We start from the raw sequence: 55154 nt of genomic DNA, 5'->3' as shown, positions 1-55154 counted from the left end.
CGTGATCAGACCCGCGACGCCGGATAGCAGCACCGTCGCCGACTTGTCGGCGTGCCCGGCGTGCTGGTGCGCATCGGGCGCGAAGGTAATGGCGGCGACGAGGAGCACGATCAGCGCGATGCAGACCGACAGCATGTCGATCTTGCCGAGCTTGGCCAGCGGCCGCTCCAGCCAGCCGAGCCACTTGATGTCGCGGTCCTCGAAAATGAAGTCGAGGAAGATCATCAGCAGGAACATGCCACCGAACGCGGCGATCGACGGGTGCGCGTCAGTGACCAGCTGCTCGTAGCGCTCGGCGTCGTTGAACGCCAGGTCGACCGCCTCGATCGGGCCGATCTTGGCACTGATGGCGACGATCACGACGGGGAAGATCAGTCGCATGCCGAACACGGCAATGAGCACGCCGACCGTAAGGAAGATCCTCTGCCAGAAGGCACTCATCTTCTTCAGGATTCCGGCGTTGACCACCGCGTTGTCGAAAGACAGCGAGATCTCTAGAACGGACAGGATCGCGACGATGCCGAACGCCGTCCACCCGCCGAACAAGATCGCTGCGACCAGACCGAGCGCGGTGACCGCGAACGACCAGCCGAAGGTTTTCAGAACCACTGGTACCCAATCGTGTTATGGGGGTGTCCCCGGACGGAGTCTGGGGGTGGGTCTCCCCTCGCGCCGTGCGCGGCTTTACGAAACATTGACCCCGAAGTCTAGAGCGATGCCTCGCAGCCCCGACGCGTACCCCTGCCCCACGGCCCGGAACTTCCATTCGCCGCCATAGCGGTAGAGCTCGCCGAAGATCATCGCGGTCTCGGTCGAAGCGTCCTCGCTCAGGTCGTAGCGCGCGAGCTCCTGGCCGTCCGCCTGGTTCACCACCCGGATGAAGGCATTGCTGACCTGGCCGAATGCCTGGCCTCGGTTGTCCGCCTCATGAATGGAGACCGGGAAGATGATCTTGTCGACATTGGCGGGCACCTTGGAGAGGTCCACCAGCAGCGACTCGTCGTCGCCCTCGCCCTCACCCGTGAGGTTGTCACCGGTGTGCTCGACGGAGCCTTCGGGGCTCTTGAGGTTGTTGTAGAAGACGAAGTACTCGTCGCCGAGCACCCGGCCCGACTCGCACAGCAGCGCGCTGGCGTCGAGGTCGAAGGGTGCTCCGGTGGTGGAGCGCGCGTCCCAACCGAGCCCGACCAACACCTGTATGAGGTTCGGTGCGGCCTTGGAGAGGGAGACATTGCCTCCCTTGGCGAGCGTGACGCCCATGTTTTGGTCCTCCCCGGATGACGGTGACGGTTGTACAGGCACCTCCGGCGCCGCACGGAAAATGTGCGGCGCCGGAAGCGGAGATGCTGCTGGTGCTGCTGGCTCAGACGTTTACGCCGAAGTCCTGCGCGATGCCGCGCAGGCCCGAGGCATAACCCTGGCCGATGGCACGGAACTTCCACTCCGCGCCGTTGCGGTAGAGCTCGCCGAAGACCATCGCGGTCTCGGTCGAGGCGTCCTCGCTCAGGTCGTAGCGCGCGAGCTCAGCGCCGCCGGCCTGGTTGACGACGCGGATGAACGCGTTGCGAACCTGGCCGAACGACTGCTGACGGCTCTCGGCCTCGTAGATCGAGACGGGGAAGACGATCTTCTCGACGTCGGCCGGAACCGAGGCGAGATTGACCTTGATCTGCTCGTCGTCACCCTCGCCCTCACCCGTGATGTTGTCACCGGTGTGCTCGACGGAGCCGTCGGCGCTCTTGAGGTTGTTGAAGAAGACAAAATTGCCGTCGGTGGCGACCTTGCCCTCGGCGTTGGTCAGCAGGGCGCTGGCGTCGAGGTCGAAGTCGGTGCCGGTGGTGCTGCGTGCGTCCCAGCCCAGGCCCACGGTGACCGCGGTCAGGTTGGGCGCGGCCTTGGTCAGCGAGACGTTGCCGCCCTTGCTGAGGCTGACTCCCACGAGTCCCTCCAGGTGTCGTCAGGGGCAGCGCCCCCGTCGTGCGTTGGTGTCGGATCAACGAGTGGATCCTAGTGACCGGTTCCCGCTCAAACAGCCTTTAGCGCAGGGATAGCCCGAAGAATCAGAGGGTGTCCAGCGCCTTGACGTAGTCGTTGAGGTCACGGGCGTCCGGCAAGCCGTTGACGACCGTCCAGCGGACCACGCCCTCCTTGTCGATGATGAAGGTTCCGCGCACCGCGCACCCCTTCTCCTCGTCGAACACGCCGTACGCGCGCGAGGTCTCGCCGTGCGGCCAGAAGTCCGAGAGCAGCGGGTACTCCAGGCCCTCCTGCTCGGCGAAGACGCGCAGCGTGTGGATGGAGTCGTTGGAGACGGCGAGCAGCTGGGTGTCGTCATTGACGAACGCCGGCAGCTCGTCACGGAGCGCGCACAGCTCGCCCGTGCACACGCCGGTGAAGGCGAAGGGGTAGAAGAGGAGCACCACATTCTTCTCGCCGCGGAACTCGGCGAGGCTCACGGTGCGGCCGTGGTTGTCCTTCAACTCGAAATCCGGGGCCTTGGTGCCGACCTCGATCGCCATGACGTGCATCCCTTCGACGCGGACAGTCCTGATCCAGTGGTCTCCCACCCTACGCAGAAGGCCCCCGCCGACCTAGGTCGGCGGGGGCCCGGGGCCTGCTGCTGCGGTTCAGCGCTTCGACTTCGCCGCCTTGGGAGTCACCAGCCTGCTGCCGGTCCAGTCCTTACCGGCGTTGATGCTCTTGGTCTGGGAGAGTCCCGCGGTCTGTGCGGCCTCGTTGACGTCGCTGGGTTCGACGTACCCGTCACGGCCGGTCTTGGGCGTCAACAGCCAGACGGCTCCGCCCTCCTCGATCAGACCGATGGCGTCAACCAGTGCGTCCGTAAGGTCGCCGTCCTCGTCCCGGAACCACAGCAATACGACGTCTGCGACGTCGTCGTAGTCCTCGTCGACGATTTCCTGGCCCGTCACGGCCTCGATGCCCTCACGGAGCTCCTGCTCGACGTCGTCGTCGTAGCCGATCTCCTGGACCACCTGTCCGGGCTCGAACCCCAGCCTTGCGGCTGGGTTGGTCCGCTCCTCCGCGTGGTCCGCGGTCGCGCTCACGGCTTGCCTCCTGATCGTTTTCGGAAAATCCTGCAACCTCGCGCGTACGCGTGGCATTGGCCGTAGTCCACACGGGCGGGACGGATCGCGCAAGTACCCGGCCGTCCAGACCGCCGAAACGGTGACGTTTACGGCCGTCTCGACGCAACTCCAGGCACGCTCGACGCCCTCTGCTGATTCATGGGACACCATTCGGCCGTCTTTGCGCATTCTGCCCCTTCGATGAGCCAATCGGAACCGAACAGCGAAACGAAACGCATTCACGGGTTGGGCGTAAGGTTGCGATTTGCCCCGACCCGGAACAGAGGTTCGGGCCCGATGTCGCCCAGAGCTGGGGTTACCCCTCGGTAGAGATGACGTTTGCCTCCCCGCGGTACACGATGGGAGGCGGTGCGACACCGAGCAGACATCCCCTGCGTCCCGTAGACGCAGAACCACCGAACAGCGAGGAATAGCGTGGCTTCCGGATCCGATCGCAACCCGATCATCATTGGCGGCCTTCCCAGCCAGGTCCCGGACTTCGATCCTGAAGAGACCCAGGAGTGGCTGGACTCCCTCGACGCCGCCGTCGACGAGCGGGGCCGGGAGCGCGCCCGCTACCTGATGCTCCGACTGATCGAGCGGGCCCGCGAGAAGCGCGTGGCCGTGCCCGAGATGCGCAGCACGGACTACGTCAACACCATCGCCACCAAGGACGAGCCGTTCTTCCCCGGCAACGAGGAGATCGAGCGCAAGATCCTCAACGCGACCCGCTGGAACGCCGCGGTGATGGTCTCCCGCGCGCAGCGCCCGGGTATCGGCGTCGGCGGCCACATCGCGACATTCGCTTCTTCCGCCTCCCTGTACGACGTGGGCTTCAACCACTTCTTCCGAGGCAAGGACGACGGCGACGGCGGCGACCAGATCTTCTTCCAGGGGCACGCCTCCCCCGGCATCTACGCACGCGCCTTCATGCTCGACCGCCTCAGTGAGTCCCGGCTCGACGCCTTCCGCCAGGAGAAGTCCAAGGCTCCCGACGGTCTGTCGAGCTACCCGCACCCACGGCTGATGCCGGACTTCTGGGAGTTCCCGACCGTATCCATGGGCCTTGGCCCGCTCGGCGCGATCTTCCAGGCCCGGATGAACCGCTACATGGAGGCGCGCGGCATCGCCGACACCTCCAAGTCGCATGTCTGGGCGTTCCTCGGCGACGGCGAGATGGACGAGCCCGAGTCGCTCGGCCAGCTGTCCATCGCCGCCCGGGAGGGTCTGGACAACCTGACCTTCGTGGTCAACTGCAATCTGCAGCGGCTCGACGGCCCGGTGCGCGGCAACGGCAAGATCATCCAGGAGCTGGAGTCGCAGTTCCGGGGCGCCGGCTGGAACGTCATCAAGCTGGTCTGGGACCGCACCTGGGACCCGCTGCTCGCGCAGGACCGCGACGGCGTGCTGGTCAACAAGCTGAACACCACGCCCGACGGTCAGTTCCAGACGTACGCCACCGAGACCGGCGCGTACATCCGCGAGCACTTCTTCGGCGACGACCACCGGCTGCGCGCCATGGTCGAGAACATGTCCGACGACCAGATCCTGCACCTGGGCCGCGGCGGCCACGACCACAAGAAGGTCTACGCGGCGTACTCGGCGGCCAAGGCCCACAAGGGCCAGCCGACCGTGATCCTCGCCCAGACCGTCAAGGGCTGGACGCTCGGCCCGAACTTCGAGGGCCGCAACGCGACCCACCAGATGAAGAAGCTGACGGTCGACGACCTCAAGCGCTTCCGCAACCGGCTGCACATCCCGATCAGCGACAAGCAGCTCGAGGAAGGCGCGCCGCCGTACTACCACCCGGGCCGCGACTCGGAGGAGATCCAGTACATGCACGACCGGCGCAAGGCGCTGGGCGGGTATGTCCCGACCCGTGTCGTGCGGGCCAAGCCGCTGGTCCTGCCGGAGGACAAGACGTACGCCCCGGTCAAGAAGGGTTCCGGGCAGCAGGCGATCGCCACCACCATGGCGTTCGTACGGCTGCTCAAGGACCTGATGCGGGACAAGGAGATCGGCAGGCGCTTCGTGCTGATCGCGCCGGACGAGTACCGCACTTTCGGAATGGACTCGTTCTTCCCGACCGCCAAGATCTACAACCCGCTGGGCCAGCAGTACGAATCGGTGGACCGCGAACTGCTGCTCGCGTACAAGGAGTCGCCGACCGGGCAGATGCTGCACGACGGCATCTCCGAGGCGGGCTGCACGGCATCGCTGATCGCGGCCGGTTCCGCGTACGCCACGCACGGCGAGCCGCTGATCCCGGTCTACGTCTTCTACTCGATGTTCGGTTTCCAGCGCACCGGTGACCAGTTCTGGCAGATGGCCGACCAGCTTTCACGCGGTTTTGTGCTGGGTGCGACCGCGGGACGCACGACCCTGACCGGTGAGGGGCTGCAGCACGCGGACGGCCACTCGCAGCTGCTCGCCTCGACGAACCCGGGCTGTGTCGCGTACGACCCGGCCTTCGGCTTCGAGATCGCGCACATCGTCCAGGACGGTCTGCGCAGGATGTACGGCCCGGATGCCGAGGACATCTTCTACTACCTCACCGTCTACAACGAGCCGATCCGGCACCCGGCCGAGCCGGAGAATGTGGACGCCGAGGGCATCCTCAAGGGCATCTACCGCTTCAAGGCGGGCGAGGCCGGCGCCATCCCCGCGCAGATCATGGCGTCCGGTGTCGCCGTGCCTTGGGCGGTCGAGGCGCAGAGGATCCTCGCCGAGGAGTGGAATGTGCGCGCCGATGTGTGGTCGGCGACGTCCTGGAACGAGCTGCGGCGCGAGGCCGTCGACGTCGACCGGTACAACCTGCTCCACCCGGAGGAGGAGCAGGGCGTGCCGTATGTGACGCAGAAGCTGTCCGGCTCCGAGGGGCCGTTCGTGGCCGTCTCCGACTGGATGCGGTCGGTTCCGGACCAGATCTCGCGTTGGGTGCCGGGCACGTACACCTCGCTGGGCGCGGACGGCTTCGGCTTCGCCGACACTCGGGGCGCCGCCCGTCGCTACTTCCACATCGACGCGCAGTCGATCGTGCTGGCTGTCCTCACGGAGCTGGCGCGGGAGGGCAAGGTCGACCGCTCGGTGCTGAAGCAGGCGGTGGACCGCTACCAGCTGCTGGACGTGGCCTCGGCCGACCCGGGCCCGGCCGGCGGCGACGCGTAGGTTTCGCAGCAATGTGAAGGGCGGCGGGGACCCGGACTGGTCCCCGCCGCCCTTCGGCTTCTTTACGATGCGTTGCATGAAGCAGCGAACAGCGCAGGTCCGGTGGGAACAGCGCATGCAAAACCCCCTGCTGGTGCTTGCCGTGGCGTTCGCCGTCGGGTACGCCGTGCCCATCGTCGCGCCGGACGCGGACCCCTGGGTCCACACCCTGTGCACGGTCACCGAATGGACGGTGTGGGGCGCGTTCGCCCTCGACTACCTCGTACGGCTGGCGCTGGCGCCGGGCAAGCGGCTGTTCGTACGCAGCCATCCGCTGGACCTTCTCGCGGTCCTGCTGCCGCTGGTGCAGCCGCTGCGGCTGCTGCGGGTCGTCTCCACGCTGCTGCTGGTGGGCCGGCGGGCCAGGATGGCGCCGCAGGTCACGCTGACGACGTATGTCGGGGGCGCGGTGGTGGGGCTGATGATGTTCGGCTCGCTGGCCGTGCTGCATGTGGAGCGGGACGCGCCCGGCGGGAACATCAAGACGCTGGGTGACGCGGTGTGGTGGTCGTTCACGACGATGACGACGGTCGGATACGGCGATCACGCGCCGACGACGGGACTCGGGCGGGTGCTCGCGGTCGGGCTGATGCTCTCGGGGATCGCGCTGCTCGGTGTCGTCACCGCCAATATCGCGGCGTGGTTCATCTCCCGCTTCGAGCGTGACGACGCCGAGGAGCGCCGGCAGACGGCGCTCCTCGAAGCCCTCACGCAGGAGGTCCGGGCCCTGCGGGCGGAGGTCGGGCGGCTCACGGGAGCGGTGGCCGGAGTCTCCGCTCCCGTGGCGGCGGCGCAGGGCCCGGTGCCCGAGCAGCCCGTCGGCCAGCCCTCCCCTGGCTCCCCCCTCAGCTCTCCGCGATCTTGAACGCCCTTACCCCGTACGGGGATTGGGGCACCCAGGTGCCTCCGCCCGGGTAGGTCTCGAACTCACCCGTCTCCTCGCACTCCGCCGACTGGTACGTGGTGACGGGCCGCCCGGTCCGGTTGGCGAGCGCCTGTGCGGTGGTGCCCGGCGGCAGCGGCACGCAGCTGTCGATGTCCGTGCCGGACAGTTCATGGGCCTGGCGGACGCCCTTGAAGTTCCCCTTCTCCCAGAGACAGAACTCGCCCGCCGCGCACTCCCCGAGGCGGGGCTGCGAGGCGGTCGCCGTCTGCGGCGCCAGTACTGCCGCGGCCAGGACTCCGGCCGTGACTCCGGCCATGACGATCTTGCGCATATCGGTCAACCCCCGTGTCGTACTGATCACTTGCTGATCACTTGACCGCACCCTGACCTGCGGCGGGCGGGGCGGGGAAGGGGGCGCGGCATACATCACCCGGATAGGTGACAGCCCCTCCGGACGAACCCGGCGGGGCTGTCCTACGCACGAAGTTGACGTCAGTCCGACATCAGTGGGACGTCAGATCTGAGCATCGGACGCGAGCGTCAGGCGTGGGCGTCGGATACGGGCTTCGGACGCGGGCGTCGGATACGGACCGCGCCCGCACCCGGATCGGCGTTCGTGCCCCGCTTGGTCAGCAGGGCAGTCAGCAGGGCAATGAACACCTGGCCTGCCTGGTCGCCGCCGGGGTCCCGGGGGGCGCGCCCGTCGGCCCGCCCTGCGACAGACCCGGGCTGTGGTCCCGGGTGCCGGCGGCTCCCGCCGCGGACCGGGTCCGGTCGCAGACCGCCCGGGCGGCGGACGAAGGCCCGGACGGCGGTCCGGACGGCGGTTCCGGGTCCGGTCGCAGGTCCCGACGGCGGACGTGGGCCGCGACAGCTCCCGCCGGGGCTCTGGCCGGTCGCAAGCCGGGCCGGCCTGCGGACGCGGAACGCAACCCGGACGCGGGTCCGGGCAGCCCGCTCGCGGCCGCACCCCGGCCGCACCCAGGTGCGGCCGAGCCGTCTCGGGCCGCATCGCCGCGCCGCGGCGGAGCGTACCCCCAACGAGCACGGAATGTGACGGCCTTACCCCCATTCCACCCAGGAACACGTGATCTCTCTCACGGTCTTCGCGAGCGCCCTCACACGTCTCCTAGGGTGTCCCGCAGTGACTTCCTTCGACTCCTCCCCCACCTTGACCGCTTGGCGCGCCCTCCTCGCCCTCGCGGTCGTGTTCATCATGCTGGCGACCACCGGCTGGACCGCCGTACGACATCAGAGCGGTCCCGGTAACGCTCTCCAGGCCGAACTCACCGGCTGGACCAAGGGCCGGATCGGAGCGCGGGCGCTGCCCGAGGCCGATTCGGCGCCTCATCGGCTGGCCGCCTTCTTCGGCTCGCTCGGCAGCGCCCAGCGGGCCCGACTCGCCGACCGGTACCCGCTCGTCGTCGGCAATCTCAACGGCGCCCCGGTCACCCTGCGCTACCGCGCCAACCGCACCGCTCTCGCGCACTCGCACGCGCTCGAGCACAAGCGCGTGAACGACCCCAATCTCACCGCGGACGGCCACCGCGACGCCGTCCGTCGTATGCAGCGCTTCAAGGCGCTGATGAGCACCGACCGGCAGATCCTCGCCTTCGACCCCTCCGGGTCCGGCAAGGTCGCCGAGGTGTTCGGCGACCTCGACCACGCCCAGCGCGTCTCGGTGATCGTCCCCGGCGTCGACACCAATCTGCTCACCTTCCAGAAGACGACCCGCAAGTACGCCGCGCCGGTCGGCATGGCGCAGTCGCTGTACGCCGCCCAGCGGGCCGCATCACCTGGTACGCGTACCGCCGTCATCGCCTGGGCCGACTACACCGCACCCGTCGGCGTCGGCATGGACTCGGCCATCGGCCGCCTCGCCGCGAGCGGCGCGATCCGGCTGACCGCGCTTGCGAACGCGCTGCCCGGCGACTCCAGGGTCGCGCTGTTCTGCCACAGCTACGGCTCCGTCGTCTGCGGCGTCGCGGCCCGCCAACTGCCCGACCGGGTGGACGACATAGCGGTGGCCGGCAGCCCCGGCATGCGCGCCCAGAACGTCGCCGGACTGCACTCGCACGCCCGGGTCTGGGCGATGCGGGACAGCGACGACTGGATCCAGGGCGTACCCCATCTCGAAGTCGGCGGCCTCGGGCACGGCGAGGACCCGGTGACACCGGCGTTCGGCGCCCGGGTGCTGTCCGCGGCCGGAGCGATCGGCCACGCAGGCTATTTCGAGCCCGGTACGGAGAGCGTCACCAACTTCGCGGAAATAGGCGTCGGTTCGTACAGCAGCGTGAGCTGCGCGAGCGAAGACGACACATGCCGCAGTGATATTTACGGCGACGAGGTGGCCTGACGCGCGTAGAGCGTCGTGGAACGGGCCGCGCACCGATGGGAGACGCGCGGGCGCACGCCGCCTACGATGAGGCGTATGGGTGATGTGCTTGCCGGAATTCAAGCCACCTGGGAGTTCGAGACCGACTCCGTGCTCATCCGCTTCGAACGGGGACTTCGCACGCCGAAGCTGTTCCAGACGCTTCGCGAACGCCGTATCCCCCACGAGGCGTTGGGGTCGGTGACACTCTCCCCGGGCAAACGCGGCACGGTGGTGCTGCACGCCGTGCCAAGACCTGGCGCGGATCCGCTGATGGAGGCCGCGGCCGGGCAGTTGAAGGAGGGCTGCGACCCGTACCGCCTTGTGCTGCCGGCCGAGCGGGAGACGCTCGCCGAGTACTACGCCGACGAACTGCGGGGGCTGCTACCCGCGGACGCGGACAAGCCCGCCGAGCGGTACGCCGTCGCCGCGCCCGAGGCCCCGCTGGGCTTCAAGGCATACGACGGAAAGGCCTCTTTCGACGGCTCGAACGTCGCCTTCCGCTGGTCCTGGACGGGCGCGTCGTCCGCCAAGTGGAGGGCGGGCGACCAGAGTTTCCCGGTCGGGGAGCTGAGCGGGGTCGAGTGGCGCTCGCCGGAGGCGTTCGACGGGTATCTGCGGCTGCTGCGGCGCGGCGACGAACCCGGCGACGAGGGGGCGAGGCCCGCGCAGGTGGACCGGGACCCGGCCGCGGTGCTGTTCGGGCTGAGGTACGGGCCGGTGCACGAGTCGCTGCCGTTCGCGGCCGCGGTGCTCGAATCCGTACAGAACGCCGACTCGGTCCCTGTACCGGCGCTGCGGGCGGGGCGGCGCGACCCGGCCGACATCGCCGAGCGGATACGCCACCTCGGGGAGCTGCACCAGGCGGGCCTGGTCACGGACCAGGAGTACAGCACGAAGAAGGCGGAGCTGCTCGCGGAGCTGTGAGGGGCGTCCGGGGAGGACCGGCGGGGCGTTGCCCCCTTGGCCGGTCCCTCCCCGGTGTCACCGCCGTCTTCGCCCTCGGGCCCGCGTCCAGGCCTACGGCTACTCGCGGGCCGCCGAGGTCGACGACATGTCCGGGTACCTGTCCCCCGCCACCTGCCCGGCGATCGGCTCCAGCACCGCCAGCTCGTCGGCGGTCAGCGTCAGCCGGGTCGCGCCGATGTTCTCGACCAGCCGGCTGGTCTTGCGGGTGCCGGGGATCGGGACCACGGGGAGCGAGTGCACATCGGCCCGCTGCTGCACCCAGGCGAGGGCGACCTGCGCGGGTGTCGCCCCGTGTGCCGCCGCGATCTTGTGGACCGGTTCCAGCAGCGCCGCGTTGGTCCTGGCGTTGTCGCCGGTGAAGCGCGGCTGGTACTGGCGGAAGTCGTCGTCCGACAGGTCCTTGCCGGCGTCCGTGAAGGCGCCGGTCAAAAAGCCCCGGCCGAGCGGCGAGTACGGCACGAAGGCGACGCCGAGTTCCGCCGCCGCGCCCACCGCGCTGCGTTCCACGTCCCGGCTGAACAGCGACCACTCCGACTGCAGCGCGGTGATCGGGTGCACGGCGTGCGCCTCGCGCAGTTCCGCGCCGGTGACCTCGCTCAGCCCGAGGTGCCTGACCTTGCCCTGCTCGACCAGTTCGGCCATCGCGCCGACGGATTCGGCGAACGGCACGGCCGGGTCGCGGCGGTGCATGTAGTAGAGGTCGATGACGTCGGTCTTCAGCCGCCGCAGGCTGTCCTCGACGGCCTGCCGGATGTACGCGCCGTCGTTGCGGATGCCCCGGTAGTGCGGGTCGTCGGTCCGCTCTATGGCGAACTTCGTGGCCAGCGTGATCTCGTCGCGGTGCGCCCCGACGAAGGGCGCGAGGAACTCCTCGTTCGCCCCGCGTCCGTACACGTCCGCGGTGTCGAACAGCGTGACGCCCGCCTCCAGCGCCGCCTCCAGGGTGTCCCGGGCGGCCGCCGGGTCGGTCTCTCCGTAGAACTCGCTCATGCCCATGCAGCCAAGGCCCTGCACGCCGACCAGCGGTCCGCCGCTCCCGAGCCGTACTTGTGCGATCTTGCTGTTGCTCATCAGGTTTCAGAGCCTCTCCGACGCCCGCCGGGCGTCCGCGTAAAAGCCGATCTTGTGGTCCAGCACGGCGAGCGTGTCCTGGAGCTCCGCGATTCGCGACCGAACGTCGCGCCGCGTCTGCTCCAGCAGCTCCTGCCGTGCCTCGAAGGTGTGCTCGCCCTCCCGCACCAGCTCGGCGTAGCGGACCATGTCCGCGACCGGCATCCCGGTCAGCCGCAGCTTGCCGACGAATGCGAGCCAGTCCAGGTCGCGGTTGGTGAAGCGCCGCTGTCCGGTGTGCGACCGGTCGACGTGCGGCATCAGCCCGATCCGCTCGTACCAGCGCAGGGTGTGCGCGGTGAGGCCGGTGAAGGCGACGACCTCGCTGATCGTGTAGCGGTCCTGCCCCTCGGGGCGGGGATGCGCGCGGGGCACAGTGGCGCAGATGTCCGTCCGGTCCGCCTTGGTCTCGATCAGCGTCATGCCCTCAACGCTAGAACCTTGGAGTGCACTCCAAGCAAGCAGAAACCGATGGCAGTTTTCGTACGCCCCCCAATAGCCTGCGGTGGCATGAGCCTCGCCCGCCGCGCCACTCCACAGGACGCCGAAGAGCTGGTCCGCCTCCGCAAGGTCATGCACGACTCGCATCTCGGGCCGAATCCCGACGTCAGCTGGCAGCCCGCCGCCGTCGACACGCTGCGCAAGAAGCTCGCAGACCCGGCCGGCGACCTGACCGCGTTCGTCGTCGAGCGCCCCGGGGGTCTCGCGGCCTGCGCGGTCGGCACGATCGAATACCGGCTCGGCGGCCCCGGCAACCCGCGCGGCACCTCCGGCTATGTGTTCAGCGTGGCCACCGACCCGGACATGCGGCGCCGCGGCTGTTCCCGCGCCTGCATGGAGGCGCTGCTGGCCTGGTTCCGCGAGCGCGGCGTCCCCAAGATCGACCTGCGCGCCTCGTCCGCGAGCCGCTGTACACCTCGCTCGGCTTCGTCCGCACCCCCGATCCCGCGATGAGACTGACCCTTTAGGCTCGTACACATGCAGAGCCTGGCGATGATCGAGAACTGGCCGACAACGACCGCGGCGGCCGCCGTCGTACGAGCGGACGGCACGGTCGCAGGTTCGTACGGCCCCACCTCGCACCGCTTCCCGCTCGCCTCCGTCACCAAGCCGCTCACGGCGTACGCGGCGCTCGTGGCGTACGAGGAGGGGGCGGTCGAACTCGACGAGCCGGCGGGCCCCGGGGGCTCGACGGTCCGTCATCTGCTCGCCCACACCTCGGGCCTGGCCTTCGACGAGCACCGCGTGACGGCCCCGCCCGGCACCCGCCGGCTGTACTCCAACGCGGGCTTCGAGGTGCTCGCCGACCACATCGCCAAGGCAACGGAGATCCCGTTCGCGGAGTATCTGCACCAGGCGGTGCTCGAGCCGCTGGGCATGGCGGCGACCACCCTGGACGGCTCGCCGGCGAAGGACGGCGTCTCGACGGTCGACGACCTGGTCCGCTTCGCGGCGGAGGTGCAGGCCCCGCGTCTGCTCGACGCCCGCACGGTGCTCGAGGCGATGACGGTCGTGCACCCGGGGCTGTCCGGGATCCTCCCCGGCTACGGGCACCAGAAGCCCAACGACTGGGGACTCGGCTTCGAGATCCGGGACGCCAAGTCCCCTCACTGGACGGGTAGTTCGTCCTCGCCGCGCACCTTCGGGCACTTCGGCCAGTCGGGCACGTTCCTGTGGATCGACCCTTCGGCGGGGTCGGCGTGCGTGGCGCTCACGGACCGGGCCTTCGGTCAGTGGGCCATCGAGGCGTGGCCGCCGTTCACCGATGCGGTGCTCGCCGAACTGCGCTGAGGCGGGCGCCCCCAGGGCTAGCCCCCTGCGCCCCTGCCTCAACAGCCCCCCGTCCTCAAACGCCGGGCGGGTTGGACTGCTCCCACATGAGCGCCTCGGCCGGACCCGCTCCCGCCGCCAGCTCCAAGCCCTCCGCGTCCACGATCCGTACCGAATCACCCGGCCCCAACTCCGCGTCCCCCAGCCGCACTTCGCCCCTCACCACATGGACGTACACAGCCGCAGCGTCCGGGACCGCCGTGCGTTCGCCCGGGGTGAGGCGGCGGACGTGGAGCATCGCGCCCGCCTCGGGCAGCGCGTACGGCGTCGAGTCCGCGATGCCGCGCACGATCTCGTACGAAGGGTCGCCGCCCGGTGACAGCGGTTCGAGCCACATCTGCACGAAGACCAGCGGCGCGTCCCCGTCGTTGCGCTCCACGTGCCGCACCCCGCCCGCCGAGCTGAGCCGCTGGACGTCACCGGGCCCGACCACTGTCGCGTGGCCCGCCGAGTCGCGGTGGGTGAGCTCGCCCTCGACGACCCAGGTGACGATCTCGGTGTGGCTGTGCGGGTGCTCGTCGAAACCCGCGCCGGGCTCGAGACGTTCCTCGTTGCAGGCGAGGATCGCGCCGAAGCGGAGGTTGTCGGGGTCGTAATGACGCCCGAAGGAGAAGGCGTGCAGGGACTCGATGCCCGAGGCGGGGTCGCCGCCGCGGAAGCGGTCGGCGGAGCGCCGTACGTCAATCACGGGTCCACGGTAGACCTGCGCGGGCGCCTGCCGGGCGCCCGCGCCGACGGAGTCCGACGCGGGCGCCCGAAGCTCGCGAGGCGCCCCGGGCGCCGGGCGATGCGGGGGCGGAACGACGGAGATGCGGGGGCGGCACGAAGAAGGAAGGACCCGCCACACCGTGAGCCCGTCCCGATAAGGCAGTCTTGTCCCGTGCCCGAACCTGCAGCGAACGTCCCCCACCCGCATCCCGCGACCCTGCGCCGTCTGGAGCAGTCCTCCGGCCGGCTCGCCGCGAACGCCATCGCGCGCATGGACGAGACGCTGCCCTGGTACCGGGCGATGCCCCCGGAGAACCGGTCGTGGATCGGCCTGGTCGCCCAGGCCGGCATCGCCGCGTTCACCGAGTGGTTCCGGCATCCGGAGACCCCGCAGGCGATCTCGACCGATGTCTTCGGTACGGCTCCGCGCGAGCTGACCCGGGCGATCACCCTGCGCCAGACCGTCGAGATGGTGCGTACCACCATCGAGGTCATGGAATCGGCGATCGAGGAAGTCGCCGCCCCCGGCGACGAGTCCGTGCTGCGCGAGGCGCTGCTCGTCTACGCACGCGAGATCGCCTTCGCGACCGCCCAGGTGTACGCCCAGGCCGCCGAGGCACGCGGCGCCTGGGACGCCCGCCTGGAATCCCTCGTCGTGAACGCCGTACTGTCCGGCGAGGCCGACGAGGGCGCGGTCTCCCGCGCCGCCGCGCTCGGCTGGAATTCGCCGGAGCATGTCTGCGTCATCCTCGGCACCGCGCCCGACGGGGACAGCGAGCTGACCGTCGAGGCGATCCGCCGGGCCGCCCGGCACGCCAAGCTCCAGGTCCTCACCGGAGTTCTCGGCGACCGGCTCGTCGTCGTCGCGGGCGGCAGCGACAACCCGCTACAGGTCGCCAAGGCGCTGATCGGGCCATACGCGGCCGGACCCGTGGTCGCGGGCCCCGTCGTCCCCGACCTGCTCGCCGCGACCAGGTCGGCGCAGGCCGCGGCCGCCGGGCTCAAGGCGGGCTCGGCCTGGCAGGACGCACCACGCCCGGTCCTCGCGGACGATCTGCTGCCGGAGCGCGCGATCGCGTCGGACCCTGCGGCGCGTGAGCAATTGGTGGAGGAGATCTACAGACCGCTGGAAGAAGCGGGGTCGGCGCTGCTGGAAACACTGAGCGTCTATCTGGAGCAGGCGAGCAGCCTCGAAGGCGCCGCCCGGATGCTTTTCGTCCACCCCAACACCGTGCGCTACCGGCTTCGACGTGTGACCGACGTCACCGGTTGGTCACCCTCCGATGTACGCTCGGCGTTCACTTTGCGAATCGCGCTGATCCTGGGGCGTCTGGCCGACGGGGACACGCAGTCCTAGGCTTTTGTTGAACACCAACAATTCCCCTGACGGTTCTTGGTCCCTGTCCTCACGGGCGGTTCGAGCCGTCCTCAAGAGAGAGTGTGAGGGTGCTCGTACTCGTCGCTCCCGGCCAAGGCGCTCAGACGCCCGGCTTCCTGACTCCCTGGCTCGACCTCCCCGGCGCCGCCGACCGCATCGCGGCCTGGTCCGACGCGATCGGGCTCGACCTTGCCCACTACGGCACGAAGGCCGACGCGGACGAGATCCGCGACACCGCCGTTGCACAGCCGCTGCTGGTTGCCGCCGGCCTGCTGTCGGCCGACGCGCTGGGTGCCGTGCGGCCCGGCGCCGTCGCGGGCCACAGCGTCGGTGAGATCACCGCGGCCGTGTTCGCAGGTGTTTTCGACGACGAAGCCGCGCTCGATTTCGTACGTACGCGCGGACTGGCGATGGCCGAGGCCGCCTCGGTCACCGAGACCGGTATGTCGGCCGTCCTCGGCGGCGACCCCGAGCAGGTCGTCGCCCATCTCGAAAAGCTCGGTCTGACCCCGGCGAATGTGAACGGCGCCGGTCAGATCGTCGCCGCCGGCACCGCCGAGCAACTCGCCGCGCTGGCCGAGAACAAGCCGGAGAAGGCGCGCGTGATCGCTCTGAAGGTGGCCGGCGCGTTCCACACGCACCACATGGCGCCCGCGGTGGCGACTCTCCAGGAAACCGCCGCGGACCTCACGGTCTCCGACCCGGTCGTGCCGTACATCTCGAACAAGGACGGCCGCGTCGTCTCCACCGGCAACGAGGTCATCGCCCGGCTGGTCGGCCAGGTCGCCAACCCGGTCCGCTGGGACCTGTGCATGGAGACCTTCAAGGAGCAGGGCGTCACCGCTCTGATCGAGGTCTGCCCCGGCGGCACGCTCACCGGCCTCGCCAAGCGCGCCCTGCCGGGCGTGCAGACGCTCGCGCTCAAGACCCCCGACGACCTCGACGCGGCCCGCACGCTCGTCGCCGAGCACTCTTCCTGACAAGGAGCCGTAGAGCATGTCGAAGATCAAGCCCAGCCAGGGCGCCCCGTACGCACGCATCATGGGTGTCGGCGGCTACCGCCCCGTCCGGGTTGTGCCCAACGAGGTGATCCTCGAGACGATCGACTCCTCCGACGAGTGGATCCGCTCCCGCTCGGGCATCGCGACGCGCCACTGGGCCTCCCCCGAGGAGACCGTGTGCGCGATGTCCGTCGAGGCGGCCGGCAAGGCGATCGCCGACTCCGGGATCTCCCCGCAGCAGATCGGCGGCGTGATCGTCTCGACCGTCTCGCACTTCAAGCAGACTCCGGCCGTCGCCACCGAGATCGCGGACAAGATCGGCGCGATCAAGCCTGCCGCGTTCGACATCTCCGCGGGCTGCGCGGGCTTCGGCTACGGTCTGACGCTCGCCAAGGGCATGGTCGTCGAGGGCTCCGCCGAGTACGTACTCGTCATCGGGGTCGAGCGGCTGAGCGATCTGACCGACCTTGAGGACCGCGCGACGGCCTTCCTGTTCGGCGACGGCGCGGGCGCGGTCGTCGTGGGCCCCGCCAAGGAGCCGCAGATCGGCCCGACCGTATGGGGTTCCGAGGGCGACAAGTCCGACACCATCAAGCAGACCGTGCCGTGGGACGACTACCGCAATGGCACTGTCGAGAAGTTTCCGGCGATCACGCAGGAGGGCCAGGCGGTCTTCCGCTGGGCCGTGTTCGAGATGGCGAAGGTCGCCCAGCAGGCGCTGGACGCGGCCGGAATCAGCGCGGACGACCTGGACGTCTTCATTCCGCACCAGGCCAATATGCGGATCATCGATTCGATGGTGAAGACTCTGAAGCTGCCGGAGCACGTCGTGGTCGCCCGCGACGTGGAGACCACCGGCAACACTTCGGCCGCCTCGATCCCGCTCGCCATGGAGCGGCTCCTGGCGACCGGACAGGCGAAGAGCGGTGACACCGCGCTCGTCATCGGCTTCGGGGCGGGTCTCGTCTACGCCGCGACGGTCGTTACCCTCCCCTAAGCAACCGGATCTTCCGGACGCCACACCCTCTGATACAAACCGAAGGAGCGCCACATGGCCGCCACGCAGGAAGAGATCGTCACCGGTCTCGCGGAGATCGTCAACGAGATCGCCGGCATCCCGGTCGAGGACGTCCAGCTGGACAAGTCCTTCACCGACGACCTTGACGTCGACTCCCTGTCCATGGTCGAGGTCGTCGTCGCCGCCGAAGAGCGCTTCGACGTCAAGATCCCGGACGACGACGTCAAGAACCTCAAGACCGTCGGCGACGCCGCGGACTACATCGCCAAGCACCAGGCCTGAGCCTGAACGCGTTTGTCGCCACCTGACGGTGGCGCCGTGACAATTCAGCACCCCCTACACGTGGAGAAAGAATTCCTGTGAGCTCGACCAATCGCACCGTGGTCGTCACCGGTATCGGCGCAACCACACCGTTGGGTGGCGACAGCGCATCGACCTGGGAGGGTCTGCTCGCCGGGCGCTCCGGGGTGAAGCCCCTCGACGGAGAGCGCTTCGCCGACCTCCCGGTCCGGATCGCCGCGCCCGCGGCGGTCGACCCGAGCGAGGTCCTGCCGCGCCCGCTGGCCCGCAAGCTGGACCGTTCGGCGCAGTTCGCGCTGATCGCCGCGCGCGAGGCCTGGGCCGACGCCGGCTACACCGCCCCCGCGGGCGAGGACGAGAAGATCCTGCCCGAGCGTCTGGGCGCGGTCATCGCCTCCGGCATCGGTGGCGTGACGACGCTGCTCGATCAGTACGACGTGCTCAAGGAGAAGGGCGCACGCCGCGTCTCTCCGCACACCGTTCCGATGCTGATGCCGAACGGCCCGTCCGCGAACGTCGGCCTCGAGGTGAACGCCCGGGCGGGCGTGCACACTCCGGTCTCCGCCTGCGCGTCCGGCGCCGAGGCCATCGGCTACGCCGTCGAGATGATCCGCACCGGCCGTGCCGATGTGGTCGTCGCGGGCGGCACCGAGGCGGCTATCCACCCGCTGCCCGTCGCGGCATTCGCCAACATGATGGCGATGTCCAAGAACAACGACGAACCCGCGAAGGCTTCCCGCCCGTACGACAAGGCCCGTGACGGCTTCGTGCTCGGTGAGGGCGCGGGCGTCGTCGTCCTCGAGTCCGCCGAGAACGCCGCGCGGCGCGGCGCCAAGGTCTACTGCGAGGTGCTGGGCCAGGGCCTGTCCGCGGACAGCCACCACATCGCGCAGCCCGAGCCGACCGGCCGCGGCATCGCCACCGCGATGCAGAACCTGCTGGACGCGACGGACCTCAAGCCGTCCGAGGTCGTGCACCTCAACGCGCACGCCACGTCGACTCCGCAGGGCGACATCGCCGAGATCAAGGCCCTGCGCAAGGTCCTGGGCGACGATCTCGACCATGTCGCCGTCTCCGCCACGAAGTCGATGACGGGCCACCTGCTGGGCGGCGCGGGCGGCATCGAGACGGTCGCGACCGTGCTCGCGCTGTACCACCGCACAGCGCCGCCGACCATCAACGTCGACGACCTCGACGAGGAGGTCGACGCGGACGTCGTGCGCGGCGAGCCGCGCGAGCTCCCGCAGGGCACGATCGCGGCGATCAACAACTCGTTCGGCTTCGGCGGCCACAACGTGGTCCTGGCGTTCCGGACCGTCTGAGCCCGCGGCAGAGTTTCCCGGATTCACACGAAAGGGCCCCCACCGCGCGGTGGGGGCCCTTTCGTGTGTCCTTCGCGTGTGTCCTTTCGCATACGTCCTTTTCGCGTATGTCCTTTCGCGTACGCCCGTCAGACGACCTGGTGGAGCCAGCGGACCGGGGCGCCCTCCCCCGCGTACCGGAACGGCTCCAGTTCGTCGTCCCACGGCTTGCCCAGCAGCTTCGCGATCTCGGCCTCGAGTTCCGTCTCACCCTGCGCCGAGCGCGCCAGCGCGGCGCGCAGCCGGTCCTCCGGGATCAGGATGTCGCCGTGGATCCCGGTGACGGCGTGGTAGATGCCGAGGCCGGGGGTGGCGCTGTAGCGCTCGCCCTCCGCCATGGGACAGGGCTCGGCGGTCACCTCGAAGCGCAGCAGACGCCAGCCGCGCAGCGCCGAGGCAAGTTTGGAGGCCGTGCCCGCCTCGCCCTGCCAGGAGAACTCGGCTCTCCAGGTGCCGGGGGACGCGGGCTGGCGGATCCAGTCGAGCTGGACCCGCACACCAAGAACGCCCGCCACCGCCCATTCGACGTGCGGGCACAGCGCGCGCGGCGCGGAGTGAACGTACAGAACGCCACGTGTCGTCACCGGGACCTCCAGTGTGGGACGAGGATCGGCTTTCCCAGCGGCCTCAGTAAACAGCATCGGGAGTCAAACTCCACAAATGGGACAGTATGTGACGTGATGTAATTTACCGGAGCCGATGGGCGCGATGCCTCTGGGTCGACGGGGAAAAGCTACCGTGAGTAGGTGGCCGAGAGGTGACGTACCGTCGGTCCGGGAGCCCGTACGCACCAAGCTTTCACTCGGCAGGACGTCACGAACCGGCGATACGGAGGGGATCCGGGCATGCGGGAGACGAGCCGGAGGCGCCGTTCGCGCGGCGCGGCGGCAGCGCTGACGGCAGCCGCCCTCCTCGCGGCCGGTGCACTGACCGGATGTGACTCCGCGTCGGATGCGCGAGGCAATGGCTCCCCCGCCAAGCGGCGGCCCTCCCCGAGCCCCACCCCCCTCTGGAACCGCAGCCCCGATTCCATCGCCGCCGTCGGCGACTCCATCACCCGTGGCTTCGACGCCTGCGTGGTGCTCTCCGACTGCCCCGAGGTGTCCTGGGCGACCGGTACGGACGCCACCGTGCGCAGCCTGGCGCTGCGGCTGATCGGGCAGCCCGCGGTTTCGGAGCGCAGTTGGAACTTCGCCCGCTCCGGGGCCGATGTCGAGGACCTGGCCGAGCAGATGACGCAGGCGGCGGCCAAGAAGCCCGAGCTGGTGACGGTGATGGTCGGCGCGAACGACGCCTGCGCGGACACGGCGGAGCGGATGACTCCGGTCGAGGGGTTCCGGAGTTCCTTCGGGGCGGCGCTGCGGCAGCTGCGGCGCAGTGCGCCGAAGACTCAGGTGTACGTGTCGAGCGTGCCGGATCTCAGGCGGCTCTGGTCGACCGGGCGCGGCGATCCGCTGGGCCGGCAGATCTGGAAGCTGGGCATCTGCGCCTCCATGCTGGGCGACGCGGAGGACGTGAGCGTGAAGGCGCAGCAGCGGCGGGACCGCGTGCATGAGCGGATCGTGGCGTACAACGAGGTGCTCAAGGACATCTGCGGGAAGGATCCGCGCTGCCGGTACGACGGCGGGGCGGTCTTCGACTACCGGTTCAACGGCAAGCAGTTGAGCCGATGGGACTGGTTCCACCCGAGCAAGGACGGTCAGGGGCGGCTCGCGGAGATCGCGTACCGCAACGTCACGGCGGCGAGCGCGCCGCGGCCGTGAACCGGGCTTGGACCCGGACTCCGCGACCTGGGGCCGCTTCGTCCGCCATACCTCTCCGGGCGCGGCCTTGGGCGGCCTGTGCGGTCCTGCCGCTGGTTCCTCCGTGACGCGCGTGCGGCTCCCGGGGCCGGGGCGGCGGGAGTGACGCCGTAGCCAGGCGAGCAACCTGAACGCGATACTTCCGCCACCCGACGGAAGGATTCTCGTGTCCCGAATACGCGTACGCCTGGACATAGTTGGCGTCGCCCTCCTCGCACTCGCCCTCACCGGCTCGCCGCTCGCCGCGGCCGACACGGCGCCTGCGCCGGCGCCTGCCTCGCCGTTCACTGTCGAGGAGCAGCGGCTCGACAAGGCCGTGCCGCAGGAGATCCTGCGGCGCGGCGGGTTCGACACGGTGGCACCGCAGTTCGCGCAGGCGCTGGAGGGGACTCGGTCCTTCCGGCAGGCCGAGCGGGCCGTCGCACGACAGGGCGCGCGGCTGTGGGACGGGGCGGTGGACCGGGCGCAGGGCCGCGGTCCTGCGCGGGGCGATCTGAGCAGGGACGACGACCGGCCGCTGTACTGGGCGCGGCTCGGGATGACCCGCGAACTGCGGCAGTGGCAGCCGGAGTTCGGTCTCACGGACGCGGAACGGGCGCGGCTCGTCGACCGCCTCGAGCGCTCCTCGCGCGGCCAGGACTCGATGAACCTCCCGGCGGGGAAGGGTTTCAAGCGGATCGTGATGACGGGCTTCGACCCCTTCACGCTGGACCGCGACATCCGCATAAGCAATCCGTCCGGGGCGGCGGCTCTGGCGCTGGACGGCACCTGGATACGCACGGCGGACGGTCCCGCCCGGATCGAGACCGCCGTCTTCCCCGTCCGCTGGCAGGACTTCGCGGACGGCACGGTCGAGCGGACGTTGCGTACGCAGCTGCCGAAGGCCGACCTGTTCACGACGGTGAGCCAGGGACGGGTGGGCCGTATCGACATCGAGCGCTTCAACGGCGCGTGGCGGGGCGGGTTCGGGGACAACGAGAACGTCTCGCGTACGGAGACGGTGCCGGTGGCCGATCCGGCGTCACAGCCGCAGTGGACGACGACGTCGCTTCCGTACAAGGCGATCGTGGCGGCACAGACGGGGCGCTTCCCGGTGTACGACAACACGTCGGTGACGGAGATCCCGCCGGGCGGTACGACGCCGGTGGTAAGCCCCGGGGGCCCGACGCCCGGCTCGACGGCGCGCGCGGGCGGCGGGGGCAACTACCTCTCGAACGAGATCGCGTACCGGGCGACGCTGCTGCGGGACCGGTTGGGGCTGGAGATTCCCGGGGGCCATGTGCATACGCCGGTGCTGGAGTTCGGGGCGGGGAACACGACGGAGATAACTGACCCGGAGTTCGTGCGGAACCGGGTGGACATCATCGGGCAGGTGCGGGCGATCATCCGCTTGGCGGCGGAGACGTCGGGCTGAGGGAACGGGGGTCCGCCTGCGGCGGAGGCTCGTCCCCACCCGCCCGCCCTTGATGTGGGGGCGTCCTCCCGCACCCCCTCGGGGATGTTGGGGGCGCCCCCGCAGCGAGTCCGCACTGGGGCGGGCCGGCACCGTCAGAGGTGTGGCTGGCAGCGACAGGAGCACCCGAACCGGCATGATGTGCGGGTGGACAAGGTGACCATAAGCGAAGAAGACCGCCGACTTCTCGGCCTCTGGGCTGCCGATTGCGTCGAGCGGGTGCTCCCGCTGTTCGAGGCGAAGGCTCCCTGCGACACCCGTCCTCGCGAGGCGATCGAGGGCATCCGGGCCTTCGTGCGCGAGGGGAAGCGGACAGGGCGACTGCGCTCTCTTGCCTGGGCGGCTCACGCAGCCGCACGCGAAGTTGGCGACCCGGCTGCCACAGCCGCCGCCCGCGCCGCGTGCTACGCAGCGGCGACCCCTTACATCCACCCATTGGCCACTCCTCACCAGTCGAAGCACGCCCTTGGGCCTGCGGTTTACGAGGCCCGCGCTCGTGAGCTCGCGGCAGGCGATGACGCCAGGGTCGGTGACGAGGAGATCCGATGGGCGATCGAGCACGCCTCGCCGGCAGTTCGCGAGCTTGTGCGGCGGATGCCGGTTCGCAGTCCTGGTCGTAGTCGGCTGGACGCGCTCTACTACCAGCTCGACGCAGCCCTTCGTCTTCCGCCCAGCCGCCCCGCATTCGTGGGCACGCGTGAGGAGTTCGCCGTGAACGAGGCAGCTGAGCACCCGCAACGGACGGACGCAAGTTAAAGATCAAGCTCAGTCGTCTGCGCCGCCGGAGTGGCGCTTCCTCAGCCGTGAGCCGAAACCGACAACGGCGGCGGCGCCGCCCGCGACGAGGACGCCCATCGTCAGCACGATCGGATTCTTGGGGTCCAGGTCATTGGCCGTGTTGTCGTCGGCGGCGCTGGTCGCATCGTCCTGTGCCGTATCGACGGACGGGGCTCCTTGCGAAGCGGTCGGGGGGCGGGGTGCGGACCCGGTCGAGCTGTGTGCTGACGCACTCGGCGTAGTTGACGTGCCCGACGTCGAACGGCCGGACCCTGCTCCGGGCCGCGTGCCCGTGGTCGTCCCGCCGCCGGTTCCGGAACCGGTCCCGCCACTCGCTCCGGAACCGCTCCCGCCGGTCGTCCCCGAGGAGGCCTCGCCGGTCGTCGTCGCCGTTGCCTTCACCGGCTCCGTGATGACGAGCGACTGCAGGACCGTGTTCTGCCCGGAGTCCAGTGCGCAGGGCGCGTTGATCGTGCCCACGGCGGTCGTGTTGCCGTTTGCGTCCTTCGGGGTGAGGTGCAGAGTGAGGTCGCCGACGGTGACCTTCGCGTTGCCCGGTCGGCTGAAGGAGAGGGAGGGCGCGGTGCCCTTGGCGGTGACGTCGAACGAACCGGACGCCGGGATGGTGGTCCTGGGGATCGTCATGGGCACGGTCAGGGGCATGCTGCCCTGCGGTGCGGTCACGGTGGCGTTCCCGTCCAACGAGCCCTCAATGGTCTTCGCGCCGGCCAGGGCGGCCATCTGCGTGAAGCTCGCACTCACCGTCGCCACTCCGTCCAAGGCGGATTTCGGGCTGGCCTTGCCGACTTTGATCGAATTCGGGATATCCGATTCGAGCTCCATCGTCACGGGCTGGTTGCCGAGGCCCGAAAATGCGCAGGTGTACTGCAGCGTGAGCGAAACCGGTTCACCGGAAGCGGTTTGGGAGCCTGACGCCCCCACGATTGCGACCGCGGCTGTCACGGTCACCGCGATTCCAAGGGCGACTTTGGCCCCGTACGTCCTTGTGCTGCGTGCCGTGCGGTGCCTGACACCCATTAGCGACCACCTGCCGTCGACTGTTCGTGTTGCTCGTAGACCTCGGCCAGGCGATCCCGGAGCCGCGCGTGGCGGAACTGGTAGACCGCGCCGACCTGGCGCAGCACACCTCGTTGGTAGGCGTCGTCCAGGAAGGCGTTCACCGCCCACGGGAGCCGCCCTGTCAGGGGTAGCCAGACGCGGACCAGGACCACCCACCGGCCCCAGGCGGTCAACGTGCCGACCCCGAGCCCGACCACGAGCCCGGCCGCGAGCCCGCTCCTGACCCCGGGTGCGAACCCGTTCAGGAGCGCGACGACGATCCCGAACCCGAGCCCGATCGCTAGCCCGACCGCGAGCACTTGGGCGAGCACGGTCCTGCGGTTCGTGTTCAACAGGTCCGACGGGCTGACCGAGGATTTCGGCTCGATGAGAGCCTCGAGCCCGGCCATGAGCGCGAGTATGAGCCCGACCGCCAGTCCGAGCGCGAGCCCGGCCACGAGCCAGTTGCCGAACGCCAAGGCGATCACGGTCCAGGGATAAGCCAGGAGACCCGCATAGACCGCTATTCCGAGCCCGAACACGACCCCGAAGACCAGCCCGCCCTCGAGGCCGCCCCGCATTCTGGGGAGGAAACTCTCCTTCACTCTCTTCGACCCGCCGCGGATCCGTATGTGCATGCGTGACGGTTCGAATGCGCCGCCGGTCTTGAGTTTTGACCCGAATCCGTGCAGGAGCCCGAAGGTCAGCCCGATCCCCAGCACGTTCATAAGAACGTTGAGAGATGCCTCTCCGGGCTCGCTCGTGAGCCCGTAGACGAGTCCGAGCATGATCCCTGACGCGAGCCCGCTCGTGGCCCCTGAGACGAGCATGCGCGAAGAGAGGCTCATGGCGGTTCCCAGTCGCCACCATTCGATGTCGTGTGTGTCGAGTTGTTTCAGGTGTGTGGCGAGGTAGCCGAGCCAGTGACGGGCGCGTTCGGCGCGCCAGGGCCGGCGTTTCGCGGCGGGGCGGTTGCTGAGAAAGCGCGCGTAGGCGGTGGGGATGAAATTGTCCAGGAGATGGTCTTCAAGGGCTCCTCGGGTGCTGAACTCCTCCATTTCCAGCAGCTTCACCGGATCGCGGCCGGATTTGTAGACAGCGTGGGCGAGTGTGACCATCAGAGGGGTGGTCAGCACAGCGGCGAGATTGGCGCACGCCGGTTTGTCGGGGTGACAGCGCAACTTGTTCAGGACGTACTCCCACCCGGTGGGGGTGGTGGTGTCCGTGCCGTCGCAGGGGGTCGTGTCGGAGGCGGCCGTATCGGTGGGGTGCAGCAGGTAGTTGAAGGAGTCGTCGAGGGTGAGATCGGTCAGTTCGATAGCGGCGAAGAGCGCGGCTTTCCCCACCGCGGCTTCGAGTTCGGCGCGGCGACTCGTCATCAGCAGCGGCACGGTGGTGGCCCTGAGGTCCAGCAGCGCGGCCTCGTGCAGGCCGTCGGCGATCTCGTCGAACCCGTCCAGGATCGCCAGCACGCGATCGGCACCGACCAGCGCGGCGGCCCACGTCGATCCGTCGGGGCCGGCCCCGGCCAGAAAGGGGTGGTCCCGCTCCAGCCGGTCGATCAGCCAGTCCCGCAGTGGAGTGGTGGTGGGATTCCACGATCCCAGACTGAAGATCACCGGTACCGGTACCGGCGCTTCGCCGGTTGGACTGCGAGCATCCAGCCAGGCCTTTGCGAAACGCCGGATCAGGATGGTCTTCCCCGAGCCCGCCCGGCCCAGCACCATCAGTCTGCCGCGCTTAGTCCCCTCGTAGACAGCAGCGATCTTCTCCAGCCGACCGGTCAGGTCCAGCGGCAGAGCGGCCGCCGCCTTGGCCGGGACGTCGAGAATGCTGTTCCGGCGGCCGGTCAACGTCTCAGGTGCCGGTCGACAGCGCACCGGCAGCAGGGCCGGATCCCATAATCGCTGCTGCTCCTCCTCACGCGTCAGGAAGTCACTGACCCTGTCCGCGAGCGCATTGGCCTTCCCGGCCAGCGAGTTCTCGGCGGGGCGCGCTGCGGGAAGGACGAGCACATTGTTCGCGTTGTCTCCGGTGCTCACGATGCCGTGGTTGTCACCGTCCACGTGCACCGACCGGTCGCCGCCCGACCGGTCAGGCTTGTGCTCGGCGGGGTCCGGCTTCTGCAGACCGGGCCTGCCGCTCACTGGTGCAGGGTGTTCTTCGCACCGTCGCCGGTGGAAATGATCCCGGAGTTGTTTCCGGCGAGGGCGACGCTGCGCTCGGCATCGGCCTGGACGGCGGGACGCTCCGGCAGCATCGCCGAGAGCTCATCGGCCAGGCCTGGGGAGTCCCTGAGCACCTCCCGCAGCGCGATCCTCAACTCGGCGCGCCGCAAGGCGAGCATGTCGCGGTCCGCGCCCGCGTCCGCCAGGCTGGTGACGGTGACTCGAACGGGGTCGGCGTCGGCGTCGGCGCCGCGGTTCAGGATCCTGGCGAGCAGCCGTTGCCCCAGCCGTACGGTCGCTCCTGCCGTCTCGTCCTGGGCCCTGGTCAGCACACTCACGCCGTAGGCGACGACCGCCGCTTCGGCTGCCGGCACGATCTGGTCGAGCAGCGTATCGATCTCGAGCACAGGCGCTCCCCCCGTCGCGCAAGCGAATCCAGGTTTCATGCTAGCCACGTGAGCACCTTCGGTCAGCGGTTCGGCCATGAAATTGATCCCAGGTCAGATCCGCCCGGACGGTTGCGATGTCAGATCCACCGGCGACACCGGCCCGTCCGCACACAACAGCGCGTCGGTGAGCTCGAACAGTTCGTCACGCCCAGCGGACAAACACCCGTAGAACGCGTCCAGGAAGCCTGACGCTTCCGCGAACGCCTTCCCTCCGGACAGCATCAGGTCAACGGCTCCCTGCCGGCCGGCACGGCAGACTCAGCGGGCGAAGCCCAGAGTGACTCCCAGGCCCACCAGGACCGAGCCGATCGCGCGGTTCAGGGTGTTCTGCCGGCGCAGCATCGCCGTGCGCAGGCGGGAGTCGGAGAAGAACAGCGCCGCCACGCCGAACCACGCCAGGTGCGCGAAGGACATGAAGAGGCCGTAGCCCGCCTGTTGCCACAGGTGGGTGTCCGGGCCCACCACCTGGGTGAAGGTGGAGACTACGAAGAGCGTCGTCTTCGGGTTGAGCGCGTTCGTGAGGAAGCCGGTGCGCAGCGCGCCCAGACGCGTCAGGCCCGGCTTCGACTCCAGGTCCACCGCCAGGTCGGCGCGCGCCCTGAAGGTGCGTACGCCGATGTAGACCAGGTAGGCGGCGCCGACCAGTTTGATCGCCGTGAAGAGCGCCGTCGACGACGCGATCAGCAGGCCGACGCCGAGCATCGTGTATGTGACATGGACCAGGACGCCCGCGGCCACACCCACCGCCCCGAGCAGCCCCGTCGTACGACCGTACAGATAGCTGTTGCGCACGACCATCGCGAAGTCGGCCCCCGGGCTGATGACGGCGAGGACGGTAATGACAGCGACTGCGATCACTTCGGTCATGCGCCGATGCTCGCCAGCGCCGCCCCCGCGGGCAATCGATTGCGGGCTTCCTCCCGGATGGTGAGACGGCGAAGATAGGACGCATGAGGATCGCAGCAGCGCAGTTCGCGTCCGTACCGGGCGATGTCGGCGCCAATGTCCACGCCATGCACGGCCTCCTTGACGCGGCGTCCGGCCGGGGCGCGGATCTGGTCGTGTTCTCCGAGCTGGCCGTGACGGGGTACGAGCTGGAGCTCATCGCCAAGGATCCGGCGCTGTGGGTCGCGCCGGACGATCCGCGGCTCGACCCCATACGCGAGGCCTGCCGCGCCCACCGCACAGCCGCCGTGGTGAACTGCGCCGCCGCCCGCACCGACAGCGAGCGGCCCGCCATCACCTCGCTCGTCATCGACTCGCGCGGCGAGCTGCTCACCCGCTACGAAAAGCGGCATCTGCACGGCCCTGAACTCGACGTCTTCGCGGCGGGGACGGCCGAGGGCCGGTTCACCCTCGGCGGCGTCCGCTTCGCCCTGGCGATCTGCTACGACAACCGCTTCCCGGAGCTCGCCGAGCGCGCGAAGGACGACAACTGCCAGGTGTATGTGGCCAGTTCGGCGCTCGATGTTGAGAACGACTCCTTCGAGGCGGTCTACCCGGTCCGGGCCAGGGACAACGGCCTGTACGTGGTTCTCGGCAACGCCGTGGGGTTCAGCGGCGCCGGCGACTGCCGCGGCGGCAGCGCCGTCTGGGGCCCGGACGGTTCGGTGATCGTAGACGCGGGCGAGGCCGCCCCTGGCCTCGCAGTGGCGGAGCTTCCCTTCCGCTCCTAGTCCCTGCCCTGGTCCTAGTCCTTGTCCAGGGTGTGCCGGGCCGGACTCACCGGCTCCGGGGCCGGATCCGGCGTCACCAGGTCCCGCGCCATCAGCGTCGCCCCGGCCACCGCCCCCGGCATCAGGAACACGGCCAGGAACGGGACGAGGAACGCCAGCGTCAGCGGCACGCCGAAGCCCAGGGTCAGCAGGCGACGGCCCCGCAGCAGCCTGAGGCGGTCCTTGAACTCGACCCCGCGCCGCTGGAGGGCGACCGCGGTGAGTTCGTGCGCGAGGAAGAAGCCGGAGACGCAGAAGCCTATGACGGGGACGACGGTCTGGCCGACGACCGGGATGAAGCCGAGGGCGAAGAGCAGTACGCCGAAGAGCACGACCCGCGCCAGGACCCGCAGCGAGTCGCGCGCGGAGATCCACAGCTCCCGCCAGAGCGGCAGGCCGGACTCGGGTACGTCGCCGCCCTCGGCGCGGTCGACCTGCTCGGACAGCGACTCGTAGAAGGGCTGGCCGACCAGCAGCGTCACCGCGGTGAAGGTGATCACCGCGAGGAACAGCCCGAAGCAGAAGACCAGCACGGTCAGGAAGCCGCGGAACAGGCCCTGCCAGGGCGAGGACCAGTCCCCGGCGAAGGGCGTCGCCCAGGCGGCGAAATCGTCGGCGCCGTAGCCGAGTCCGACCAGGGCGGCCGCGTACAGCACCAGGGTCACCAGCCCCGGCAGCAGCCCGAAGCCGAACCACTTGCCGTGCCCGCCGACCCAGCGCTGGCCCTTCACCAAATAGCCGAAGCCCACCCCAAGATCACGCATACACACAGCTTATCGGGGTGCCGGAGTCGGCGTCGGGCCGCGCACGGCCGGACCGGCGCCGCGGGAGCTGATCCGCCGGACGGGTGGGCCGCGATCCGCCCGGCGCGTGGTGCTCCAAGAGGCACAGCCGACCCGGAGGGTACGCCCAAGCGGCTCTTGTTGTACGGCAGTTGAACCTGTAGACCCTGCGTACGACTTAATCGTCGTGCTGATCGATTCCGATCTACTCCGATCCACTCCGATCCACTCCGATCCACTCCGATCCACTCCCTTCGATTCCGACACTCCGGAGGCACGTACGCATGGGCTTGCCCCGCCCCCTTCTCATCGCCACCGCCGCCCTCGCCGGGGCGGTGCTTCTCGCGCCCGCGCCCGCGACCGCCGTCCCCGGTCGCGACGGCCCACAGCCGCATCCCGTACGCGAAGGCGGCGGGCGCGATGCCGCAACCGCGAAGGCTCCCCTCTCGGCCGCGGCCAATGCGCTGCGCACCGCGGCCCCCGAGCTCGCGAAGAGCGGCGGCTACCCGCGGCGTACCGTCCTCGACGCGCCGCCCGTGAACCCGGCCGACAAGTCGATCAAGCTGGGGCTCGCGCCGTACCACGCGCTCGCTCCGCGCCTGAACGCCCTGCAGAAGCTCGGCGACCGGGTCAGCGTCGAGGTCGCCGGGCATTCCGCCGGCGGTCATGAGCTGTATCTCGTCACCGTCACCGCTCCCGAGACCTCCCGGCAGGCGCGCGAGCAGGAGCGGATGCGGGAGCTGATCGAGAACTCCCCGGCCGCCGCCGCCAAGGACAAGCGCGTCAAGTCCGCCTACAAGACGCCGGTGTTCATCAACAACAACATCCACGGCAATGAGTGGGAGGGCACCGATGCCGCCCTGAAGCTCATCGAGGAACTGGCGAAGGCGAAGGACGGCACGACCGCCGACCTGCTGTCCAGGAACCGTGTCTACCTCAATGTGACGGCCAATCCGGACGGCCGCATCGCCGGCACCCGCGCCAATGCCAACGGCTTCGACCTCAACCGGGACTTCATCACCGGATCCCAGCCCGAGGCGCGCGCCATCCGGCGGATCGCCATCGACAAGCAGCCGGCCCTGATGCTCGATCTGCACGGTTACGTCAACGGCACGCTGATCGAGCCGACGACTCCGCCGCACGGCGAGAACTACGAGTACGACCTCTTCCTGAAGAACTCGTACGCCAACGCGCTGGGCATGGAGAAGGCGGTGAACGGCCTCGGCTACACCCCCGCCAAGGACGGTGTGCAGCCCGCCGTCATCCCCTTCAGGGACGAGAAGGAGGGCTGGGACGACTGGCCGCCCATCTTCACCCCGCAGTACATGCCGTTCCAGGGCGGGATCGCCTCGCACACCATCGAGTTCCCGATGGCGGTCAACAACGAGGAGTACGACTCCCTGCCGGTCGCCGAGCTGCGCCGCAGGGCCGCGATCAACACGGCCGTCGCGGGCGCGGCGATGCGCGCGACGCTCGACTACACGCGTACGCACCGCACGTCGGTGATCGCCGACCAGATCGAGACCTTCCGGCGGGGCGCGGCGGGCGAGGCGCAGCGGCCGGTGTCGCAGGAGACCGTGCCGGGCGTGCCGGGCATCGGGCCCGAGGACGTGTACACCACGACCTTCCCGCGCGCGTACGTCATTCCGGCTGGGGGCGGCCCGGGGGTCCACCCGGACGGAGTCCGGGGGAGGTCGGCGGTCGCGGCGGCCCGGCTGGTGGACCATCTTCTCGCCAATGACGTACGGGTGGAGCGGGCGGTGCTGCCGTTCAGGCTCGCGGGCCGCAGCTACCCGGCGGGTTCGTACGTCGTCGACATGCGCCAGCCCAAGCGCGGCATCGCCAATGTGATCCTGGCCGACGGCCGGGACATCAGCGCGGACGTGTCCACGATGTACGACATCTCGGGCTGGAGCCTCGGGCTGCTCTGGGGCGCGACGGTCGAGAAGGCCGCCGAGGGCGAACTGCATGTGGTGGGACGCCCGGTCCACGCCGCGGCGGCCACCGGTTACGTTGCCCCGTTCGGGGATCTGCGGCTGCGGCTCGAGGACCCGAAGGAGCTCGCCGCCCTCAACTCCCTGCTCGCGCAGGGGATCAAGGTGCGGCGCGCGGCGAACGGCTCGGCGATCGTGCCGGGTTCGGCCCGCGGTGTGGCGGGCGTGCTCGCGGACCGTCTCGGGGTCGCCTTCGCGGCCACGAAGGAGAAGGGCACGGGCGCGCTGCACCGGACCAGGGTCGCCGCGTCCGTGACCCCCGGTGAGCTGTTCGCGCTGCGCGAGATGGGCTTCGAGGTGCAGCCGGTGTCGACGGCCGCTCTCAACTCGGGCTTCGACTGGTCGAAGGCGGATGTGCTGATGGTCTCGGGCGGTCTGGAGTACGGGAAGCTGACCCCGGCCGCCCGCGGCGCGCTGGGCGCCTTCCTCGAGGGCGACGGCGGTCTGGTCGGCCTCGGCTCGGACGGCGCGGCGTTCAACGCCGATGCCGGACTGCTCGCGGTCAAGCCGGTGGCGGGCAACGGCGACGCCAACGGCGTTGTCCGGGTGGCCAACGCGGCCGGCAGCCCGGTCACCGGCGGCGCGCCCGCGCACACCTTCGTGTACTCCCCGCTGTGGTTCACCGACCTCGGCCCGGGTGTGCGGGTGGAGCAGTCGTACGGCTCGGGCAACCCCCTGGTCGCGGGCCACTGGCGTACGGCACAGGACGGCAAGGGCGGCCCGAAGGACGCCGCCGGGCGCGCGTCGATCGTCAGCGGTACGAGCGCGAAGGGCACGGCGGTCGTGCTGTTCGGCACCGAGCCGCTGTTCCGCGACCACCCGAAGGGCGTGTTCGCTCAGGTCGGCCGGGCGCTGATCACACGCTGAGTACGCGTCGAGGGCCGCACCCCGGAGGGGGTGCGGCCCTCATCTGCGCCGTGCCGGTCAGACAGCGAGGTCGACCGTGATGTTGCCGCGGGTCGCCTTGGAGTACGGGCAGACCTGGTGGGCCTTCTCGAGCAGGTCCCTGGCGGTGGCCGCGTCCACGTTCGGGATCTTGGCGGAGATCTTGACGATGAGCCCGAAGCCCTCGTCGTTCTTGCCTATGCCGACCTCGGCGGTGACCGTCGAGCCGGAGATGTCGGCCTTCTCCTTGCGTGCGACGACGCCCAGCGCACTCTGGAAGCAGGCGCTGTATCCGGCGGCGAAGAGCTGCTCCGGGTTGGTGCCCGTCCCGGAACCGCCCATCTCCTTCGGCGGGTTGACGACCACGTCGAGCTGACCGTCCGGGGTGGCGACGCGGCCGTCACGGCCGTTCTCCGCGGTGGCGACAGCGGTGTAGAGGACGTCGGACTGCTGGATGGACATGAAGAGGATTCCTCCTGCTTGTTCACCGCGGCTCGCGCCCACGACCGTGGTGGCTGAGGCCGAGACTACTGGTTGAGCGAAACGATCATCTTGCCGGTGTTCTCACCGCGCAGCAGACCGGCGAAGGCCTCGTAGCCGTTCTCGATGCCCTCGACGACGGTCTCGTTGTACTTGAGTTCGCCGGAGGCGATCCAGCCCGCGACGTCCTGGACGAACTGCGGCTGGAGCGCGGTGTGGTCGTTCACAAGCATGCCCTGCAGGCGCAGCCGCTTGCCGATGACCAGGGCGAGGTTGCGCGGCCCTGGGGTCGGCTCGGTGGCGTTGTACTGGGCGATCATGCCGCAGATGGTCGCGCGGCCGTGCACGTTGAGCGAGGAGATCGCGGCCTCCAGGTGGTCCCCGCCGACGTTGTCGAAGTAGACGTCGATGCCGTCGGGGGCGGCCTCCTTCAGCTGCTGCGCGACCGGGCCGTTCTTGTAGTTGAAGGCCGCGTCGAAGCCGTACTCCTCGACCAGGAGCTTGACCTTCTCGTCGGAGCCCGCCGAGCCGATGACGCGGGAGGCGCCCTTGAGCTTCGCCATCTGGCCGACCTGGCTGCCCACCGCGCCGGCCGCGCCGGAGACGAATACGGCGTCGCCCTCCTTGAAGGAGGCGACGTCGAAGAGCCCGGCGTAGGCGGTCAGACCCGTCATGCCGAGCACGCCGAGGTAGGCGGAGAGCGGGGCGAGGGATGCGTCGACCTTGGTGGCGTGCTTCGCGGGCAGCTCGGCGTACTCGCGCCAGCCGAGCCCGTGCAGAACGTGGTCGCCCACGGCGAAGCCCTCGGCGTTCGAGGCGATGACCTCGCCGATCGCGCCGCCGTCCATGGGGTGGTCGAGCTGGAACGGCGGGACATACGACTTCACGTCGTTCATCCGGCCGCGCATGTACGGGTCGACCGAGAAGTGCAGATTGCGTACGAGGATGCGACCCTCGCCCGGCTCGGTCACCGGGGCCTCACGCAGAGCGAAGTCCTCCACCTTGGGCCAGCCGTGCGGACGGGCGACCAGGTGCCATTCACGGCCGGACGCGGGGAGTGCGGACATGCTGCGTACCTCCTAGAAAAGATTCACCATGTGAAACAACCATGCTCCTGGATATTTCATGTTGTCAAGTAACTCGGTACTCTGTTGCCATGACCACCCCGCGAACAGACCCCGTGACCCTCGAAGTCGTCGAGCTCATCGGCACCGTCGTGGCGCGCTACTACGCGGAGTACGAGCAGGCCGCGGCCAAGCACTCCCTCACCGGCGCACAGGCGCGGGTGCTGGGACTGCTGACCCTGGAGCCGATGCCCATGCGCCACGTCGCACAGAAGCTGAGATGCGAGCCGTCGAACATCACCGGCATCGTGGACCGGCTGGAGACCCGCGGACTGGTGGAGCGACGCCCCGACCCGAACGACCGCAGGGTGAAGCTGGCCGCGCCGACGAAGGACGGGGTCGACACCGCGCGCCGGCTGCGGGAGTCGCTGGACTTCGCGCGCGAGCCGCTGGCCGAGTTGTCGGACGTGGAGCGGACGATGCTGCGGGACCTGCTCAAGCGGATGCTGGGCGAAGAGGCTCCGGCCGTGCCGTAAGGGCGTGCCCCAGCCCTCGGTCGCCCGATGCCTACACGCAGAACCAGAGGAACTTCTCGCAGGGGGTGGGCGTCGGGGTCGGCGGGGGGTCGCCCTGGGGCGGCGGCTGGGTCGAGGCCGACCCGCTCGGCTGCCCCGGGTTCGACGGCTGGGCACTGGCGGACGACTGTACGGCGGAGGGCGTGGCGGACGGCCTGCCGCCGCCCCCGCTCGTGGCGGTCGGCTTCCCTGCGCCGCCGCCCGGACCGCCGGTGCCGGTTGCCGTCGGGCGTGCGGAACTGGATGCCGAGACGGGCGTTTCCGTCACCGGATCGGGGCCCTCGGGGGTCACATCGACGTCCGTGGGCTCCGGAGCGGGCTCCGTCTCGACGTTCGAATCGTCCTTGACGGCGGTCGCCGCACCGTCGTCGCCCTGATCCTCGATGGCCAGTTCGGCAAGGCTCAGCGCACCCGCCGCGAGCACCAGGCCGAACGTGCCGAGCAGCACCTTGCGGCCACGCCGCTTACGGGCCCGGCGCCCGGCCGCGGCCTTGCGCCGGGGACTGGGCTGGTGGCGGGCACGCCGATGGCCCGCGGGCTCGGACACCTCGTCCAGTTCCAGGACGGGGTGATCCACCGCGGGCGCAACGGGGCTCTGATACCGGAGCTCCTCAACGGGTGTACCGCAGCCGGCACAGGCCAGAGCGCCGTTGAGGTGCCGACGGCACTGGTTGCAGTAATCCATGGCGCCCGCAGGCTATGCGGCGCGGAAGGACCAGCGGTGGATGACTCTGTGAGGATTCTGTGTGGAACTCTCATCTCGGCTGCGAGCCGACTTCCCGTCATTGACGGTGCGTTCGCCCTCGGCAGCGGGGCACGATGTCGGACATGACCCATGCCGCACCGTTCGGACCCCGCGATTTCCAACTGGTACTGCTACGCCGGATGGCTGACCATCAGCCCGGCCCGGTCGAGGACGCCCGCCACGAACTGGGCGCGTCCCTCGCCGAGATGCGCGAGGCCAACCGCCGCTGGCAGGCCATGGTCCGCTCACCGAGGAGCCGCGGCGCCCTCGCCCGCTACCGCTCGGCGCTCGGGGAGCCGGAGCAGGTCGTACGGCGGCGGATCGGCGATCTCGAGTGCGACGCGCTGCTGTGGCCCGTACCGCTCTGGCCCGATCTGCGCTTCGAGGTGCTGGCAGCGGACGGCGGGGCGGTGTGGAACGAATGGCTGGTCCGCGCCCCGGGGGCGGCGGCACCCGAGTTGCGTACGGCCGATGACCTGGTGCCGTGGTCGTGCACGGTGGACGAGGTGGCGCGCGCCTTTCCTCCGGCCACACCGATGGAGGGCTCGGCGCCGACGCGATGGCAGCTGCGGTTCACCCTCCCCGACGGCGAGCAGCGCGTGGCGGAGTTCTGCTGGGGACTGCTGCAGAGGCTGCTGTAGTAATGCCGCCCGATCGGCCCAACGAATCTGGCGGATCGTCAGCTCCATACCCCCGACCGGCTCACCCAGCGCGCGCACTTCCCGTTGCGGTCGCACGATGCCATCAAGTACCGCACTCGGGAGGATCCGCCGTGACCGTCAGTCTTGAGCAGTTGCGCCGTTGCCATGTCGCCGTCGACCTGGGAGCCGCGAGGACCAGGGTCTTCGTGAAGGGGGCCGGGCTCGTCGTCGACGAGCCGAGCGTCGCCGCCGTGAACACCCGCACCGGCGCGCTGATCGCGGTCGGCGCGCTCGCCGAGAAGATGACGGGCCGTACGCCCGACTACATCCGCGTCGCCCGTCCCATCGCCGGCGGCACCGTCGTCGACATCGAGATGGCCCAGCGGATGCTCCGTCTCCTCCTCGGCGAGAAGCTCCGCCGCCAGTTGCGCCGCAAGCCGCGGCTGCGCGCCGCCGCCTGCACCCCGCACGACAGCGACCCGCTCGCCGAGCGCGCCGCCATCGAGACCCTTGTCGGCCTCGGCGCCCGCCGGGTCGAGCTCGTCGACACCCTGATCGCCGCGGCCGTCGGCTGCGGGCTGCCCGTGGAGCAGCCCACCGCGACCATGATCATGGTGTGCGGCGCGGCGACCACGCAGGTCGCCGTGCTCTCGCTCGGCGCGATCGTCACCGCCGAGCGGATCCCGGTGGGCGGCAACGCCATCGACCACGCGGTGATCCAGCACCTGCGCCACCAGCACGAACTGATGCTGCCCAGCCAGTCCGTACGCCCCCTCCAGCTGGCGCTGAGCGGCAACGGCCTCAACACTCACGGACCGGCGTCCACCGAGATCCACGGCCGGGACGTGGCGACCGGCCTCGCCCGCTCGGTGCGCGTCGACACCGCCGCCGTACGGAACGCCATCCACACCCCGCTCACCTCCGTGCTGGACGGCATCGGCAAGGTGCTGCGGGACTGCCCGCCCGACCTGGTCGCCGATCTCGCCGACCGCGGGATCATGATGGTCGGCGGGAGCGCGCTGCTGCCGGGCCTGGACCAGATGCTGCGCGATGCCACCGGGATGCCGGTGCACATCGCCGACCGGCCCGACGTCTGTGCCGTACTGGGGCTCGGCGCGATGCTGGAGGGCAATATCCAGCCGCTGGTCCTCGACCCGCTGGCCGAAGCCGGCTGAGAGCCTTCAGGCGGTCGGGGGCGCGTAAATCAGTCGCGCCGACCGTGGCCCGGGTCCGACGCTGTGCGCCATGAGTATGTGGACGACTGCGATGGCGGGCGCGGCAGCGGGCCTGGGTGTGGCGATGCCCGTGGGAGCGATGGGCGTACTCCTCATCCAGGAGGGCATGCGCGACCGCCGCGGGGCGGCGGCCGCGGCGGCCGCGGTCGCCGTCGTCGACCTCGCGTACGCCGCCGCGGCAACCGCGCTCGGCCCGCTCGTCGCCTCCGCGCTCTCCGGCGTCGAGGCCTGGGTCCGGCTGGTGTCGGCGACCGTGCTGGCGGTGATCGCGGTGCGGGGGCTGTTCGCGTCGCGGCACACGGGGCCCGCGCCGGAGAGCGAGAGCACGGGCACCGGCCCGGTGCGGACGTTCACCCGGTTCGCCGCGCTGACCCTCATCAACCCCACCACCGCCCTGTACTTCGCCGCCCTGACCACGGCTCAGGGCGCGGCTCTGAGCGGAGGCACGGCCGGCGCGGTGTTTGTCGGCGGGGTCTTCGTCGCCTCCCTGGCGTGGCAGCAACTGCTCGTCGCGGTCAGCGGTTTGGCGGGCACGCGAATCTCGGACACGGCGCGCGCGTGGACCTTCCGGATCGGGTACGGGCTGGTCGCGGTGTACGCGGTCAAGGTGGCGCTGCCGTTGCCGTAGCGCGCAGGGTGCCCGGGGCGCGGGTGCTTGTCCCCCAGAGCTCCGCCTGGGAGGTACCCCCATCCCGAAACTGGGGCGGTGCCCCAGACCTGCTGGGCATTCGCGTGAGGGCACCCCCAGCAAGCGACGGCTCCGCGACGCGGAGACCCCAGGCCCCCCACTTGGGGGCAGATGCCGGGTGTAGTGGGGGCCGGTAAGCGGCAACTTCGCGACGCCGATTGCCCCAGGGCCTTCACCGGCAGGGGGACGCGCAGGGGTCGTGTTCTGGACGTAAAGCGGCGCAACTCGCGCGAAGCGCGGTGAGGAAAGCAGTCCAGAATACGAGCCCCGGAGCGGCCCCAGACCCGCATCCCGCGACCCCCGGGCACAGGGGACGGCTCGGGGACCCGCACTCCGGACCCCCGCACCCAGGAACGGCCAAGACACGCACCGCGACCCCGCACCGCCCCGGGCACAGAGGACGGCTCTGGACCCGCACCCCGGACCCCCGCACCCGGGAACGGCCAAGACCCGCACCGCGGACCCCCGCGCCGGAGGCGACCCGCTCGGCGCGCGGCACCGCGGGCGCGCGAATAGCGTGGGAGGGATGGCATTCCTCGACCGGAGGCTTGGTTCCCATGGCCGCGCAACCCGAAGGCACCCCCTGCTGGACCGACGCGATGTTCCCCGACCTGGAAGCCGCCAAGAGCTTCTACGGTGACCTGTTGGGCTGGACGTTCGGCGAAGGCTCGCAGGAGTTCGGCTATTACACACAGGCGTACTCCGACGGCAAGGCCGTGGCCGCCCTCTCCCCGCAGATGCCTGGCACGGAAGGCACCCCGGCCGCCTGGAATCTCTACTTCGCCACCCCGGACATCGCCGCGACGACCACCAAGATCCGTGACAACGGCGGCGCGCTGACGATGGAGCCGATGGAGGTCGGCGATTTCGGCGCCATGGTGACAGCCCAGGACCCCAGCGGCGCGTACTTCAGCGCCTGGCAGCCCGGCAGCCATGAAGGCTTCGAGAAGACGGGTGAGCCCGGCTCGTTCGCATGGGCGGAAGTCACCACCCGCGACGCCGCGAAGGCGGACGCCTTCTACCCTGCCGTCTTCCCCTTCGAGGTGCAGCGGATGGCCGACGAGCAGATCGACTTCTGTGTGTGGAACATCAACGGCCGCCCGGTGGCGGGCCGGATGAAGATGACCGACGACTTTCCGCCCGAGGTCCCGCCGTACATCAATGTGTACTTCGGCGTGCCGGACTGCGACGCCGCGGTGGCCACCGTCGCCAACCGCGGCGGGCAGGTGCACTTCGGCCCGATGGACAGCCCGTTCGGCCGTTTCGCGGCGGTCGCGGACCAGCAGGGCGCGGCGTTCTCCGTCATCGATCTGCAGACGACCCGGGGCGAGATGCCGCAGATGACTTGACGCGCTTGTCATCCCCGTCCGCGTGACCGGTCTCCCGCGGAGGTGAGGAGGCCGGACCGTGAAGGTCTTGGCCGCCGGCGTCGCGCGGCCCCGGAGCCGCGGGCGACGGTCCGGGCGGCCGGGCGTCCGGGCCGGATCCGGACCCGTCCTCTCCGGCGCGGCGGACATCGGACCGGGGGTCCTCACCGTGCCGGGCCGTGGAATGGGGATCCGGCACCGCACCCGTGCCCACGGGCGGCGCGGGTTTGCCGTCCGAGGGAGAGGTGTTGACCTCCTCGGCGGGCGGATTTCCCGAATCAGCGCTCTGCCGGGTCCTGGGCGAGCCGACGGCAACGTTGTCTGTGGCCCAGCGCTGCGCCAATGAGCCGTCCCGGACCTTGACCACCACGGTCGCTCCGGTCTGCGCGGCGGTGGGGACGACGGCCAGTCCGTCGTTCCAGCGCGGAATCACATCGCCCTGGATCGTCAGGTCGTAGCGTACGTCCGCGGCGTTGGCCGCCGCCGGGTCCGCACACAGAGCGAGGACCATCACACCGTCCAGCTCATGGGAGTTGAGGCACAGTTCGGGGGCGGCGGCGCTGCGCAGCAGGCCGTCGTTCTCGTACACCCACTGCTGGGTCACGGAGCTGGAGCAGGGCGCCATCGTCGCCTCGGCGCCGAGTTGTGCCATGCGGTCGAGGATGTCGAGGCACAGGGCGGAGTCGACGTTGCGCAGTCTGGTGCTGAGCGGGCCCGTGGGAAGCGCCGCGGAGGTGGTCGACGGCTGCGGTGCGGGGCTGGAGGGCAGCTGGGATCCGGGGGCGGGGACCGCGCTGACGGAGCCGCTCGGGATGGCCGGTCCCGCATGGCTGTCGTCTTCCGGCCAGAGCTCGGTGACGACGGCCGCGACGACGAGCAGGCCGGTCACGACCCCGAGGCCGGTGACGACGGCTCCGCGCCCGCGGTGGGACAGCGACAGGGGGCGGCCCTGGAAGGTGACGCGGGGCAGCGAGCGCGGACGACCGCCCCGCGAGTGACGGCCGGCGCCGCGGACCGCGCTGGGCACCGGGACCGTTCTGGCCGTCCGGGGGCGGGCATTGCTGCGGGCGGGCCGCGAGTCGAGGTAGGGCCGGGCGGCCGGGCCGAGCACGCCTTCGGCCAGCAGGAGCGCGAGCCGGCCGTCGGCCTGGTTGAGCTGTTCGGCGCCGTAGCGACAGTGCTGACACTCCGCCAGATGCGCCTGGATGTCGGGGATCAGCGGTCCGCCACGGCGCAGGGATATGTCCAGCAGCCGGTTGTAGTGACGGCATTCCATGTCCGGGGCGAGTTCCAGATGGGCCCGCAGGCAGCCTTCCCGAAGGATTTCACGCGCCTGTTCGAGCTGGGCCGCGGCGCCACGGGGGTCGACGGCCAGCAAACCCGCCGGTACGGATATACCCTCCCCCTCGACCTCGACGTGCCACAGCAGACATTGAGCGGCGTCCGGCATTGCCTGGAAAGCCCGCGCGATCAGCCCCCGATTCTCCGGGATAGTGAACATGTCGACAGGCACGGCGTGTCCGGTGTCCGGATTCTGGAGTTCGGGTAGCGCGGTGATGCGCTCGTCCGCCGCCCACGCCTTGCCGATTTGACGGGCAGTCATCAAGAGAAGCGGACGAAGCGCCGCGGTCGTCCGGGCCTGCCGCAGGTTTTCCAAGACCTTGTGGGAGGCCGCGGTGGCGAGCATGGACGCCGCCCGGGCCGAAGGGGCGCAGATCGACGCATAGTCGAACACCGGTTGCCAGTGCCTCGCCAGCACCACCGCTACGGCGCGGGCCTCGCCCGTCGCCCCGCCGGCCCGTAGTGCCGCCGCGAGACCTTCGTCGGAGTCCCCGGAGCTGAGACCGGTACGGGGAGGAGGGACGGGACCCGAAGTACGGGGATTCTGCATAGATGTCTTTCCATCCAGGGCATTGCGGTGGGGGGTTGAACACGGTTCCGGTCGGGCCCGGGTTAACGGTCCTGACATTTCTGTCAGCTGAAAGGCTCGTGCTGCTTGGTCTATACCGATACCGCTACTAAATTCGAACGGCTGAACAAAATCGGCCTGTTGTTGGGACGGTGAGGAAGCTCACCCTTACACAACCCACAGGTGTGGAACAAGAGTTCCGGGAACCGCGACCATTCCGGGCACTGTCGGGAAATGAAAAGAACTACTCGACTTTTGTTCAGAGTTGGATGTAGTTGGATGGTCACTACCGTGGAGCAGGCGTCGCCGAGGCGAAGCGCGGCGCGGGCGCGCGGGGTCAGGCCGCGGAGGGCGCGCAGCAAGGTGGTCTTACCCGCGCCGTTGGGGCCGACGACGGCGATGGTGGCGCCGGGTTCGGCGTCCAGGGTGAGCTCGTTGAAGCCGGTGACCTCTGCGCGTAGCGGCCAACTCTCCCGCATTTCGGGGAGGTTGTAGTCCTTGGCCGGCTCGGCGGGAGGCGGCTGGGGTGCCTCCTCCGGGCGCTGCCTGCCGGGTGCCTGGCCGGGGCCCCCGCGGACCGGCGGCCGCGCAGGGCGATGAGTACCGCCAGGCGATGGCCCGTACACCTCCGACGGTCGGCGGCAGCACCATCGGCAACAGCACGAGGGAGCGTACGAGCGCTTTGCCGGGGAAATCGACACGATCCGGCAGCCAGGCCACTGGCACCCCCAGCAGCAGGGAGAGGCCGAGCGCCCAGAACGAGACGAGCAGCGACAGCTTCAGCGCCTCGGTGACGCCCGGGCCGCTGATTCATGGCAAATGCCGGACCTATTGGAGGAAGTCCCAAGTGCGGTGCCCGGCCACTTCCCGGGCCCGTGGCTACGGTGGCCTCATGAGCCTGAGCATCCGCAATCAGATCCCCGGCACCGTCGTCGCGGTCACGCCCGGCGAAGTGATGGCCTCCGTCAGGGTCCGCCTGGAGGGCGGCCAGGAGATCACCGCCGCGATCACCCTGGACGCCGTCAGCGAGCTGGGCCTCGCGGCGGGCTCCGTCGTACGGGCCCTGGTGAAGTCCACCGAGGTCGCGCTGGCCACCGCCACCGTCGAAGGCCTGAGCATCCGCAACCAGATTCCCGGCACCGTCACCGACGTAGCCGCCGGTGGCGCGATGGCGAGCGTCAAGGTCGCCGTGGTGGGCGCCGAGCTGACCGCCGTGATCACGAAGGACGCGGTCGCCGACCTGGGCCTGGTTGCCGGGTCCTCCGTCGTCGCGCTGATGAAGTCGACCGAGGTCTCCCTCGCCACGGCCTGATCGCGACCAGCGAACCGACCAGCCGTTCATCGGCCGACGCGGCGGCGCGGACCCGCGCCGCCGCTCGCTGCCCGGCCGCGGAGCCCTGGGAAGGCCAGGGCCGCCGGGCCACCACCTCAGCCGCCCAGCGCGTGCACCTCGTTGAGGATCGTCCGCATCTGTGGCGCCGACTTGCGGGCGTAGTCGCTGCCCGTGTACCCCCACCAGTCCCAGCAGCCCTGCGGGTTGCCCCGCACGATGCTGATGTCGGTCTGCGGGTAGAGGATCACCAGGTTGTTGGTGTCCGCGTACTCATTGAGATGCGACTCTCGCGCGAAACGGCCGGCGCATCGACAAGGTGGGCACGCTCCTGGGCGATGGATGGCGCCACGGCGACCGGGCCCTGCAGGTGCACCTGGCGCTCAAGCTGCATCTGACGGCAGGCTGACCAACCGCTCGGCGACGGTCCTGGCGTGCGTGCCCATGAGAATCGTGTAGTGGTTGGAGCCCTCGACCAACTGGGCGTCGAGGCAGACCACTTGCCGCACCCAGTGCTCGACCACCACCGCGGGCAGCATCGGCGGCGCCTGCCCCAGCATGCCAAGCGGGGCGTGCAGCAGCAGGGCCGGTACGGTCAGCCGCCCGAGGTCACCGCCGAAGGCGTCGGCGGAGCCGAGCAGATCCCGCCCGTCCTGCCGCACCGCGTCCTCGCGGGCCTTGGAACGCCGCGCACCCTGTGGCCCGGAGAGGTCATAACGCACGTACGCCTCGATGTCCTCGCTCCACTGAGGACCGAGCGCCGGATGCGCGCGGAAGAAGTCCACATACGCGTGATCGCTCTCGTACGTCTGGGAGAGCCGGGCGATGGCCGGGCCCAGGGTGAGATCGAGCAGGAGGTCCAGATCGGCGCCCTCGGGCACCGGCAGCGGAAGCCCGCCGTCGATGAGCAGCAGCCGGTCGAACAGCTCGGGCCTGCGGACGGCGGCGCGCAGGGCGACGTACGCGCCCATCGACTGTCCGGTCAGCGCGACCGGTCTGCCCCCGCCCAGCGTCTCGGCCACCAGGCAGAGGTCCGCCGCGTGCCAGTCGATGCCGTAGGGGCCCGGCGTGCCTGTGCTGCCGCCGCGACCGCGCAGGTCCGGCGCGTACAGGGTCCACTCGGCGGGCAGATGGCGGGCCATCGCACGAAACGACATCCCCGAGGCGGTGATGCCGTGCGCGGCGACGGCGACGCGCGGCCCGTTGCCGAAGCGCAGCACGCGAAGGGTGCCACCGTCGACAGGCAGGTCCATCTCGGTCGGCTCGTTCATGTCGTCTCCCGGTCGTGTTGGGCCGCGCCCGCGATCGCCAGGGCGTAGCCGCTGAAGGTGTCGGCGATCTGCTCGGGGGTGTACGGCTGCCGCGGCCCGTACCAGTGGGCGACCTGCCGGCCCATGCCGACGATCGCGGCGGCTGCGAGCAGCGGATCGGTGGCGGTGAACTCCCCCGCGCGGATGCCCTCGTCGAGCACCACGAGCAGCAACTGCCATGACTGCTCGCGCAAGGCCAGCGCGGGCGCGGCAGCGTCGCTCCCGAGCGCATGCATTTCGGCATTGGCCACCAGTGCCAGCAGTGGGTACTCAGCATGCGCCAGCACGTGGGCCCGTACCAGCGCGGCGAGTTGGCTGCCGGCGCCTGCCTGCGCGCGAACGAGAGCCCGCTGCAGCCGGACGTGCAGCTCCTGGTGCCCCAGGAGCACGAGCGCGGCCAGCACATGCTCCTTCGACCTGTAGTGGGAGTACAGGGTCGCGGAGTTGATCCCGGCTCGCGCCCCGATGTCCCGGATCGAGGTCCCGCTGAAACCCTTCTCCGCGAACAGCTCCAGGCCCGCGTGGAGGATCCGCCCCGCGGTACCGGGCGGCGCGGCCCGCTCGGGCAGTTCAGCCGTGACCGCCGCCGATCGTGCACGCTCCGGCATCTGGTACCCCAATCAATTGATTGGGAACCTATCAAGATGCACTGCTGATGAACACATCCGAGAGGCGATATAGCCAATCAATTGATTGGCTCAGCCGTCCCGGCGTTGCCTGGCGACGGCGCCACAGGCCGGGGACCCGGCCATGCGGCAGCATGGAGATGAGAACGGACCAGACGGCCGCGCGGCGCGAGGCGCGGAGCCGGCTGTGGCGGGCCGGCGGATGGGGAAGGGGTGCCCCGGATGGGTTCCGATGTGGATAACGAGCCGGTCGTGGACTCCCATGAGGTGGACCGGGCGGTGCAGCACGCCCTGGACCGGCTGACACTGCTGACCAACGCCGCCGACGCACTGGCCAGCACCCTCGACCTGGACGCGGGACTGCGACGCCTGTGCCGCACGCTGGTCCCGAGCCTCGCGGACTGGTGCGCGGTGGATCTGCTCGACGAGCATGGCCGTCTGCGCCGGCAAGTGATCGAGCACCGTGAGCCGGACCTGGCACCCGGCCTGTACGAGGGTGAACTGCCACCCGTGTCCGAGGATTCGGCCGCCTCACTGGCCCGCGCCCTGCGGGGGGCCGGGCCGCTGCTCGTCACGTCGTGCTCCGCGCCCGAGTCCGCGGCCGATCCTCTGCACGCCAGGGAACTGGAACTCTTCGACCGCCTGGGAGCGGACACGGTGGTGATCGCCCCGCTGCGCTCCCGCCGCCAGGTCCTGGGCGCGCTGACCCTGGCACGTATGACGAGCACCATGGCACTGGAGGAGGACAGTCTTCCGCTGGCGGAAGACCTGGCACATCGCGTCGCGCTCGCCGTCGACAACGGACGCCTGTACTCCGAGGTCCAGAAGACAGGCGAGCGCATCCAGCGCTCCCTGCTGCCCGAGCTGCCCACGCTCGGAGAGCTGGATCTGGCCGCCCGTTACCAGCCCGCTCTGACAACCTCCCAGGTCGGCGGCGACTGGTACGACGCGTTCGTCCTGCCCGGCGGGGCCACGGCCCTCATCATCGGAGACGTCGCCGGCCACGACCTGCAGGCCACCGTCACCATGAGCCACATGCGCAACATGCTGCGCGGCATCGCCTGCGACCGCAAAGAGCCACCCGGCAAGATCCTCGGCCGCTTGGACGCGGCCAACAGCATCCTCTACCCACACCAGACCCTGACCTGCATATACGCGCTGGTCGAGAAACCCGCGGCGGGTCAGCCCTGGGCCCTGCAGTACGCCGTCGCAGGCCACCCCGCTCCGCTGCTGATCACGGCCGAAGGCGACACCCGCTTCCTGAACCACGGCCGCAGCATGCTCCTGGGAGTGGATCCCACCCGGCAACGCCCCGACGCCACCGAAGTCCTGCCGGCGAGCGCCACCATCCTCTTCTACACCGACGGCCTCATCGAACGCCGCACCGAAGGCCTCGACCGCGGCGCGGCCCGACTGCGCCAGCACGCCGCAGCCCTCGCCCAGGAACCACTGGGAGCCCTCTGCGACGAGCTCCTCACCGGCCTCGCGCAGGACAGCAGCGACGACGTCGCCCTCATCGCGGTCCGCACACCCCCACCCCATGCGGGCCCCGCCACAGCCACCGCCACCGAGGACGGGAGCGCCGACACCTAGGGTCGGGCGCGGACGTCGCGCTGCCGCTACGGCGTCCCGCGCGAACAAGATCGGCAGGCACCCGGACCAGATGGATGAAATCTCGGACACTCGCGGGTCGCCGCAAGGCCTCTTGATCTTGGTGCGGGGTTACAGCGAGGGCCGCCACGGCTTCCGTGGCGGCCCTTGCCGAGGCGTCTCCGCTGCTCGGATCGTTTCTGCACGCGTAGCGCGCGGTGGGGTGGGTGGGACTCGAACCCACGGCCGACGGATTATGAGCCCTTTGGGGATCTTGGCGGCCCTTGTCGATCTTTGCTGATCCGCGACGTTTTTGCAGTTCAGAGGGGGCCAGCCGTGTCGGCGCTGCTTCGTCTTTGTCAGTCTGTTCCTGTCCTTGTGTCCTGACCGCGTCCCGGTTGGACGGGATCGAAGTGCACGAGAGCGATCGCGCCAGCCCGGAAAGGCAACCCGAACCTCCGCGCAGCGGATTCCCCTTCCAACGGGTGCTGGGGCGGAGCAGCCTGTCACGACTGCGCGCACTCCTCAAAGAACCATCGCTTGTTGAAGATCGGCGACCGCGCGCGGCCCGGCTGGTGGTGCCGCCGTTCACGAGGTGGCCCTGGTCGTCCCACAGTGTCCAGCCGGTCAGTTGCTGGCATTCTGGGTTCAGGCCCGGAGCTGTCCGGAACGAGGTGGCGCAGATGCTCGATTTGTCGTCCGAGTTGTCGGGGATCCCGGCGGGACGGGGACGGGCCCCCTGGCCGAACCACGAGTACGTGAAGGGTTGGGGCGTGTTCGGGCTGCCTTTCGACTCCGGTCACGTGCTCGCGCTGCGTGTGTTTCCGGAGAGCTCCTTCGGTCCTTATCGCACGGTGTGGCATCGCGACCCGAGCGGCAGGTGGTCGATCTACGTCGACGGGGAGCGACTCGACACGGCATGCCCGAGGTATTACGGCGCGGCCTGCGATCACACGGGCTACGCCCGGATCGGTCTCACGTGGACGGCCCCGGCCTCCCTGAGGGTGACGATGGATTCACCCTCGCTGAACTGGACTCTGACCGCCTCCGTGACCCGACTTCTCGGGTTGCTGAACCACGTCAGCGTGGCGCTGCCGCTGGCGACATGGCGTCCCCGAGCCCTGGTGGGGGCGCGCGAGCGATTGGCACGGGCGCTGGGGCTGGGCCGCCTGGAGATGACCGGCGTGATGCCGAGCGGCCACCCCGGAACGCTGATGCCACAGCAGATGTACTTCATCGACGCCTCACGAGCCACGCTTGATGGCGCAGACCTCGGACGCCCCGTTCAACTGCAGGAGAATCCGCGGATCGGTGACGTGCCCCTGCCAGCCCGCGGCGTCCTCGCCATTGGCCAGGCCGCCTGGCAGATCCTGGACCAGGCCGAATACGAGCGCACCCGCGGCGAGACAGCCCAGCAGCCCTGAACGGCGCGAAGCGGCGGTCGGGAATCAGCGGCGTCGCGCGTGCACGCGCGAGCGAAGGCTGCAGGGATGATCTCGCAGACCGGCGGCTTCAAGGAGCACAACCAGGTCGTGGTCGGAGTGCGCCAGGCCCAGAACTTCGTCCCTGCCGCCTCGGTGCACGCTCGCTCGCCGGCCGCCGCTCTCAGACGGCGATGAAAACGATCAGTGCACTTGCCACGTCACCCAGAGTGCACACTCCCTGGGGTCGGTGTAGCTCAGCTGCCGGCAAACCGCGGTTCATGACCTGCCTGGAGGCGATGGTCAACGACCTCCCATTACCCTCGACCGCCGCCGTGCAGGCATGGGAAGAGGTGTTGTGAGGTCGTCTTCATCCTCTTCCAAGGGCGGCAGCTCGATGCTGAAGTGCGGCTCGAGAAACAGATCGTCATGCTGTGGTGCAGTTGGAGAAGCGGCTGAGTTCTCAATGGGTCGGACGGCATCGCGACGGGAAGAAGCAGCAGGCATACAAAACCGTCCGGAGTCGAGGGGCGCGCGAATCCAAGGCGGAGCCGGCGATGTAGACCGGTCTCTGAGCACCCCGCGCGCGACTGCAATTAGACACCATGTCGGACGGCAGGACGTCAGCACCCGATGCCAGCGATCACGCGAGGTGGACCCGGTCAGCTGCGCCAACCCGCCACGATGGACGAGGCGAGCAGCGAAGCATCTGTCACAGGGCTGCGGAACTGCCCTCTCGCGTGCGGCCAGTTCGTATGTCACACCGTTCGTATGTCACACCGAAGGGGGCCAAGGGCTTCCAGAGTGCGTGGCTGGATGGCGCGCGTGATTTCCGGGTCTGGTCCAGATGCCGGTCGACGACCCGGAACCGCGCTCCGTACGCATGCGGCTGGGCCGCGAGAGCCAACCTGGTCGGCCCTCGCGCCTACCACCAGCCCATTGCTCGATTGAGCCGCAGACGTGGGAGCAGTGTGCCGGCGAAGTGCCGGCCGCGCGTTGTCACCCCCGTGTTGAGCCACCGATGATGCTGCAGATGTCCGCATCCGTGCAGGTACTCGGATCAGTGCCGGCGGCCCGATCAGCGAGTCCGCGTAGGGCGGTTCGGGTCTTGCGCAGCTCGGACATGCGCTTCTCGATGTCAGCCAGATGCTCATGGATCAGGTTGGTGACGTGGCTGCAGGGGGCCTCGCCGGAGTCCCGCAGGGCGAGAATGCTGCGGATCTCAGCGAGAGTGAGCCCGGCGCTCTGGGCGTCGCCGACGAACGCCAGCCGAGACGTGACCTCGGACGGATAGTCACGGTAGCCGCCCGAGGTGCGCGGCGGCGCGTGCAGCAGGCCGGCCTGTTCGTAGAAGCGGATGGTCTTGGCGGTCAGTCCGCAGGCCGTGGCGAGGTCCCCGATGCGCATGCCTCCAAGCTACGCCTGGACCTTCCAGCGCGCTGGAAGGTCTACCGTCGATGGCATCTGCAGTGACTTGGGAGGACGACGCCATGCGTATCACCGTTCTGACGGTGCCCGACTGCCCCAACGCCCCCTTGGCCCAGGAGCGGATCCACCTCGCGCTCGGCGAGCGGAGCGCGGAGGTGGAGCTGAGCGAGGTCACCGGTGAGGCGCAAGCTGCCGAGCGTGGCATGACCGGCTCGCCGACCATCCTGATCAACGGAACGGACCCCTTCGCCACGCCGGGGGCCGCGACGAGCGTCTCCTGCCGCCTGTACCGGGCTCCGGACGGACACACCGAGGGGGCCCCGAGCGTGGCCGACCTGCGCCGGGCGCTCGAGATCGCCGGAGTCACCACGGACTGCGAGTGTCCGCCGATGGATGCGGCGGGCCGCGCTGGGCGCGGTCGGCTCGCCCCGGCCGAAAGGGGCCTGCGATCCGTGCAGCAGGCGGTAGTTCGCCACTTCGCAACGAGGGGCCGGGCACCGGAGGCGGCCGACCTGGAAGAGACCGCCGCCGGCCAGGGCCGTCAGGCTGCCGATGTCCTGGCCGAGCTCGCGGCTGAAGACTTCCTCACCCTCGACGCCGACGGACGGATCCGGGCGGCGTACCCGTTCTCCGCAGTGCCCACCGCCCACCGGGTCCGCTTCCCCGACGGGACTCAGGCATGGTCGATGTGCGCCATCGACGCCCTGGGCATCCCCACCATGCTCGACACGGACGCGGTGATCACCTCCAGCGACCCTGTCACCGGCGAACCGATCACCGTCAGCTCCACCAAGGGCCACATGGTGTGGGAACCGGTGACCACCGTCGTGTACGTAGGTCAACGCTCCTGCACCGGCCCCGCCGCCGACATCACCTGCGGCGCCCTGAACTTCTTCACCAGCCGCGCCACCGCCCACGAATAGTCCACGCAGCACCCCGACTTCACCGGCAGCGTGATCGGCCAAGCCGGCGCCGAAGCCCTGGGGCAGGCCATCTTCGGCTCCCTGCTGACAGACTCCGAACGGGTGAGGTTGGTGACCTCATTCCGAATCCGAACTATCGCCCCGAGGCCGAACGTGTCCCATGACCCAGAAATCATGTACGACAAAGAGATCACGCTAGTCTCCGATGAGGAGGTCCTGGTAGGGAGACTCGTCGGCGTGTACTCGGGAACTGAGTACACGGTCCGCATCACCTACAGGACAAGCACGCCAGAACATACAGCGTGGAACCTCTTCGATGCCTTGGTGCAAGTGCGAACCGACCTGGAACGCGATGGGCTGAAACCGGCGGTGGAGGGCGCCTGCCGGGACGTCTATCCCAGCAGAATGGCCATGGACATGGGAGGCGGTAGGCGGGCCTATCGATGGTCGCAGTCCGGTCGGCCGGCAACCGTGGACATCTTTGACGGTGTGCCAACTGCGGACTACGCACGACTCGCCTACGTGGCTGAGCAAAGCGACCTGAACAAGCAACGCAGAAAGCGTGGTAATGAGTAACCCGAAGACGGTGATACCGCCGGTGACCGAAGCGGTGCGTGCGGAGGCAGCAGTCCGTCCGGGCTCCTGGGTGTGGCCACCGCCGCCGAAGGGGCTGTGATCCAGCTCTGCGCACCGGGCGGCTGCCGGGGACGGCGTCCCTGTCGCCGAGAGCCACCAGGGCCTGGTTTGCACGGCCCGGTGAACCGGAGGAATCGGGGGCGCGGCACCCGTCGGCTGAAACGCGTCTTGGTCAGGCGCGGACGTCGCGCTGCTGCACTTCCTTGAGCACCGCCGCCACAGCGGCGAAGTCGTTGTCCGCGTGGAGCACCGTGTGGCGGTGGTGAACCGCAGTCGCGCACACCAGGAGATCGATGGCTCCTGCCGCACGGTGTTGTCCGCGCTGGGTGAGCTTGTACTGGGCGGTGTCCACCCAGCGCCACGCGTTCTTCGGCACCGGCGCCGGCCGGCACAGCGCGTCGAGCTCTTCGCCGAGGTCGTCGCGATGAGCCGGGCTGGTGGCCGAGTACAGGAACTCGGTGCGTGTGGGCTCGCAGATCGAGAACACGCCGGCGGCGATGTGCCCCTCCCACGGGCGCAGCGCCCCCGGCGTACGGAAGAGGTGCCACAGAGCGGAAGTATCGAGGAGATACGTGATCACTCGAAGGCCGCCCGGCGTGCCCGCTTGGCGGCTTCATGGGCGGCGGCAGCTGCCTCGAACTCGCCCCCCTCGCCCCGCCCCGCCAGCTTCTCGGCCGCCTCAAGCCGCTTGATTCGCGCGACATAGTCCCGCAGAGCCGCGTTGACGGTCTCCTTCTTGGTGGACGTGCCCATCAGGCGCATCGCCTCGGCCAGCGCCTCGTCGTCGAGGTCGATCTGGGTAACGGACATGCGACCACCTCACCCCTGAGTCCACGATGTACATACTCAAGCTACATCTCCAACATTCGACGTGTCGGCGTCCCGCGCGAACAAGATCGACAGCCACCCGGACCAGATGGATGAAATCTCGGACACTCGCGGGTCGCCGCAAGGCCTCTTGATCTTGGTGCGGGGTTACAGTGAGGGCCGCCACGGCTTCCGTGGCGGCCCTGCCGAGGCGTCTCCGCTGCTCGGATCGTTTCTGCACGCGTAGCGCGCGGTGGGGCGGGTGGGACTCGAACCCACGGCCGACGGATTATGAGTCCGCTGCTCTAACCGGCTGAGCTACCGCCCCTAACGGCGCGTCGCGCACAAATGTGCGCGCCGTCTGCCGCAGCATAGCCGCTCATACGATCTCCTGCCTCGGATGGTCGGCAACGCACAACCATGAGGACTGCGCTGCCCCCTGCCCGGTTCCAGGAGCCGTCCAGAAGTCTCGCCGAGCCGCCACGAAGTCGGCCAGGACACGAAAAAGGACCCCCTGCGGGGCCCTCTTCCGGCATCTGCTCCCCCGGCTGGACTCGAACCAGCAACCCTCCGGTTAACAGCCGAATGCTCTGCCAATTGAGCTACAGGGGATCGCGCTCCCCCGACTGGACTCGAACCAGTAACCTGCCGGTTAACAGCCGGCTGCTCTGCCAATTGAGCTACAGGGGATTGCTGCGTGTGCACCGAACGTACCCACCCCGGGCGTCCCGGGGGGCGTGTGCCCGCTGCGACACATACATTAGCGCAAGCAGGGGGGTGCTCCGCCAATCGGTAAGGCCTGGGTGAACAGGGCCTGGCCGGGTAGGTGCTGAGCACCGAAGCAAGGGAAGGGTGGCAGCCATGCGGTACAAGCTCACGTTCCTCGCCGGACTGGCCCTCGGCTACGTATTCGGCACGCGGGCCGGGCGCGAGCGCTACGAGCAGCTCAAGAAGTCCGTGCGCGAGTTCTCCCAGAACCCCGCCGTGCGCAATGCCGCGGAGTCCGCGGCACACAACGGCCGCGAGGTCGCCGGCAAGGCCTTCCACGCGGTGAGCGACAAGGTCTCGGAGCGGATGCCCGACTCGGTGGCCGAGCGGGTGCGGTCGCTTCGGGAGCGGAGCGGGAGCGGGGAGGACGACTGGGGGACCACCAATACATGACCGCCAGCTGGGCGTATCCGGCGGCAGGTGACGCCGTACCTCCGCGCGTGCGGCAGAATCTTCAGTCATGGGGATAGTCGCCGGCTTGGACAGTTCGTCTGCATTCACGCGCATCGTTGTCTGTGACACGGACACGGGTGCCGTGCTGCGCCAGGGGTATGCGCCGCACCCCGTCGAGGCGAGGGCCACGGAGATCGACCCGCAGGTATGGCTGCTCTCGCTCGGCGAGGCCGCGGCCGGTGGGCTGCTCGAAGGCGTGCAGGCCATCGGCGTCTCCGCGCAGCAGCACGGCCTGCTGACACTGGACGCGCAGGGCAATCTCGTACGGCCCGCGCTGCTCGGCAACGACAAGCGGGCGCAGGCCGCGGCGGCTGATCTGATCGACGCGCTGGGCGGGCGGCAGGCCTGGGCCGAGGCCGTCGGCTCGGTGCCGCAGGCCGCGCAGCCGGTGGCAAAGCTGCGCTGGATGGCGCGCTCCGAGCCCGAGTCGGCGCAGCGCGTCGCGTCCGTCATGCAGCCGCACGACTGGCTGGTGTGGCAGCTGCTCGGGCGCCCGGCCCACAGGACCACGGACCGCGGCGGCGCTTCCGGCACCGGTTTCTGGTCGGCGGGCACGGGCTCGTACCGGCCCGACCTGGTGGAGCTCGCGCTCGGTCACCACTGCGCGCTGCCCGAGGTGCTCGGTCCGGCCGATGCCGCGGGTACGACGCCCGAGGGGCTGCTGATCTCCGCCGGGACCGGCGAGACCATGGCGGCGGCCTTCGGGCTGGGCGTCGGGGTCGGCGACGCGGTGGTGTCGCTGGGGGCCTCCGGCTCCGTGATGGCCGTCCACCACGAGGCACTGGCCGATCCGAGCGGGATGATTACGTCGTTCGCCGACGCGACCGGGATGCATCTGCCGGTGGTGCACACGCTCAATGCCGTACGGGCGCTGCGCGGCACGGCCGAACTTCTGGGCATGGAGGATCTCGACGAGCTCTCCGCGCTGGCCATGAAGTCGACGCCCGGTTCGTCCGGGCTTGTGATGCTTCCATACCTGGAAGGCGAGCGCACTCCGCAACTGCCGCACACCGCCGGGACGTTGAGCGGTCTGCGCCGCGAGTCGATGAAGCCCGAGCATCTGGCGCGGGCCGCCTTCGAGGGCATGCTCTGCTCGCTCGCGGACGCCATGGACGTGCTGCGCGGGCGCGGGGTGGAGGTGCGCCGAGTGTTCCTGCTGGGTGGCGCCGCCGAACTGCCCGCCGTACAGACGGCGGCGCCCGCCATCTTCGGGGCGCAGGTCGTGGTGCCGCAGCCCGCTGACTACGCGGCGCTGGGCGCGGCCCGGCAGGCCGCGTGGGCGCTCGGGGTCTCACAGGGCACGCTGTCGCCGGCCGCTCCGCCGGCCTGGCAGGGCGCCGCGGCTCAGGTCTTCGAGCCCGGTGAGGAACTGGCGGTGGGTCAGGCGGTCCGCCAGCAGTACGGCGCGACGCGGGACCAGATCCACCCCGGGGCGTTCAACCCGACATCTTGACCCTGCCTTGAATTAATCCCTTGAGGTTCCCGGGGCGGAGTGTCGCAAGATGGGGTGACCCCTTGATCTTGCCGACTCCGAGAGACCGCGTGTGCTGATACGACTTCTACGGACGTATCTGAGTCCGTACCAGAAACCCATCATCCTGCTGGTGGCGCTCCAACTGCTGCAGACCAGCGCCACTCTCTATCTGCCCACCCTCAACGCGGACATCATTGACAACGGTGTCGTGACGGGGGACACGGGTTACATCCTCCGGCTCGGCGCGGTCATGATCGCCGTCAGCGTCGTCCAGGTTGTCTGCAACATCGGCGCCGTCTTCTACGGCGCGCGGACCGCCTCCGCGCTCGGACGCGATGTCCGGGCCGCCGTCTTCGACCGGGTGCAGAGCTTCTCCGCGCGCGAGGTCGGCCACTTCGGGGCGCCGTCGCTGATCACCCGTACGACCAATGACGTCCAACAGGTGCAGATGCTGGCCCTGATGGCGTTCACGCTGATGGTGTCGGCGCCGATCATGTGCGTCGGCGGCATCATCATGGCCCTCGGCCAGGATGTGCCGCTGTCGGCCGTGCTGCTCGCGGTGGTGCCTGTGCTCGGCATCGCGGTGTCGCTGATAGTCAAGAAGATGCGGCCGCTTTTCCGGACCATGCAGGAGCGTCTGGACACGGTGAACCGGGTGCTGCGGGAGCAGATCACCGGCAACCGCGTCATCCGCGCCTTCGTACGCGACGAGTACGAGAAGGAGCGGTTCCGCGGGGCCAACACCGAACTGACCGATGTGTCCCTGTCCACCGGCCGGCTGATGGCCCTGATGTTCCCGACCGTGATGACGGTGGTGAATGTGTCGTCCATCGCCGTCATCTGGTTCGGCGCCCAACGGGTCGACAGCGGCGCGATCCAGATCGGCGCGCTGACCGCGTTCCTCGCGTATCTGATGCAGATCGTGATGGCCGTGATGATGGCCACCTTCATGTTCATGATGGTGCCGCGCGCCGAGGTCTGCGCCGAGCGGATCGAGGAGGTGCTGGCGACGGATTCGAGCGTGGTGCCGCCCTCCGAGCCCGTATTGCAGCTGCGCCGCCACGGCCATCTGGAGCTGCGGGAAGTGGAGTTCCGCTACCCGGGGGCCGAGGAGCCGGTGCTGCGCGGCGTCGATCTGGTGGCGCGGCCCGGTGAGACGACCGCGATCATCGGCTCGACGGGCAGCGGGAAGTCGACGCTACTCGGGCTCGTACCACGGCTGTTCGATGTGACGGGCGGCGAAGTACTCGTCGACGGGGTGGATGTGCGTGAGCTCGATCCGGCGCTGACGGCGAGGACGGTGGGGCTCGTGCCGCAGAAGCCGTACCTCTTCTCCGGGACGGTGGCCACGAATCTTCGTTACGGAAAGCCC

56 protein-coding genes, 3 tRNA genes and 1 pseudogene (2 of these 60 only partly in view) are annotated in these 55154 nt (G+C 69.6%); 30 read left to right on the top strand and 30 right to left on the bottom strand.

Annotation, left to right across the window (positions count from 1 at the left end; all coding sequences use genetic code 11):
- From J7E87_RS20750 to J7E87_RS20730, 5 genes are all read right to left on the bottom strand, one after another.
- On the bottom strand, positions 1 to 609 hold the 5' portion of the coding sequence (locus J7E87_RS20750; protein ID WP_215095965.1) for a DUF475 domain-containing protein. Its footprint begins 525 nt before the window's first position; only the first 609 of its 1134 coding nucleotides appear in the window; its start codon is at positions 607 to 609; the stop codon falls past the left edge of the window.
- A 75-nt stretch (positions 610 to 684) separates the two neighbouring features.
- Complete coding sequence (locus J7E87_RS20745; protein ID WP_215095964.1) at positions 685 to 1260, bottom strand: TerD family protein; 576 nt, start codon at positions 1258 to 1260, stop codon at positions 685 to 687.
- Positions 1261 to 1363: 103 nt separating this feature from the next.
- Positions 1364 to 1939, bottom strand: a complete 576-nt coding sequence (locus J7E87_RS20740; protein WP_215095963.1) for a TerD family protein — start codon at positions 1937 to 1939, stop codon at positions 1364 to 1366.
- Between the two features lie 121 nt (positions 1940 to 2060).
- Positions 2061 to 2519: a peroxiredoxin gene (locus J7E87_RS20735; protein ID WP_215095962.1), complete on the bottom strand. Its 459-nt coding sequence runs from the start codon at positions 2517 to 2519 to the stop codon at positions 2061 to 2063.
- Between the two features lie 108 nt (positions 2520 to 2627).
- Positions 2628 to 3065 (bottom strand): DUF3052 domain-containing protein, encoded by a 438-nt coding sequence (locus tag J7E87_RS20730; RefSeq protein WP_215095961.1) that lies wholly within the window; start codon positions 3063 to 3065, stop codon positions 2628 to 2630.
- Between the two features lie 456 nt (positions 3066 to 3521).
- On the opposite strand from J7E87_RS20730, the gene aceE reads away from it, so the two are divergent.
- The gene (aceE, locus tag J7E87_RS20725; RefSeq protein WP_215095960.1) at positions 3522 to 6254 is read left to right on the top strand and encodes a pyruvate dehydrogenase (acetyl-transferring), homodimeric type; all 2733 of its coding nucleotides are present in this window, start codon (positions 3522 to 3524) and stop codon (positions 6252 to 6254) included.
- Positions 6255 to 6321: 67 nt separating this feature from the next.
- On the top strand, positions 6322 to 7158 hold the full coding sequence (locus tag J7E87_RS20720) for a potassium channel family protein (RefSeq protein WP_374195199.1): 837 nt from the start codon (positions 6322 to 6324) through the stop codon (positions 7156 to 7158).
- Here J7E87_RS20720 and J7E87_RS20715 read toward each other — a convergent pair.
- Positions 7139 to 7510: a peptidase inhibitor family I36 protein gene (locus tag J7E87_RS20715; protein ID WP_215095958.1), complete on the bottom strand. Its 372-nt coding sequence runs from the start codon at positions 7508 to 7510 to the stop codon at positions 7139 to 7141. The genes J7E87_RS20720 and J7E87_RS20715 overlap by 20 nt on opposite strands.
- Before the next feature lie 813 nt (positions 7511 to 8323).
- On the opposite strand from J7E87_RS20715, the gene J7E87_RS20710 reads away from it, so the two are divergent.
- Both J7E87_RS20710 and J7E87_RS20705 read left to right on the top strand, forming a co-directional pair.
- The gene (locus tag J7E87_RS20710) at positions 8324 to 9535 is read left to right on the top strand and encodes an alpha/beta hydrolase (RefSeq protein ID WP_215095957.1); all 1212 of its coding nucleotides are present in this window, start codon (positions 8324 to 8326) and stop codon (positions 9533 to 9535) included.
- A gap of 75 nt (positions 9536 to 9610) precedes the next feature.
- Entirely contained in the window at positions 9611 to 10480 is an 870-nt protein-coding gene (locus J7E87_RS20705; RefSeq protein WP_215095956.1) for a DUF4429 domain-containing protein, read from the top strand.
- A gap of 99 nt (positions 10481 to 10579) precedes the next feature.
- On the opposite strand, the gene J7E87_RS20700 is transcribed toward J7E87_RS20705, so the two are convergent.
- The gene (locus J7E87_RS20700) at positions 10580 to 11593 is read right to left on the bottom strand and encodes an aldo/keto reductase (protein WP_215095955.1); all 1014 of its coding nucleotides are present in this window, start codon (positions 11591 to 11593) and stop codon (positions 10580 to 10582) included.
- Positions 11594 to 11599: 6 nt separating this feature from the next.
- Positions 11600 to 12055: a MerR family transcriptional regulator gene (locus tag J7E87_RS20695; RefSeq protein ID WP_215095954.1), complete on the bottom strand. Its 456-nt coding sequence runs from the start codon at positions 12053 to 12055 to the stop codon at positions 11600 to 11602.
- An 87-nt stretch (positions 12056 to 12142) separates the two neighbouring features.
- On the opposite strand from J7E87_RS20695, the pseudogene J7E87_RS20690 reads away from it, so the two are divergent.
- Both J7E87_RS20690 and J7E87_RS20685 read left to right on the top strand, forming a co-directional pair.
- Positions 12143 to 12600 (top strand): annotated as a pseudogene (locus J7E87_RS20690) (GNAT family N-acetyltransferase).
- A gap of 10 nt (positions 12601 to 12610) precedes the next feature.
- Positions 12611 to 13423: a serine hydrolase gene (locus tag J7E87_RS20685; RefSeq protein ID WP_215095953.1), complete on the top strand. Its 813-nt coding sequence runs from the start codon at positions 12611 to 12613 to the stop codon at positions 13421 to 13423.
- A 55-nt stretch (positions 13424 to 13478) separates the two neighbouring features.
- On the opposite strand, the gene J7E87_RS20680 is transcribed toward J7E87_RS20685, so the two are convergent.
- Positions 13479 to 14150 carry a pirin family protein gene (locus J7E87_RS20680; RefSeq protein ID WP_215095952.1) on the bottom strand — a complete coding sequence of 224 codons (672 nt, stop codon included), beginning with the start codon at positions 14148 to 14150 and terminating at the stop codon, positions 13479 to 13481.
- Positions 14151 to 14342: 192 nt separating this feature from the next.
- On the opposite strand from J7E87_RS20680, the gene J7E87_RS20675 reads away from it, so the two are divergent.
- The 5 genes from J7E87_RS20675 (at position 14343) to fabF (ending at position 19189) form a co-directional block, all read left to right on the top strand.
- Complete coding sequence (locus J7E87_RS20675) at positions 14343 to 15527, top strand: CdaR family transcriptional regulator (protein ID WP_215095951.1); 1185 nt, start codon at positions 14343 to 14345, stop codon at positions 15525 to 15527.
- Positions 15528 to 15616: 89 nt separating this feature from the next.
- Positions 15617 to 16528, top strand: coding sequence for an ACP S-malonyltransferase (locus J7E87_RS20670; RefSeq protein ID WP_215095950.1), 912 nt, complete (start codon positions 15617 to 15619; stop codon positions 16526 to 16528).
- A 16-nt stretch (positions 16529 to 16544) separates the two neighbouring features.
- Complete coding sequence (locus J7E87_RS20665) at positions 16545 to 17546, top strand: ketoacyl-ACP synthase III (RefSeq protein WP_215095949.1); 1002 nt, start codon at positions 16545 to 16547, stop codon at positions 17544 to 17546.
- 54 nt (positions 17547 to 17600) lie between these two features.
- Positions 17601 to 17849: an acyl carrier protein gene (locus tag J7E87_RS20660; RefSeq protein WP_078077492.1), complete on the top strand. Its 249-nt coding sequence runs from the start codon at positions 17601 to 17603 to the stop codon at positions 17847 to 17849.
- A 77-nt stretch (positions 17850 to 17926) separates the two neighbouring features.
- A complete protein-coding gene (gene fabF / locus J7E87_RS20655) occupies positions 17927 to 19189 on the top strand; it encodes a beta-ketoacyl-ACP synthase II (RefSeq protein ID WP_215095948.1) in 1263 nt (420 codons plus the stop codon).
- A 128-nt stretch (positions 19190 to 19317) separates the two neighbouring features.
- Here fabF and J7E87_RS20650 read toward each other — a convergent pair whose 3' ends face one another.
- Positions 19318 to 19812 carry a DUF3145 domain-containing protein gene (locus J7E87_RS20650; protein WP_215095947.1) on the bottom strand — a complete coding sequence of 165 codons (495 nt, stop codon included), beginning with the start codon at positions 19810 to 19812 and terminating at the stop codon, positions 19318 to 19320.
- A 261-nt stretch (positions 19813 to 20073) separates the two neighbouring features.
- On the opposite strand from J7E87_RS20650, the gene J7E87_RS20645 reads away from it, so the two are divergent.
- The 3 genes from J7E87_RS20645 to J7E87_RS20635 all read left to right on the top strand — a co-directional run bounded on the left by J7E87_RS20645 (position 20074) and on the right by J7E87_RS20635 (position 23239).
- On the top strand, positions 20074 to 20991 hold the full coding sequence (locus tag J7E87_RS20645; RefSeq protein ID WP_215095946.1) for an SGNH/GDSL hydrolase family protein: 918 nt from the start codon (positions 20074 to 20076) through the stop codon (positions 20989 to 20991).
- A gap of 205 nt (positions 20992 to 21196) precedes the next feature.
- Positions 21197 to 22444: a pyroglutamyl peptidase gene (locus tag J7E87_RS20640; protein ID WP_215095945.1), complete on the top strand. Its 1248-nt coding sequence runs from the start codon at positions 21197 to 21199 to the stop codon at positions 22442 to 22444.
- A 186-nt stretch (positions 22445 to 22630) separates the two neighbouring features.
- Positions 22631 to 23239, top strand: a complete 609-nt coding sequence (locus tag J7E87_RS20635; RefSeq protein ID WP_251017715.1) for a putative immunity protein — start codon at positions 22631 to 22633, stop codon at positions 23237 to 23239.
- A gap of 9 nt (positions 23240 to 23248) precedes the next feature.
- On the opposite strand, the gene J7E87_RS20630 is transcribed toward J7E87_RS20635, so the two are convergent.
- From J7E87_RS20630 to J7E87_RS20610, 5 genes are all read right to left on the bottom strand, one after another.
- Complete coding sequence (locus J7E87_RS20630; protein ID WP_308312985.1) at positions 23249 to 24298, bottom strand: DUF6801 domain-containing protein; 1050 nt, start codon at positions 24296 to 24298, stop codon at positions 23249 to 23251.
- Positions 24298 to 26466: an NACHT domain-containing NTPase gene (locus tag J7E87_RS20625; protein WP_215095943.1), complete on the bottom strand. Its 2169-nt coding sequence runs from the start codon at positions 26464 to 26466 to the stop codon at positions 24298 to 24300. Before J7E87_RS20625 ends, J7E87_RS20630 begins: the two co-directional genes overlap by 1 nt.
- A complete protein-coding gene (locus J7E87_RS20620; RefSeq protein WP_215095942.1) occupies positions 26463 to 26894 on the bottom strand; it encodes a hypothetical protein in 432 nt (143 codons plus the stop codon). Before J7E87_RS20620 ends, J7E87_RS20625 begins: the two co-directional genes overlap by 4 nt.
- Positions 26895 to 26987: 93 nt before the next feature.
- Entirely contained in the window at positions 26988 to 27158 is a 171-nt protein-coding gene (locus J7E87_RS20615) for a hypothetical protein (protein ID WP_215096061.1), read from the bottom strand.
- A gap of 36 nt (positions 27159 to 27194) precedes the next feature.
- Positions 27195 to 27803 carry a LysE family transporter gene (locus J7E87_RS20610; protein WP_215095941.1) on the bottom strand — a complete coding sequence of 203 codons (609 nt, stop codon included), beginning with the start codon at positions 27801 to 27803 and terminating at the stop codon, positions 27195 to 27197.
- Positions 27804 to 27886: 83 nt separating this feature from the next.
- Here J7E87_RS20610 and J7E87_RS20605 point away from each other — a divergent pair, with 83 nt between their 5' ends.
- Positions 27887 to 28612 (top strand): carbon-nitrogen hydrolase family protein, encoded by a 726-nt coding sequence (locus tag J7E87_RS20605; RefSeq protein WP_215095940.1) that lies wholly within the window; start codon positions 27887 to 27889, stop codon positions 28610 to 28612.
- Positions 28613 to 28626: 14 nt separating this feature from the next.
- On the opposite strand, the gene J7E87_RS20600 is transcribed toward J7E87_RS20605, so the two are convergent.
- Complete coding sequence (locus J7E87_RS20600) at positions 28627 to 29415, bottom strand: EI24 domain-containing protein (RefSeq protein ID WP_215095939.1); 789 nt, start codon at positions 29413 to 29415, stop codon at positions 28627 to 28629.
- Positions 29416 to 29717: 302 nt separating this feature from the next.
- Between J7E87_RS20600 and J7E87_RS20595 the strand changes: the two genes are divergently transcribed.
- Positions 29718 to 32294, top strand: coding sequence for a M14 family zinc carboxypeptidase (locus J7E87_RS20595; protein ID WP_215095938.1), 2577 nt, complete (start codon positions 29718 to 29720; stop codon positions 32292 to 32294).
- A 57-nt stretch (positions 32295 to 32351) separates the two neighbouring features.
- Here the strand turns inward: J7E87_RS20595 and J7E87_RS20590 are convergent, their stop codons facing one another.
- Both J7E87_RS20590 and J7E87_RS20585 read right to left on the bottom strand, forming a co-directional pair.
- Positions 32352 to 32774 (bottom strand): organic hydroperoxide resistance protein, encoded by a 423-nt coding sequence (locus J7E87_RS20590; protein ID WP_215095937.1) that lies wholly within the window; start codon positions 32772 to 32774, stop codon positions 32352 to 32354.
- A gap of 65 nt (positions 32775 to 32839) precedes the next feature.
- A complete protein-coding gene (locus tag J7E87_RS20585) occupies positions 32840 to 33859 on the bottom strand; it encodes an NADP-dependent oxidoreductase (protein WP_215095936.1) in 1020 nt (339 codons plus the stop codon).
- 89 nt (positions 33860 to 33948) lie between these two features.
- Here J7E87_RS20585 and J7E87_RS20580 point away from each other — a divergent pair, with 89 nt between their 5' ends.
- On the top strand, positions 33949 to 34392 hold the full coding sequence (locus J7E87_RS20580) for a MarR family winged helix-turn-helix transcriptional regulator (RefSeq protein WP_215095935.1): 444 nt from the start codon (positions 33949 to 33951) through the stop codon (positions 34390 to 34392).
- A 31-nt stretch (positions 34393 to 34423) separates the two neighbouring features.
- Here J7E87_RS20580 and J7E87_RS20575 read toward each other — a convergent pair whose 3' ends face one another.
- Positions 34424 to 35008, bottom strand: a complete 585-nt coding sequence (locus J7E87_RS20575; protein ID WP_215095934.1) for a hypothetical protein — start codon at positions 35006 to 35008, stop codon at positions 34424 to 34426.
- Positions 35009 to 35259: 251 nt separating this feature from the next.
- Here J7E87_RS20575 and J7E87_RS20570 point away from each other — a divergent pair, with 251 nt between their 5' ends.
- The 4 genes from J7E87_RS20570 (at position 35260) to J7E87_RS20555 (ending at position 39089) form a co-directional block, all read left to right on the top strand.
- Positions 35260 to 35817, top strand: a complete 558-nt coding sequence (locus J7E87_RS20570; protein ID WP_215095933.1) for a hypothetical protein — start codon at positions 35260 to 35262, stop codon at positions 35815 to 35817.
- Positions 35818 to 35948: 131 nt separating this feature from the next.
- Entirely contained in the window at positions 35949 to 36992 is a 1044-nt protein-coding gene (locus J7E87_RS20565) for a rod shape-determining protein (protein WP_215095932.1), read from the top strand.
- Positions 36993 to 37062: 70 nt separating this feature from the next.
- On the top strand, positions 37063 to 37680 hold the full coding sequence (locus J7E87_RS20560; RefSeq protein ID WP_215095931.1) for a LysE family transporter: 618 nt from the start codon (positions 37063 to 37065) through the stop codon (positions 37678 to 37680).
- Between the two features lie 617 nt (positions 37681 to 38297).
- Positions 38298 to 39089 carry a VOC family protein gene (locus tag J7E87_RS20555; RefSeq protein ID WP_215095930.1) on the top strand — a complete coding sequence of 264 codons (792 nt, stop codon included), beginning with the start codon at positions 38298 to 38300 and terminating at the stop codon, positions 39087 to 39089.
- On the opposite strand, the gene J7E87_RS20550 is transcribed toward J7E87_RS20555, so the two are convergent.
- A complete protein-coding gene (locus J7E87_RS20550; protein ID WP_251017714.1) occupies positions 39043 to 40998 on the bottom strand; it encodes an RICIN domain-containing protein in 1956 nt (651 codons plus the stop codon). The two genes, J7E87_RS20555 and J7E87_RS20550, sit on opposite strands and share 47 nt — an antisense overlap.
- A 110-nt stretch (positions 40999 to 41108) precedes the next feature.
- Positions 41109 to 41495 (bottom strand): ATP-binding cassette domain-containing protein, encoded by a 387-nt coding sequence (locus tag J7E87_RS36515; RefSeq protein ID WP_374195198.1) that lies wholly within the window; start codon positions 41493 to 41495, stop codon positions 41109 to 41111.
- A 413-nt stretch (positions 41496 to 41908) separates the two neighbouring features.
- Between J7E87_RS36515 and J7E87_RS20540 the strand changes: the two genes are divergently transcribed.
- Positions 41909 to 42328 carry a molybdopterin-binding protein gene (locus tag J7E87_RS20540; protein ID WP_215095929.1) on the top strand — a complete coding sequence of 140 codons (420 nt, stop codon included), beginning with the start codon at positions 41909 to 41911 and terminating at the stop codon, positions 42326 to 42328.
- 116 nt (positions 42329 to 42444) lie between these two features.
- On the opposite strand, the gene J7E87_RS35175 is transcribed toward J7E87_RS20540, so the two are convergent.
- The 3 genes from J7E87_RS35175 to J7E87_RS20525 form a co-directional block, all read right to left on the bottom strand.
- A complete protein-coding gene (locus J7E87_RS35175) occupies positions 42445 to 42597 on the bottom strand; it encodes a hypothetical protein (RefSeq protein WP_251017713.1) in 153 nt (50 codons plus the stop codon).
- Between the two features lie 132 nt (positions 42598 to 42729).
- Entirely contained in the window at positions 42730 to 43617 is an 888-nt protein-coding gene (locus tag J7E87_RS20530) for an alpha/beta fold hydrolase (RefSeq protein WP_215095928.1), read from the bottom strand.
- Entirely contained in the window at positions 43614 to 44264 is a 651-nt protein-coding gene (locus J7E87_RS20525) for a TetR/AcrR family transcriptional regulator (RefSeq protein ID WP_215095927.1), read from the bottom strand. Before J7E87_RS20525 ends, J7E87_RS20530 begins: the two co-directional genes overlap by 4 nt.
- A 270-nt stretch (positions 44265 to 44534) precedes the next feature.
- Here J7E87_RS20525 and J7E87_RS20520 point away from each other — a divergent pair, with 270 nt between their 5' ends.
- From J7E87_RS20520 to J7E87_RS35905, 3 genes are all read left to right on the top strand, one after another.
- Positions 44535 to 45875 carry a SpoIIE family protein phosphatase gene (locus J7E87_RS20520; protein WP_308312984.1) on the top strand — a complete coding sequence of 447 codons (1341 nt, stop codon included), beginning with the start codon at positions 44535 to 44537 and terminating at the stop codon, positions 45873 to 45875.
- A gap of 671 nt (positions 45876 to 46546) precedes the next feature.
- On the top strand, positions 46547 to 47296 hold the full coding sequence (locus J7E87_RS20515) for a hypothetical protein (RefSeq protein ID WP_215095925.1): 750 nt from the start codon (positions 46547 to 46549) through the stop codon (positions 47294 to 47296).
- A gap of 66 nt (positions 47297 to 47362) precedes the next feature.
- Positions 47363 to 47491, top strand: a complete 129-nt coding sequence (locus J7E87_RS35905) for a hypothetical protein (protein WP_285427352.1) — start codon at positions 47363 to 47365, stop codon at positions 47489 to 47491.
- Positions 47492 to 48292: 801 nt separating this feature from the next.
- On the opposite strand, the gene J7E87_RS20510 is transcribed toward J7E87_RS35905, so the two are convergent.
- The gene (locus tag J7E87_RS20510; RefSeq protein WP_215095924.1) at positions 48293 to 48700 is read right to left on the bottom strand and encodes a heavy metal-responsive transcriptional regulator; all 408 of its coding nucleotides are present in this window, start codon (positions 48698 to 48700) and stop codon (positions 48293 to 48295) included.
- An 83-nt stretch (positions 48701 to 48783) separates the two neighbouring features.
- Here J7E87_RS20510 and merB point away from each other — a divergent pair, with 83 nt between their 5' ends.
- Together merB and J7E87_RS20500 are read left to right on the top strand one after the other, a co-directional pair.
- Positions 48784 to 49644 (top strand): alkylmercury lyase family protein, encoded by an 861-nt coding sequence (gene merB, locus J7E87_RS20505; protein ID WP_215095923.1) that lies wholly within the window; start codon positions 48784 to 48786, stop codon positions 49642 to 49644.
- 30 nt (positions 49645 to 49674) lie between these two features.
- The gene (locus J7E87_RS20500) at positions 49675 to 50220 is read left to right on the top strand and encodes a hypothetical protein (RefSeq protein WP_215095922.1); all 546 of its coding nucleotides are present in this window, start codon (positions 49675 to 49677) and stop codon (positions 50218 to 50220) included.
- 232 nt (positions 50221 to 50452) lie between these two features.
- Here J7E87_RS20500 and J7E87_RS20495 read toward each other — a convergent pair whose 3' ends face one another.
- The 5 genes from J7E87_RS20495 to J7E87_RS20475 all read right to left on the bottom strand — a co-directional run bounded on the left by J7E87_RS20495 (position 50453) and on the right by J7E87_RS20475 (position 51777).
- Complete coding sequence (locus J7E87_RS20495) at positions 50453 to 50860, bottom strand: PIN domain nuclease (protein WP_215095921.1); 408 nt, start codon at positions 50858 to 50860, stop codon at positions 50453 to 50455.
- On the bottom strand, positions 50857 to 51090 hold the full coding sequence (locus J7E87_RS20490) for a type II toxin-antitoxin system VapB family antitoxin (RefSeq protein WP_215095920.1): 234 nt from the start codon (positions 51088 to 51090) through the stop codon (positions 50857 to 50859). Before J7E87_RS20490 ends, J7E87_RS20495 begins: the two co-directional genes overlap by 4 nt.
- 251 nt (positions 51091 to 51341) lie before the next feature.
- A tRNA-Ile gene (locus J7E87_RS20485) sits at positions 51342 to 51415 on the bottom strand.
- Between the two features lie 211 nt (positions 51416 to 51626).
- Positions 51627 to 51699, bottom strand: a tRNA-Asn gene (locus tag J7E87_RS20480).
- Between the two features lie 5 nt (positions 51700 to 51704).
- Positions 51705 to 51777, bottom strand: a tRNA-Asn gene (locus tag J7E87_RS20475).
- A 171-nt stretch (positions 51778 to 51948) separates the two neighbouring features.
- Between J7E87_RS20475 and J7E87_RS20470 the strand changes: the two genes are divergently transcribed.
- From J7E87_RS20470 to J7E87_RS20460, 3 genes are all read left to right on the top strand, one after another.
- Positions 51949 to 52248: a YtxH domain-containing protein gene (locus J7E87_RS20470; protein WP_215095919.1), complete on the top strand. Its 300-nt coding sequence runs from the start codon at positions 51949 to 51951 to the stop codon at positions 52246 to 52248.
- Positions 52249 to 52315: 67 nt separating this feature from the next.
- Entirely contained in the window at positions 52316 to 53761 is a 1446-nt protein-coding gene (locus tag J7E87_RS20465) for an FGGY family carbohydrate kinase (protein WP_215095918.1), read from the top strand.
- A gap of 91 nt (positions 53762 to 53852) precedes the next feature.
- A protein-coding gene (locus tag J7E87_RS20460) for an ABC transporter ATP-binding protein (RefSeq protein ID WP_215095917.1) crosses the window boundary here: on the top strand, positions 53853 to 55154 show its 5' portion. The gene runs 432 nt beyond the window's last position; 1302 of the gene's 1734 nt are visible here — the first part of the coding sequence; it begins with the start codon at positions 53853 to 53855; its stop codon lies beyond the right edge, outside the window.

Origin of the sequence: Streptomyces sp. ISL-1 (assembly GCF_018614585.1) — a bacterium.
Taxonomy (GTDB): domain Bacteria; phylum Actinomycetota; class Actinomycetes; order Streptomycetales; family Streptomycetaceae; genus Streptomyces; species Streptomyces maoxianensis.
Note: the sequence above shows the minus strand (reverse complement) of the source record. Positions and strands in the feature narration are given on the sequence as shown.

What these genes read in the sequence shown, in the direction of transcription:
- J7E87_RS20610 (WP_215095941.1), bottom strand. Translation starts at nt 27,803, where the DNA reads ATGACCGAAGTGATCGCAGTCGCTGTCATTACCGTCCTCGCCGTCATC.
- J7E87_RS20570 (WP_215095933.1), top strand. Translation starts at nt 35,260, where the DNA reads ATGACCCATGCCGCACCGTTCGGACCCCGCGATTTCCAACTGGTACTG.
- J7E87_RS20715 (WP_215095958.1), bottom strand. Translation starts at nt 7,510, where the DNA reads ATGCGCAAGATCGTCATGGCCGGAGTCACGGCCGGAGTCCTGGCCGCG.
- J7E87_RS20645 (WP_215095946.1), top strand. Translation starts at nt 20,074, where the DNA reads ATGCGGGAGACGAGCCGGAGGCGCCGTTCGCGCGGCGCGGCGGCAGCG.
- J7E87_RS20530 (WP_215095928.1), bottom strand. Translation starts at nt 43,617, where the DNA reads ATGAACGAGCCGACCGAGATGGACCTGCCTGTCGACGGTGGCACCCTT.
- J7E87_RS20590 (WP_215095937.1), bottom strand. Translation starts at nt 32,774, where the DNA reads ATGTCCATCCAGCAGTCCGACGTCCTCTACACCGCTGTCGCCACCGCG.
- merB (WP_215095923.1), top strand. Translation starts at nt 48,784, where the DNA reads ATGCGTATCACCGTTCTGACGGTGCCCGACTGCCCCAACGCCCCCTTG.
- J7E87_RS20700 (WP_215095955.1), bottom strand. Translation starts at nt 11,593, where the DNA reads ATGAGCAACAGCAAGATCGCACAAGTACGGCTCGGGAGCGGCGGACCG.
- J7E87_RS20585 (WP_215095936.1), bottom strand. Translation starts at nt 33,859, where the DNA reads ATGTCCGCACTCCCCGCGTCCGGCCGTGAATGGCACCTGGTCGCCCGT.
- J7E87_RS36515 (WP_374195198.1), bottom strand. Translation starts at nt 41,495, where the DNA reads ATGCGGGAGAGTTGGCCGCTACGCGCAGAGGTCACCGGCTTCAACGAG.
- J7E87_RS20580 (WP_215095935.1), top strand. Translation starts at nt 33,949, where the DNA reads ATGACCACCCCGCGAACAGACCCCGTGACCCTCGAAGTCGTCGAGCTC.
- J7E87_RS20695 (WP_215095954.1), bottom strand. Translation starts at nt 12,055, where the DNA reads ATGACGCTGATCGAGACCAAGGCGGACCGGACGGACATCTGCGCCACT.
- J7E87_RS20550 (WP_251017714.1), bottom strand. Translation starts at nt 40,998, where the DNA reads ATGCAGAATCCCCGTACTTCGGGTCCCGTCCCTCCTCCCCGTACCGGT.
- J7E87_RS20540 (WP_215095929.1), top strand. Translation starts at nt 41,909, where the DNA reads ATGAGCCTGAGCATCCGCAATCAGATCCCCGGCACCGTCGTCGCGGTC.
- J7E87_RS20660 (WP_078077492.1), top strand. Translation starts at nt 17,601, where the DNA reads ATGGCCGCCACGCAGGAAGAGATCGTCACCGGTCTCGCGGAGATCGTC.
- J7E87_RS20470 (WP_215095919.1), top strand. Translation starts at nt 51,949, where the DNA reads ATGCGGTACAAGCTCACGTTCCTCGCCGGACTGGCCCTCGGCTACGTA.
- J7E87_RS20595 (WP_215095938.1), top strand. Translation starts at nt 29,718, where the DNA reads ATGGGCTTGCCCCGCCCCCTTCTCATCGCCACCGCCGCCCTCGCCGGG.
- J7E87_RS20615 (WP_215096061.1), bottom strand. Translation starts at nt 27,158, where the DNA reads ATGCTGTCCGGAGGGAAGGCGTTCGCGGAAGCGTCAGGCTTCCTGGAC.
- J7E87_RS20560 (WP_215095931.1), top strand. Translation starts at nt 37,063, where the DNA reads ATGAGTATGTGGACGACTGCGATGGCGGGCGCGGCAGCGGGCCTGGGT.
- J7E87_RS20605 (WP_215095940.1), top strand. Translation starts at nt 27,887, where the DNA reads ATGAGGATCGCAGCAGCGCAGTTCGCGTCCGTACCGGGCGATGTCGGC.
- J7E87_RS20735 (WP_215095962.1), bottom strand. Translation starts at nt 2,519, where the DNA reads ATGGCGATCGAGGTCGGCACCAAGGCCCCGGATTTCGAGTTGAAGGAC.
- J7E87_RS20745 (WP_215095964.1), bottom strand. Translation starts at nt 1,260, where the DNA reads ATGGGCGTCACGCTCGCCAAGGGAGGCAATGTCTCCCTCTCCAAGGCC.
- J7E87_RS20685 (WP_215095953.1), top strand. Translation starts at nt 12,611, where the DNA reads ATGCAGAGCCTGGCGATGATCGAGAACTGGCCGACAACGACCGCGGCG.
- J7E87_RS20720 (WP_374195199.1), top strand. Translation starts at nt 6,322, where the DNA reads ATGCGTTGCATGAAGCAGCGAACAGCGCAGGTCCGGTGGGAACAGCGC.
- J7E87_RS35905 (WP_285427352.1), top strand. Translation starts at nt 47,363, where the DNA reads ATGATCTCGCAGACCGGCGGCTTCAAGGAGCACAACCAGGTCGTGGTC.
- J7E87_RS20630 (WP_308312985.1), bottom strand. Translation starts at nt 24,298, where the DNA reads ATGGGTGTCAGGCACCGCACGGCACGCAGCACAAGGACGTACGGGGCC.
- J7E87_RS20490 (WP_215095920.1), bottom strand. Translation starts at nt 51,090, where the DNA reads ATGTCCGTTACCCAGATCGACCTCGACGACGAGGCGCTGGCCGAGGCG.
- J7E87_RS20555 (WP_215095930.1), top strand. Translation starts at nt 38,298, where the DNA reads ATGGCCGCGCAACCCGAAGGCACCCCCTGCTGGACCGACGCGATGTTC.
- J7E87_RS20665 (WP_215095949.1), top strand. Translation starts at nt 16,545, where the DNA reads ATGTCGAAGATCAAGCCCAGCCAGGGCGCCCCGTACGCACGCATCATG.
- J7E87_RS20465 (WP_215095918.1), top strand. Translation starts at nt 52,316, where the DNA reads ATGGGGATAGTCGCCGGCTTGGACAGTTCGTCTGCATTCACGCGCATC.
- J7E87_RS20525 (WP_215095927.1), bottom strand. Translation starts at nt 44,264, where the DNA reads ATGCCGGAGCGTGCACGATCGGCGGCGGTCACGGCTGAACTGCCCGAG.
- J7E87_RS20705 (WP_215095956.1), top strand. Translation starts at nt 9,611, where the DNA reads ATGGGTGATGTGCTTGCCGGAATTCAAGCCACCTGGGAGTTCGAGACC.
- J7E87_RS20510 (WP_215095924.1), bottom strand. Translation starts at nt 48,700, where the DNA reads ATGCGCATCGGGGACCTCGCCACGGCCTGCGGACTGACCGCCAAGACC.
- J7E87_RS20600 (WP_215095939.1), bottom strand. Translation starts at nt 29,415, where the DNA reads ATGCGTGATCTTGGGGTGGGCTTCGGCTATTTGGTGAAGGGCCAGCGC.